The organism is Agrococcus sp. DT81.2 (assembly GCF_049844935.1).
In the GTDB taxonomy this organism is placed as follows: domain Bacteria; phylum Actinomycetota; class Actinomycetes; order Actinomycetales; family Microbacteriaceae; genus Agrococcus.
The window spans coordinates 121,776-177,881 of sequence record NZ_JBNCLZ010000001.1 but is presented as its reverse complement, the minus strand read 5'-3'; the positions used below and the strand labels follow the sequence as shown (position 1 = coordinate 177,881).

52 protein-coding genes and 2 tRNA genes (2 of these 54 running past the window's edge) are annotated in these 56,106 nt (G+C 70.7%); 18 read left to right on the top strand and 36 right to left on the bottom strand.

Going from position 1 to position 56,106, the window contains the following annotated elements; genetic code table 11:
* Together ACLQ21_RS00850 and clpX are read right to left on the bottom strand one after the other, a co-directional pair.
* Window positions 1-462, bottom strand: partial view of an ABC transporter ATP-binding protein gene (locus ACLQ21_RS00850; RefSeq protein ID WP_425660510.1) — the 5' portion only. It extends 354 nt beyond the left edge of the window; the window shows 462 of its 816 coding nt (coding positions 1-462); its start codon is at window positions 460-462; the stop codon falls past the left edge of the window.
* A 64-nt stretch (window positions 463-526) separates the two neighbouring features.
* On the bottom strand, window positions 527-1,804 hold the full coding sequence (gene clpX / locus ACLQ21_RS00845) for an ATP-dependent Clp protease ATP-binding subunit ClpX (RefSeq protein WP_425660508.1): 1,278 nt from the start codon (window positions 1,802-1,804) through the stop codon (window positions 527-529).
* A gap of 122 nt (window positions 1,805-1,926) precedes the next feature.
* On the opposite strand from clpX, the gene ACLQ21_RS00840 reads away from it, so the two are divergent.
* A complete protein-coding gene (locus tag ACLQ21_RS00840; RefSeq protein ID WP_425660506.1) occupies window positions 1,927-2,586 on the top strand; it encodes a copper resistance CopC family protein in 660 nt (219 codons plus the stop codon).
* A gap of 65 nt (window positions 2,587-2,651) precedes the next feature.
* On the opposite strand, the gene ACLQ21_RS00835 is transcribed toward ACLQ21_RS00840, so the two are convergent.
* The 3 genes from ACLQ21_RS00835 to tig form a co-directional block, all read right to left on the bottom strand.
* Window positions 2,652-3,317 (bottom strand): ATP-dependent Clp protease proteolytic subunit, encoded by a 666-nt coding sequence (locus ACLQ21_RS00835; RefSeq protein WP_425660504.1) that lies wholly within the window; start codon window positions 3,315-3,317, stop codon window positions 2,652-2,654.
* On the bottom strand, window positions 3,317-3,958 hold the full coding sequence (locus ACLQ21_RS00830) for an ATP-dependent Clp protease proteolytic subunit (RefSeq protein WP_425660502.1): 642 nt from the start codon (window positions 3,956-3,958) through the stop codon (window positions 3,317-3,319). The genes ACLQ21_RS00835 and ACLQ21_RS00830 overlap by 1 nt, the downstream gene beginning before the upstream one ends.
* Window positions 3,959-4,081: 123 nt before the next feature.
* Entirely contained in the window at window positions 4,082-5,434 is a 1,353-nt protein-coding gene (tig, locus tag ACLQ21_RS00825; RefSeq protein ID WP_425660500.1) for a trigger factor, read from the bottom strand.
* A 203-nt stretch (window positions 5,435-5,637) separates the two neighbouring features.
* On the opposite strand from tig, the gene sigK reads away from it, so the two are divergent.
* The 5 genes from sigK to ACLQ21_RS00800 all read left to right on the top strand — a co-directional run bounded on the left by sigK (window position 5,638) and on the right by ACLQ21_RS00800 (window position 10,216).
* A complete protein-coding gene (gene sigK, locus ACLQ21_RS00820) occupies window positions 5,638-6,186 on the top strand; it encodes an ECF RNA polymerase sigma factor SigK (protein WP_425660498.1) in 549 nt (182 codons plus the stop codon).
* The gene (locus tag ACLQ21_RS00815; protein ID WP_425660497.1) at window positions 6,183-7,025 is read left to right on the top strand and encodes an anti-sigma factor; all 843 of its coding nucleotides are present in this window, start codon (window positions 6,183-6,185) and stop codon (window positions 7,023-7,025) included. Before sigK ends, ACLQ21_RS00815 begins: the two co-directional genes overlap by 4 nt.
* A gap of 87 nt (window positions 7,026-7,112) precedes the next feature.
* Window positions 7,113-8,045 (top strand): DMT family transporter, encoded by a 933-nt coding sequence (locus ACLQ21_RS00810; protein ID WP_425660495.1) that lies wholly within the window; start codon window positions 7,113-7,115, stop codon window positions 8,043-8,045.
* Between the two features lie 147 nt (window positions 8,046-8,192).
* Window positions 8,193-8,702 carry a DUF664 domain-containing protein gene (locus ACLQ21_RS00805; RefSeq protein ID WP_425660494.1) on the top strand — a complete coding sequence of 170 codons (510 nt, stop codon included), beginning with the start codon at window positions 8,193-8,195 and terminating at the stop codon, window positions 8,700-8,702.
* Window positions 8,703-8,899: 197 nt separating this feature from the next.
* Window positions 8,900-10,216: a hemolysin family protein gene (locus tag ACLQ21_RS00800; RefSeq protein WP_425660492.1), complete on the top strand. Its 1,317-nt coding sequence runs from the start codon at window positions 8,900-8,902 to the stop codon at window positions 10,214-10,216.
* A gap of 7 nt (window positions 10,217-10,223) precedes the next feature.
* Here the strand turns inward: ACLQ21_RS00800 and ACLQ21_RS00795 are convergent, their stop codons facing one another.
* Entirely contained in the window at window positions 10,224-10,715 is a 492-nt protein-coding gene (locus tag ACLQ21_RS00795; protein ID WP_425660490.1) for a hypothetical protein, read from the bottom strand.
* Between the two features lie 516 nt (window positions 10,716-11,231).
* Here ACLQ21_RS00795 and ACLQ21_RS00790 point away from each other — a divergent pair.
* Window positions 11,232-12,125, top strand: coding sequence for a universal stress protein (locus ACLQ21_RS00790; protein WP_425660488.1), 894 nt, complete (start codon window positions 11,232-11,234; stop codon window positions 12,123-12,125).
* A 192-nt stretch (window positions 12,126-12,317) separates the two neighbouring features.
* On the top strand, window positions 12,318-12,647 hold the full coding sequence (locus ACLQ21_RS00785; protein ID WP_425660486.1) for a hypothetical protein: 330 nt from the start codon (window positions 12,318-12,320) through the stop codon (window positions 12,645-12,647).
* 523 nt (window positions 12,648-13,170) lie between these two features.
* Here ACLQ21_RS00785 and ACLQ21_RS00780 read toward each other — a convergent pair.
* The 6 genes from ACLQ21_RS00780 to ACLQ21_RS00755 form a co-directional block, all read right to left on the bottom strand.
* Window positions 13,171-14,682, bottom strand: a complete 1,512-nt coding sequence (locus ACLQ21_RS00780) for a tripartite tricarboxylate transporter permease (RefSeq protein ID WP_425660484.1) — start codon at window positions 14,680-14,682, stop codon at window positions 13,171-13,173.
* 19 nt (window positions 14,683-14,701) lie between these two features.
* Complete coding sequence (locus ACLQ21_RS00775; RefSeq protein ID WP_425660482.1) at window positions 14,702-15,271, bottom strand: tripartite tricarboxylate transporter TctB family protein; 570 nt, start codon at window positions 15,269-15,271, stop codon at window positions 14,702-14,704.
* Window positions 15,271-16,263 (bottom strand): tripartite tricarboxylate transporter substrate binding protein, encoded by a 993-nt coding sequence (locus ACLQ21_RS00770; protein WP_425660480.1) that lies wholly within the window; start codon window positions 16,261-16,263, stop codon window positions 15,271-15,273. Before ACLQ21_RS00770 ends, ACLQ21_RS00775 begins: the two co-directional genes overlap by 1 nt.
* A gap of 96 nt (window positions 16,264-16,359) precedes the next feature.
* Window positions 16,360-18,117: a hydantoinase B/oxoprolinase family protein gene (locus tag ACLQ21_RS00765; protein ID WP_425660478.1), complete on the bottom strand. Its 1,758-nt coding sequence runs from the start codon at window positions 18,115-18,117 to the stop codon at window positions 16,360-16,362.
* Window positions 18,114-20,153 (bottom strand): hydantoinase/oxoprolinase family protein, encoded by a 2,040-nt coding sequence (locus ACLQ21_RS00760; RefSeq protein ID WP_425660476.1) that lies wholly within the window; start codon window positions 20,151-20,153, stop codon window positions 18,114-18,116. Before ACLQ21_RS00760 ends, ACLQ21_RS00765 begins: the two co-directional genes overlap by 4 nt.
* A gap of 28 nt (window positions 20,154-20,181) precedes the next feature.
* Complete coding sequence (locus tag ACLQ21_RS00755; protein WP_425660475.1) at window positions 20,182-21,330, bottom strand: FAD-dependent oxidoreductase; 1,149 nt, start codon at window positions 21,328-21,330, stop codon at window positions 20,182-20,184.
* A gap of 341 nt (window positions 21,331-21,671) precedes the next feature.
* Here ACLQ21_RS00755 and ACLQ21_RS00750 point away from each other — a divergent pair, with 341 nt between their 5' ends.
* Together ACLQ21_RS00750 and ACLQ21_RS00745 are read left to right on the top strand one after the other, a co-directional pair.
* Window positions 21,672-22,436: a MurR/RpiR family transcriptional regulator gene (locus ACLQ21_RS00750; protein ID WP_425660473.1), complete on the top strand. Its 765-nt coding sequence runs from the start codon at window positions 21,672-21,674 to the stop codon at window positions 22,434-22,436.
* Window positions 22,433-23,575, top strand: coding sequence for an NAD(P)/FAD-dependent oxidoreductase (locus ACLQ21_RS00745; protein WP_425660471.1), 1,143 nt, complete (start codon window positions 22,433-22,435; stop codon window positions 23,573-23,575). Before ACLQ21_RS00750 ends, ACLQ21_RS00745 begins: the two co-directional genes overlap by 4 nt.
* 443 nt (window positions 23,576-24,018) lie before the next feature.
* On the opposite strand, the gene ACLQ21_RS00740 is transcribed toward ACLQ21_RS00745, so the two are convergent.
* Both ACLQ21_RS00740 and ACLQ21_RS00735 read right to left on the bottom strand, forming a co-directional pair.
* A tRNA-Pro gene (locus ACLQ21_RS00740) sits at window positions 24,019-24,096 on the bottom strand.
* A 181-nt stretch (window positions 24,097-24,277) separates the two neighbouring features.
* A complete protein-coding gene (locus tag ACLQ21_RS00735; RefSeq protein ID WP_425660469.1) occupies window positions 24,278-26,071 on the bottom strand; it encodes a cytochrome c biogenesis protein CcdA in 1,794 nt (597 codons plus the stop codon).
* A gap of 177 nt (window positions 26,072-26,248) precedes the next feature.
* On the opposite strand from ACLQ21_RS00735, the gene ACLQ21_RS00730 reads away from it, so the two are divergent.
* Window positions 26,249-26,944, top strand: coding sequence for a fasciclin domain-containing protein (locus tag ACLQ21_RS00730; RefSeq protein WP_425660468.1), 696 nt, complete (start codon window positions 26,249-26,251; stop codon window positions 26,942-26,944).
* A gap of 70 nt (window positions 26,945-27,014) precedes the next feature.
* On the opposite strand, the gene ACLQ21_RS00725 is transcribed toward ACLQ21_RS00730, so the two are convergent.
* A complete protein-coding gene (locus ACLQ21_RS00725; RefSeq protein ID WP_425660466.1) occupies window positions 27,015-28,442 on the bottom strand; it encodes a GH1 family beta-glucosidase in 1,428 nt (475 codons plus the stop codon).
* A gap of 92 nt (window positions 28,443-28,534) precedes the next feature.
* On the opposite strand from ACLQ21_RS00725, the gene ACLQ21_RS00720 reads away from it, so the two are divergent.
* Window positions 28,535-28,608: transfer RNA gene (locus tag ACLQ21_RS00720), tRNA-Gly, on the top strand.
* A gap of 21 nt (window positions 28,609-28,629) precedes the next feature.
* Here ACLQ21_RS00720 and ACLQ21_RS00715 read toward each other — a convergent pair.
* Window positions 28,630-29,007 (bottom strand): hypothetical protein, encoded by a 378-nt coding sequence (locus ACLQ21_RS00715; protein ID WP_425660464.1) that lies wholly within the window; start codon window positions 29,005-29,007, stop codon window positions 28,630-28,632.
* A 292-nt stretch (window positions 29,008-29,299) separates the two neighbouring features.
* On the opposite strand from ACLQ21_RS00715, the gene ACLQ21_RS00710 reads away from it, so the two are divergent.
* On the top strand, window positions 29,300-29,935 hold the full coding sequence (locus ACLQ21_RS00710; protein WP_425660462.1) for a hypothetical protein: 636 nt from the start codon (window positions 29,300-29,302) through the stop codon (window positions 29,933-29,935).
* Between the two features lie 151 nt (window positions 29,936-30,086).
* On the opposite strand, the gene ACLQ21_RS00705 is transcribed toward ACLQ21_RS00710, so the two are convergent.
* From ACLQ21_RS00705 to ACLQ21_RS00695, 3 genes are read right to left on the bottom strand one after another with little or no spacing between them, the layout of a single operon-like run.
* Window positions 30,087-31,082 carry an Fpg/Nei family DNA glycosylase gene (locus tag ACLQ21_RS00705; protein WP_425660460.1) on the bottom strand — a complete coding sequence of 332 codons (996 nt, stop codon included), beginning with the start codon at window positions 31,080-31,082 and terminating at the stop codon, window positions 30,087-30,089.
* Between the two features lie 15 nt (window positions 31,083-31,097).
* Window positions 31,098-31,583, bottom strand: a complete 486-nt coding sequence (locus ACLQ21_RS00700) for a ribose-5-phosphate isomerase (protein ID WP_425660458.1) — start codon at window positions 31,581-31,583, stop codon at window positions 31,098-31,100.
* Entirely contained in the window at window positions 31,583-32,242 is a 660-nt protein-coding gene (locus ACLQ21_RS00695) for a DsbA family protein (protein WP_425660456.1), read from the bottom strand. Before ACLQ21_RS00695 ends, ACLQ21_RS00700 begins: the two co-directional genes overlap by 1 nt.
* A 123-nt stretch (window positions 32,243-32,365) precedes the next feature.
* Here ACLQ21_RS00695 and pepN point away from each other — a divergent pair, with 123 nt between their 5' ends.
* The 4 genes from pepN to ACLQ21_RS00675 are packed head-to-tail and all read left to right on the top strand — an operon-like array spanning window position 32,366 to window position 37,934.
* The gene (pepN, locus tag ACLQ21_RS00690) at window positions 32,366-34,906 is read left to right on the top strand and encodes an aminopeptidase N (RefSeq protein WP_425660454.1); all 2,541 of its coding nucleotides are present in this window, start codon (window positions 32,366-32,368) and stop codon (window positions 34,904-34,906) included.
* 11 nt (window positions 34,907-34,917) lie between these two features.
* The gene (locus ACLQ21_RS00685) at window positions 34,918-35,844 is read left to right on the top strand and encodes a mechanosensitive ion channel family protein (protein ID WP_425660452.1); all 927 of its coding nucleotides are present in this window, start codon (window positions 34,918-34,920) and stop codon (window positions 35,842-35,844) included.
* Complete coding sequence (locus ACLQ21_RS00680; RefSeq protein WP_425660450.1) at window positions 35,841-36,227, top strand: globin; 387 nt, start codon at window positions 35,841-35,843, stop codon at window positions 36,225-36,227. The genes ACLQ21_RS00685 and ACLQ21_RS00680 overlap by 4 nt, the downstream gene beginning before the upstream one ends.
* Window positions 36,228-36,272: 45 nt before the next feature.
* Window positions 36,273-37,934 carry an FAD-binding dehydrogenase gene (locus ACLQ21_RS00675; protein ID WP_425661385.1) on the top strand — a complete coding sequence of 554 codons (1,662 nt, stop codon included), beginning with the start codon at window positions 36,273-36,275 and terminating at the stop codon, window positions 37,932-37,934.
* A 42-nt stretch (window positions 37,935-37,976) separates the two neighbouring features.
* On the opposite strand, the gene ACLQ21_RS00670 is transcribed toward ACLQ21_RS00675, so the two are convergent.
* From ACLQ21_RS00670 to ACLQ21_RS00650, 5 genes are all read right to left on the bottom strand, one after another.
* Window positions 37,977-38,396 carry a cytochrome c oxidase subunit 4 gene (locus ACLQ21_RS00670; protein WP_425660448.1) on the bottom strand — a complete coding sequence of 140 codons (420 nt, stop codon included), beginning with the start codon at window positions 38,394-38,396 and terminating at the stop codon, window positions 37,977-37,979.
* Window position 38,397: 1 nt separating this feature from the next.
* A complete protein-coding gene (gene ctaD, locus ACLQ21_RS00665) occupies window positions 38,398-40,122 on the bottom strand; it encodes a cytochrome c oxidase subunit I (RefSeq protein ID WP_425660446.1) in 1,725 nt (574 codons plus the stop codon).
* A complete protein-coding gene (gene coxB, locus ACLQ21_RS00660) occupies window positions 40,119-40,928 on the bottom strand; it encodes a cytochrome c oxidase subunit II (protein WP_425660444.1) in 810 nt (269 codons plus the stop codon). Before coxB ends, ctaD begins: the two co-directional genes overlap by 4 nt.
* A 251-nt stretch (window positions 40,929-41,179) precedes the next feature.
* The gene (locus ACLQ21_RS00655) at window positions 41,180-41,545 is read right to left on the bottom strand and encodes a HesB/IscA family protein (RefSeq protein ID WP_425660442.1); all 366 of its coding nucleotides are present in this window, start codon (window positions 41,543-41,545) and stop codon (window positions 41,180-41,182) included.
* A gap of 65 nt (window positions 41,546-41,610) precedes the next feature.
* Window positions 41,611-43,008: a dipeptidase gene (locus ACLQ21_RS00650; RefSeq protein WP_425660440.1), complete on the bottom strand. Its 1,398-nt coding sequence runs from the start codon at window positions 43,006-43,008 to the stop codon at window positions 41,611-41,613.
* Window positions 43,009-43,145: 137 nt separating this feature from the next.
* Between ACLQ21_RS00650 and ACLQ21_RS00645 the strand changes: the two genes are divergently transcribed.
* Window positions 43,146-43,706, top strand: a complete 561-nt coding sequence (locus ACLQ21_RS00645) for a DUF3043 domain-containing protein (RefSeq protein ID WP_425660438.1) — start codon at window positions 43,146-43,148, stop codon at window positions 43,704-43,706.
* 158 nt (window positions 43,707-43,864) lie between these two features.
* Here ACLQ21_RS00645 and ACLQ21_RS00640 read toward each other — a convergent pair whose 3' ends face one another.
* From ACLQ21_RS00640 to ftsZ, 12 genes are all read right to left on the bottom strand, one after another.
* The gene (locus ACLQ21_RS00640; protein WP_425660437.1) at window positions 43,865-44,803 is read right to left on the bottom strand and encodes a hypothetical protein; all 939 of its coding nucleotides are present in this window, start codon (window positions 44,801-44,803) and stop codon (window positions 43,865-43,867) included.
* 286 nt (window positions 44,804-45,089) lie between these two features.
* Window positions 45,090-46,112, bottom strand: coding sequence for a quinone-dependent dihydroorotate dehydrogenase (locus ACLQ21_RS00635; RefSeq protein ID WP_425660435.1), 1,023 nt, complete (start codon window positions 46,110-46,112; stop codon window positions 45,090-45,092).
* Window positions 46,109-46,579: a transcriptional regulator NrdR gene (nrdR, locus tag ACLQ21_RS00630; RefSeq protein ID WP_425660433.1), complete on the bottom strand. Its 471-nt coding sequence runs from the start codon at window positions 46,577-46,579 to the stop codon at window positions 46,109-46,111. Before nrdR ends, ACLQ21_RS00635 begins: the two co-directional genes overlap by 4 nt.
* On the bottom strand, window positions 46,579-47,889 hold the full coding sequence (gene hisD, locus ACLQ21_RS00625) for a histidinol dehydrogenase (protein WP_425660431.1): 1,311 nt from the start codon (window positions 47,887-47,889) through the stop codon (window positions 46,579-46,581). The genes nrdR and hisD overlap by 1 nt, the downstream gene beginning before the upstream one ends.
* 394 nt (window positions 47,890-48,283) lie before the next feature.
* A complete protein-coding gene (gene dnaE / locus ACLQ21_RS00620; RefSeq protein ID WP_425660429.1) occupies window positions 48,284-51,793 on the bottom strand; it encodes a DNA polymerase III subunit alpha in 3,510 nt (1,169 codons plus the stop codon).
* 44 nt (window positions 51,794-51,837) lie between these two features.
* Window positions 51,838-52,758 (bottom strand): RluA family pseudouridine synthase, encoded by a 921-nt coding sequence (locus ACLQ21_RS00615; RefSeq protein WP_425660427.1) that lies wholly within the window; start codon window positions 52,756-52,758, stop codon window positions 51,838-51,840.
* Window positions 52,758-53,390, bottom strand: a complete 633-nt coding sequence (gene lspA / locus ACLQ21_RS00610; protein WP_425660425.1) for a signal peptidase II — start codon at window positions 53,388-53,390, stop codon at window positions 52,758-52,760. Before lspA ends, ACLQ21_RS00615 begins: the two co-directional genes overlap by 1 nt.
* A gap of 11 nt (window positions 53,391-53,401) precedes the next feature.
* Window positions 53,402-54,133 carry a DivIVA domain-containing protein gene (locus ACLQ21_RS00605; RefSeq protein ID WP_425660423.1) on the bottom strand — a complete coding sequence of 244 codons (732 nt, stop codon included), beginning with the start codon at window positions 54,131-54,133 and terminating at the stop codon, window positions 53,402-53,404.
* 111 nt (window positions 54,134-54,244) lie between these two features.
* Window positions 54,245-54,547, bottom strand: a complete 303-nt coding sequence (locus tag ACLQ21_RS00600; protein WP_425660421.1) for a YggT family protein — start codon at window positions 54,545-54,547, stop codon at window positions 54,245-54,247.
* A 53-nt stretch (window positions 54,548-54,600) separates the two neighbouring features.
* Window positions 54,601-55,074 (bottom strand): cell division protein SepF, encoded by a 474-nt coding sequence (locus ACLQ21_RS00595; protein ID WP_425660419.1) that lies wholly within the window; start codon window positions 55,072-55,074, stop codon window positions 54,601-54,603.
* 27 nt (window positions 55,075-55,101) lie between these two features.
* On the bottom strand, window positions 55,102-55,770 hold the full coding sequence (locus ACLQ21_RS00590) for a YggS family pyridoxal phosphate-dependent enzyme (protein ID WP_425660417.1): 669 nt from the start codon (window positions 55,768-55,770) through the stop codon (window positions 55,102-55,104).
* 5 nt (window positions 55,771-55,775) lie between these two features.
* Window positions 55,776-56,106, bottom strand: partial view of a cell division protein FtsZ gene (gene ftsZ / locus ACLQ21_RS00585; RefSeq protein WP_425660415.1) — the 3' portion only. 827 nt of this gene lie beyond the right edge of the window; the window shows 331 of its 1,158 coding nt (coding positions 828-1,158); its start codon lies off the right edge, out of view; the stop codon is at window positions 55,776-55,778.

The window sequence follows — 56,106 nt, the reverse complement described above, 5'->3', positions numbered from 1 at the left end:
CCAGACCCGCTGGCGCTGACCGCCCGAGAGCTGCGAGACGGGGTGCGACGCGAGCTCCGCGACACCTGTCGCCGCCATCGCGCGCTCGATCGCCTCGTCGCCGTGCGGGTCAGCCGCGCGGAAGCGGCCGCGGTGCGCGAAGCGGCCGTACGCGACGACCTCGCGCACGCTCACGCCGGAGGGGTCGGGGTGCGACTGGGCCAGCATGGCGATGCGCCGCGCGAGCTCCCGCTCCCCCAGGCTCGACGCCTCGGCACCGTCAGCGAAGACGACGTGGCCGGCGCTCGGCCGGTGGAGGGCGGTGAGCCCCCGCAGCAGGGTGGACTTGCCGCTGCCGTTGGGGCCGACGAGCGCGGTGACGCAGCCGGGGACGAGCGAGATGGATGCGCCGTGGACGATGCGCTCCTTGCCGTAGGCGAGGCTCACGTCGGTCGCGCGCAGCGCGTCGGGTCCCGGGGTCACGCGGTAAGGTTAGCCTTACCTCAGTGGCCCGCACAACTCGACGCGGCGCAGAGGGTGGCGTCCGCTAGGCGGAGAGTTCCTCGATGTCGTCGGCCGTGAGGATCACCGGCGATTCCGTGCCGGTGACGGACTCCTTCGTGACGATCACGCGTTCGACGCCGTGCCTCGACGGCACCTCGAACATGACGGGCGCGAGCACCGTCTCGAGGATGGAGCGGAGACCGCGGGCGCCGGTCTTGCGGTCGACGGCGAGGTCGGCGATCGCCTGCAGCGCCTCGGGCTCGAAGTCGAGCTTGACCCCGTCGAGGTCGAACATGCGCTGGTACTGCTTCACGAGCGCGTTGCGCGGCTCGGTGAGGATCTCGACGAGCGCCGACTGGTCGAGCGGCGACACCGTCGCGATCACCGGCAGACGCCCGATGAACTCGGGGATGAGCCCGAACTTGTGCAGGTCCTCGGGCAGCACGTCCTGGAAGACGTCGAGGCTCGGCTTGAGCGACGCGACCGGCGCCCCGAACCCGATGCCCCGCTTGCCGGAGCGGTTGGCGATGATGTCCTCGAGGCCCGCGAACGCGCCCGCGACGATGAACAGCACGTTCGAGGTGTCGATCTGGATGAACTCGGAGTTCGGGTGCTTGCGCCCGCCCTGCGGCGGCACCGATGCGACGGTGCCCTCGATGATCTTCAGCAGCGCCTGCTGCACGCCCTCGCCGGAGACGTCGCGCGTGATCGACGGGTTCTCTGCCTTGCGCGCGACCTTGTCGATCTCGTCGATGAAGACGATGCCGGTCTCGGCGCGCTTGACGTCGTAGTCGGCCGCCTGGATGAGCTTGAGCAGGATGTTCTCGACGTCTTCGCCGACGTAGCCGGCCTCGGTGAGGGCCGTGGCGTCGGCGACCGCGAACGGCACGTTGAGCTGCCGCGCGAGCGTGGCCGCGAGATACGACTTGCCGCAACCCGTCGGGCCGACCATGAGGATGTTCGACTTCTGGATCTCGACGCCGTCGTGCGCCTTGTCGGCCGACTCGAGCTGCTGCATCGCGGCGATGCGCTTGTAGTGGTTGTAGACGGCGACCGCGAGCGACTGCTTGGCGCTCTGCTGGCCGACGACGTACTCCTCGAGGAACGCGAAGATCTCGCGCGGCTTCGGCAGCGTGAAGCCCTCGGTCGTCGTGGCCTCGCCGGCCTCGGCCATCCGCTCCTCGATGATCTCGTTGCACAGCTCGACGCACTCGTCGCAGATGTACACCGCGGGACCCGCGATCAGCTGCTGCACCTGCTTCTGGCTCTTGCCGCAGAAGGAGCACTTCAGGAGGTCGCCGCTCTCTCCGAGTCGAGCCATGTCGCTTCTCCACATCGTCGTAGGCGCAGGCCGCGCCCGTGCACCGAGCCTAGAACACGCCGCTGACACGAGCGACGACCACGCCGTGGCCGCCCACATCCGCCTCTTCTATGCTTGGGGGCATGTTCGCAGCCATCCTCGCCGTCGGCGTCACCGTGCTCCTGCCCGCCCACGCATCCGTCACCGGCACCACGCCGCAGGACGGGGCCACCGTGATCGACCAGCCCGGCACGCTGAGCGTCACCATGAACGAGGAGATCATCGAGGTGCCCGGCGGTGAGAGCACCAACCTGCTGCAGCTCACCGACGACGCGGGCCTCCACTACGGCGACGGCTGCACCTCGATCGAGGGCGACACCATCTCGCTCGACGCCGAGCTGGGGGACGCCGGGCGGTACACGCTCGCCTATCAGGTCGTCTCCTCCGACGGCCACCCCGTCTCGGGCCAGGTCGCCTTCACCTTCGAGCCCGCCGAGGGCGCCGTCGACGCCGTCGGCTCGGCGCGAGCTCCTGAATGCAACGAGGGCGTGCAGGAGGAGACCACGGGCGCGACCGAGAGCGAGCCGACGGGTGCCGCGGCAGCTCCGGCCGCCACCGCGACCTCCGACCAGGGCGAGGACCTGGGCGATCCCGAGTCCACGCAGGCTCCGGGCGTCGACCCCGGCACAGACTCGTTCGGGGCTCTGCCCCAGGTGGGCGTGTTCGTGCTCGCCGGGCTCGCAGTGCTCGCCTTCGTCGCCTACCGGCTGAACCGGCGTCGGAAGCACATCGACGAGGCTTGACGCGCACCGCGCAACACGAAGGGCCGGCCCCGCTGGGGCCGGCCCTTCGTGGTGTCGCGCGCGGCTCAGCCGACGAGCTGCGGCGCCGTCTTCCTGCTGGTCAGCACCTGGTCGATGAGGCCGTACTCGAGCGCCTCCTCGGCCGACAGGAACGTGTCGCGCTCGATGTCCTTCGACACCTTCTCGACGTCGTGGTTCGAGTGCTTCGAGAGCGTCTCCTCGAGCCACCCGCGCATGCGCAGCACCTCGCGCGCCTGGATCTCGATGTCGGATGCCTGGCCGCGGCCGGCGTCGGACGTCGCGGGCTGGTGGATGAGGATCCGCGCGTTGGGCAGCGCGAGCCGCTTGCCGGGCTCGCCGGCCGCGAGCAGCACGGCCGCAGCCGAGGCCGCCTGGCCGAGGCACACGGTCTGCACCGCGGGACGGATGTACTGCATCGTGTCGTAGATCGCCGTCATGGCCGTGAACGAGCCGCCGGGCGAGTTGATGTACATGACGATGTCGCGGTCCGGGTCCTGCGACTCGAGCACGAGCAGCTGGGCCATGATGTCGTCGGCGGACGCGTCGTCGACCTGCACGCCGAGGAAGATGATGCGGTCCTCGAAGAGCTTCGCGTAGGGGTCCTGGCGCTTGAAGCCGTACGGGGTGCGCTCCTCGAAGCTGGGGAGGATGTAGCGCGAGCCGGGCATCTGCAGCGCACTGCCGCCCGCCTGGAATGTGGGAGTCTCCATCAGTTGCCCTCCTGGCCTGCCGTGCCGCTCTCGCTGGCGGGGTTGGGGTCGATCACGTCGTGGTCCGTGCCGCCGCCGCCGGTGACGTCGGACGCCGACTCGCGGACGTGGTCGACGAATCCGTACTCGAGCGCCTGCTTCGCCGTGAACCAGCGGTCGCGGTCGCCGTCCTCGTTGATCTGCTCGACGCTCTTGCCCGTGCGCTCCGCGGTGATCTCGGCGAGGCGCTTCTTCATGTCGAGGATGAGCTGCGCCTGCGTCTGGATGTCGCTCGACGTGCCGCCGAAGCCGCCGTGGGGCTGGTGCAGCAGCACGCGCGCGTTCGGCGTGATGTAGCGCTTGCCGGGGGCGCCGGCGGTGAGCAGCAGCTGCCCCATCGACGCGGCCATGCCGATGCCGACGGTGACGATGTCGTTGGGCACGAACTGCATCGTGTCGTAGATCGCCATGCCGGCCGTGATCGAGCCGCCGGGCGAGTTGATGTACAGGAAGATGTCCTTGTTCTGATCCTCGGCGGCGAGCAGCAGGATCTTCGCGCAGATCTCGTTCGAGTTGTCGTCGCGCACCTCCTCGCCCAGCCAGATGATGCGATCGCGCAGCAGCCGGTCGAAGACCGACGGCGCGAAGACGGGTTCAGCCACGGGTGACTCCTTCTCTCGATTCGTCTCAACCCTAGGCGGCGGAGGGAGTGCGATCTGCCGTGTTCGCCGCAGGCGGAGGCATGCGAAAGGGCCGGGCGCACGGCCCGGCCCTTCGCTCGATGATCAGTCCTCGGCGTGCTGCGCGGCGAGCTTCGCCTCGGCCTCGCGGATGGCGCCCTCGACGTCATCCTCGTCGACCTCGTTCGACGGCAGGAAGTCCGACAGGTCGACCGTCTCGCCCTTGTCGTCGACGACCGTGACGCGGCCGAGCAGCACCGACAGCGTCTTGCCGCGGAGGATGTCGCCCAGCAGCACGGGCAGCTGGCCGTTCGACTCGAGCGCGGTGACGAGCTCCTGCGGCGCCATGCCGTACTGCGCGGCCTGCTGCACGATGATCTGCGTCAGCTCCTGCTGCGTGACCTGCAGGCCCTCCTCCTCCGCGAAGCGGTCGAAGAGCATCTGCTGCTTGAGCACCTTGCGGGTCTCCTGACGCACCTCCTCGCCGTGCTCTGCGTCGTCGGCGCGGCTCTCCGCCTCGAGGTGGCGGACGACCTCGTCCTCGACGACCGCCGTCGGCACCTCGATCTCGACCGCCTCGACCAGCTCGTCCTGGAGGCGCTGGCGCGCCTGCTCTGCCTGGCCCAGGCGGCCGCTGCGGCCGGCCTGCGCCTTGAGGTCCTCGCGCAGCTCATCGATGGTGTCGAACTGGCTCGCCATCTGGGCGAAGTCGTCGTCGGCCTCGGGCAGCTCGCGCTCCTTGACGGCCTCGACGACGACCTTGACCTCCGCGTCCTTGCCGGCGTGGTCGCCGCCGACGAGCTTCGACGTGAAGGTGGTCTCCTCACCGGCGGTGAGCGACTCGACGGCCTCGTCGATGCCGTCGATCAGCTCGCCCGAGCCGACCTCGTACGAGATGCCGCTCGCGGTGTCGACGACGTCGCCGTCGATCGATGCGGTCAGGTCGAGCTGCACGAAGTCGCCCTTGGCGGCGGGGCGGTCGACCGTGACGAGCGTGCCGAAGCGCCCGCGCAGCTCGTCGAGCTCCTTGGCGACGGCCTCGTCGCCGACCTCGATCGCGTCGACGGTGATCGTGCGGCCCTCGACGGTCGGCAGGTCGAAGTCGGGGCGGACGTCCACCTCGATCTCGAGCACGAGGTCGCCCGAGAAGTCCTTGACCTCGGGCCACGACGTGACGTCGGCCTGCGGGCGGCCCATGGGGCGGATGCCGGCCTCGGCGACGCCCTGGCGGTAGAACTCGTCGATCGACTCGGAGACGGCCTGGTTCAGGATGTCCTCGCGGCCGACGCGCTGGTCGATGATCGCGGAGGGGACCTTGCCCTTGCGGAAGCCGGGGACGCTGATCTGCTCGGCGACGGTCTTGTACGCCTGGTCGATCGCGGGCCGCAGCTCCTCCGGCTGCACCGCGATGGTGAGCTTCGTGCGCGTGTTCTCGATCTTCTCGACCGTGGTCTTCACGAGGTGGTCTCCTGGGGTTCGTCGGTGGGCGGGACGCTCTGCCCGCGACGCGCTTGGGCACGCCGGATCCGCCGCGAGAGGGCGGACCACCGTCCGAGTCTACCGGCCGTCCGGGTGCGCGCTCCAATCCGGGCGTTCGCCCGCGACGAACCACCGGCATGACCGCGCTGGCCCTCGTCGCTCCGCCTGCAATACTCAGGCTCGTGGAGACGACCCTCGAGCAGTGCCTCGTGCGCGCCGCCGAGGGCGATCAGCGGGCCTTCGCGGAGCTGTACGACGCGTCGTCGTCGCGCGTCTTCGGACTCGTGCTGCGCATCCTCGTCGATCGCGCGCAGGCCGAGGAGGTCGCGCAGGAGGTCTACCTCGAGGCGTGGCGGCAGGCGAAGCGGTTCGACCCGGATCGTGGCGCCGCCATCAGCTGGCTGCTGCAGATCGCGCATGCCCGCGCCGTCGACCGCGTGCGCGCCTCGCAGTCGCAGCGCGACCGCGACGCCCGCATCGGCGTGCGCGACACCCCGGTGCCGGTCGACACGGTCGCCGAGCACGCAGAGGTCGCGCTCGAGTCGGCCCGCGCGCGCAAGGCGCTCCGCGAGCTGAGCGACCCGCAGCGCGAGGCGATCGAGCTCGCCTACTTCGACGGTCTGACGCAGACCGAGATCGCCGAGCGTGTCGGGGCGCCGCTCGGCACGGTCAAGACGCGGCTGCGCGACGGCATGGTCCGGCTGCGCGGCATCCTGGGGGTGACGGCATGAGCGACGACCAGCGGTCGATCGACGACCTCGCGGCGGCGTACGCGCTCGATGCGCTGAGCCCGGCCGAGCGCGCGCGCTTCGAGGCGGAGGCCTCCCCCGCCGCCCGCGCCGAGGCGGCGGAGCTCGCCGACACGGCGGCGCTCCTCGCCGGCGACCCGGCCGCCCCGCCGCCGTCGCTGCGCGCATCGGTGCTCGACGCGATCGCGCGCGAGCCGCAGCTGCCCGCGGTGGCTCCCGCAGCGGCGCCGACCCCGCTCGCGGCGCCCGCGGTGCCCGCCGCGGTCGAGCCGGTGTCCGTCGAGCCGCGCGGCGCCGACGGCCTCGGCACCGACGGCTACGGCGGCGCCCCGCGGCACGCATCCACAGGTCCCGGACCGGCGGAGCGGCGCGCCAACGCTCGCTGGCGGCCGCTGCGCACGCTCGGCGCGATCGCCGCGAGCGCCGCGCTGCTGCTCGGCGGCGTCGCGCTCGGCTCCCAGCTGGGTGGCGACTCGCGGCAGGAGGCGCTCGGCGCTGTCGTGAGCGCCGCGGATGCCGAGCGTAGCGAGGTCGCGCTGCCGGACGGGTCCACCGCGACGGTCATCTGGTCGACGGAGCGCGGCCAGTCGGCGATCCTCTTCGACGGACTCAGCGCCCCACCCGAGGGCAGCACCTACCAGGCCTGGTACATCGACGAGGACGGGCCGCAGAGCGCCGGCACCTTCGAGGCGAGCGGCGGGGCGACCGCCTTCCTGCTCGACGGAGCGCTCACGGCCGGCAGCGCCGTCGGCGTGACGGTCGAGCCGGAGGGCGGCTCAGACGCGCCCACGACCGATCCGATCCTGGTCGTCGAGACGTAGCGCACCGCTCGTCGGGTCTTGCCGGTCGACGACGCGGCCGCCGGCCGCCGTCTCGAGACCGACCCGTGCACTGCGATACTCGACCCGATGACCGAGCCGCCCGCCCCGCACGAGCCCGACGCGTCGAGAGGCAGGCTCGGCCCCGTCGCGATCGTGGTCGCGTCGGTCGCGCTCGTCGTCACCTGGAGCTCCGGCTTCGTCGGCGCCGAGCTCGCGGCGCGCGCCGGCGGGGAGCCGATCACGGTGCTCGCCTGGCGCTTCGTCGTGCTCGCAGGGCTGCTCGTCGGCGCGATGCTCGTGCTGCGGCGCCGCTGGCCCGGGCCGGGGAGCTGGCTGCGGCAAGGCACGATCGGGCTGCTGAGCCAGGCCGCCTACCTACTGCTCATCTTCGAGGGCGTTCGCGCGGGCGTCGACGGCGGCACGGCCGCGCTCATCGCCGCGCTGCAGCCGATGCTGGTCGCGACCGTCGCCGGGCGCGTGCTCGGCGAGCGCGCGACGGGGTGGATGTGGGGCGGCATGGTGGTCGGGCTCGCGGGCGTCGCGCTCGTGGTCTCCGGCGCGCTCGGGGGTGACGGCGCGCCCCTGTGGGCGTACCTGCTCCCCTTCGGAGCCGTCCTCGCGCTCGGGGCCGGCACGGTGCTCCAGCGCCGATGGCATCTGCACGACGACCTCCTGCAGACGATCACCATGCAGGCGCTCGTCGCCGGTGCCTCCTTCATGCTCGTGGCGATGCTCCGTGGCCACGCGACGCCGCCGAGCACCGGGGATGTCTGGTTCGCGGTGCTCTGGCTCGTCGTGCTCGCGAGCCTCGGCGGCTACGTGCTGTTCGTCACCGTCAACCGCTCGCACGGCGCGACGTTCGTCAGCACGATGCTGTACCTGACGCCGCCGACGACCATGCTGTGGGTGCTGCTCGTGTTCGGCGTGCCGGTCACGCCGCTCGGCATCGCGGGCCTCGCCGTCGCGGCCGTCGGCGTCGCGATCGTGCTCGTCGCGCAGCACCGCGCGGGTCGTCGCTGACGGCTGGCTCACAGGCGGAGGCGATTCGGGCCGCGAGGCACGGGCAGAGGCGCCGATCGCCCCAGGGGCCGAACCGGACCTCCGCCGTGACGGGGCCGCGTATCCGTGAGATGGTCCGTCGAGACCCGCGACGATCGAGGAGACGACATGGCCACCGACCTGCTATCCAGCCTCGACTTCGCGCGCCGGGATGACCCCTCGCCGCAGGCCGACGTGCACGCGAGCCTGCTCGACTGGCTGGCATACCAGCGGCACGAGTTCCGGCGGAAGTGGCGCGACCTCTCCCCCTTGCAGCTGACGTCGTGGTCGGTGCCGCCGCTCGAGCTGTCGGTGCTCGGCCTCATCCGGCACATGCAGCAGATGGAGCACCACTACCTCACGTGGGGGCTCGGCGGCGGCGAGCGGGTCGCGGCCTACGGCGAGGACGACTACGCGGGCGGTTCCCTTGAGACGGTCGAGGCGGATGTGCGGCTCTACCTCGAAGAGGTGGAGCGAGCGGATGCCGCGATCGCGGTGATGGCTGGGCTCGACTCCCCCGGCCGCGGCAGCGCCGCACCGCTCTCGCACGTGCTGGTGAAGATGATCGACGAGTACGCGCTGCACAGCGGCCAGGCGCACATGCTGCGGTTCGCGGCGCTCGGACGGGTGCAGCGGTAGCCGCTCGATCCCGATGATGATGGACACGACGCCGGTCGTCACCACAGGAGTCGCCGCGGCCGAGCACAGCCGCCGCCTGAGGCCGGCCGGTACCCTGCGTCCATGCAACGCAACGAGAGCGCGCCGTCGCCCGACGGTCATAGTCCCAGCGCCCAGGTGATCCTGGGCGCGCCCTCCGAGCCGGGCCGGACTCTTCGATGACGGAAGAGCTGGCGCTCAACATCGCTCTCGTCGTCGCCTTCGTCCTGATCGGCGGCGTGTTCGCAGCCACGGAGATGGCGCTCGTCACCCTTCGCGAAGGGCAGATCAATGCGCTCGCTGCTCGCGGCAGGCGAGGGGCGAAGGTCGCGGCCCTCGCGCGCAACCCGAACACGTTCCTGTCGGCCGTCCAGATCGGCGTGACGGTCGCGGGCTTCGCGTCGGCTGCGTTCGGCGCCTCGGCGCTCTCGCCCTCTGTCGCGCCGCTGCTGACCGGCGTCGGTCTCGGTGAGCAGGCCGCGGACACGGTCGCGACCGTCGTGCTCACGCTGCTCATCGCCTACCTGTCGCTCGTGCTCGGGGAGCTGGCCCCCAAGCGCCTCGCCCTCCAGCGCAACGCGACCTTCGCGTATGCCGTGGCGCCGGTGCTCAACGGCTTCGCGATCGTCATGAAGCCGGTCATCTGGTTCCTCTCTGTCTCGACCAACGTGGTCGTGCGACTGCTCGGCGGCGACCCGCACAAGACCGGCGAGGAGATGACCGAGGATGAGGTGCGCGACATCGTGTCGAGCCACGCCGGCTTCCCGGCCGAGGAGCGGCGCATCCTGGACGACGTCTTCTCCCTGCGCGACCGTCAGCTGAGCGAGGTCATGCGACCGCGCCCCGAGGTCGTCGCGCTCGACAGCACGTCCTCCATCCAGGAAGCCGCCGAAGCCGTGCGGGACCAGCCCTACTCGCGCTACCCGCTCCTCGACCGCACGATCGACGACATCACCGCGTTCGTCCACATCCGCGACCTCTTCGATGCAGTGCAGCGGGGCTCAGCAGCAGCACTCGCCGACATCGGCCGACCCATCCCCTACTTCCCGGCGACCGCGAGGGTGCTGCCCACGCTGAGCACGATGCGCGCGGAGGGACATCACATCGCCGTCGTCGTCGACGAGTACGGCGGCACCGACGGCATCGTCACGCTCGAGGACCTCCTCGAGGAGGTGGTGGGCGAGATCTTCGACGAGTACGACACCGACACGGTGCCTGGCGAGCTTCCCACCGAGGGCGGCACCGTCGACGGGCGCCTCAACTTCCAGGACTTCGAGGACGCCACCGGCATCCGCCTGCCGCAGAGCGCTGCCGACACCGTCGCGGGCTTCGTGATCGAGCGCCTCGGCCGCCTCGCCCGCACGGGCGACGTCGTCTCGGTCGACGGCGCCACGCTGCAGGTCACGGCGATCGACCGCCGCCGGATCTCCGAGCTCCTCGTCACCCCGCATGCCGAGCCCGCGTCGCACGACGGTGAGGAGTCACCGCGGGATTGACGCCGACTCAGTGGCTGGTCGTGCCCCTGCGGGATTCCAGGTCCGGGGTGATGAGCGCATCCGCCGCCATCCCCGTCACGAGCGAGTAGACGGCCTTGTGGGCCACGTCGATCAGCTGCTCCTGTCGTGGCCAGGTCGGCGGGGGCGCACCCACGCCGGTGACGTTCTCGAGCGTCTGGTCGAACGCGAGCCGGACGACGGTGTGCTTCACGTTCGCCAGCGGCCCTCGGATGGCGACGACCGCCCACACGCCGCGCAGTGCACCGAGGACCGCACCAGTGCCCCAGTGCACGGCGTGGTTCCAGATCGGGGACTGCGGCCCGTCCCCCGGAGAGCGACCGGTGAGGGCGAGCAGCGTCCTCGCCGGCACGTACGAGTTCGGCCGCTTCGTGACCGCCTGCTCCGCCTTCTCACCGAGGGTCATGGCGGCCACGCCGACCAGCCCGCATGCCGCTCCCACGAGCGCGGCTCTGCCCAGCTGTGCTCCTCTGCTCGACATGGCGACCTCCTCGTCGACAGCGCTCGGACGCCCGAAGGCCTCCTTGTCGTCGGAACACTAGCGCCGGGCGGCGGCCGACACCACCGGCTCCGCCTGTGCTCGCGCGTCGCTGCGCGCGGCCCGACAGCGGACAGCCCTTGCACGCCGATCCACCAGCGTGGCAGCGAGCAACTGCGCCAGCCACTCCCGGTACTCGGCGTGCGTCCATCCTCGTGACTACGCGGCCAGCTTGCGGCGAGGATCTGCCTGCTCGATGACCTTGCGGATGCACGGCTTCGCCAGTCGTCGGAGCAGCTCGCGTCGTGCTCAGCGGATGCACGGACCCCGCGCCCCGGTCAGTTCGAACCAGCCGTCCTGCCGACGCCGTCGTCGGGCGCACACAAAGATGCTCTGCGGGACCGCATCCCCGCTGCTCATCACTCCGCTCGGAGTGCGGATCCGATCATCACCCCTGCCGGAGCGCGGTGGGCGCGGCGAGAATGACGGTGTCCGACGTGAGCTGAAGGGAGCCTGCTGATGGCCGAGAACGTTGTGGTCGCCGTGGACGGTGGCACCGCGAGCACGGCTGCCCTCGACTGGGCGGTCGATCGAGCGCGGAGCGTGGACATGCGCCTGGAGATCATCACGGTGGTCGACATCGACTGGATACCGCAGACGGGTCCGGATCCGGTGCTGCACGAATCTGAGCGGATCGTGCAGGAGGCCGGGAAGAGGGTCGAGCTCAGCGACGTGCCGGTGGACTTCTCGACCACCGTGCACCACACCCGGCCCGTCGCTGGACTGCTGGACGCCTCACGGCGCGCGGACCTCCTGGTGATCGGCTCGCACAAGACCCGAGGGATGACCGGACTGATCAACGGAACGCTGCCGTTGGCGGTCGCAGCGAGGACGCACTGTCCGCTCGTCGTCGTGCCCGTCGACTGGGAGCCGGGCGAGGGCCGGGTGGTCGTGGGCGTCGACGAAGAGACCGGCACCGCTGCGATGGCGTTCGCGGCGGTCGAGGCTGAACGGGCGGGGACGACCCTCCTCGCGGTGCGCGCCTGGGACATTCCGCCCCTGGTCTACGGCGCGTGGGCCGCGCTCGAGTCTCCGTTCGACGCCGTCGAGGCGAGCGAGCGCACCATCCTCGACACCGCGGTGACACGCATGCGGGCCGAGCATGAGCGGCTCGCGATCGATGCGGTGCTCGAACAGGGCCGCCCGTCGGTGGTGCTCGCCCAGCACGCAGACGGCGCAAGGCTGTCCGTGGTCGGCACCCACGGGCGGCGAGCGATCGCCAGCCTCCTGCTGGGGTCGGCAGGGCACGACCTCCTCATGAACATGCCCAGTCCTATCGCGGTCGTCCCGGACCGGGTCCGCCCCGAGCACGACGAATCCCTTGAACCGCCAGGCACGGGGAGCGCTCGATGATGGGGCCGGTGGAGGAGGCGTGGTGCAGGCGGTGATCGTCGTCGAGTCGATCTGGGGGAACACTGAGTCGATCGCGCAGGAGATCGCAACCGGAATCGGCGACGGGCGCAGAGCAGTGATGTCAGCCGCTTCAGCGCCGAGCGCGCTGGAGGCCGATGTCGACCTGCTCATCGTGGGACGCACGCGTTCTCGATGTCGACGGCGCGCACGCGCGAGGCTGCAAAGCAGCAGGGCGCCGAACGAATTCCGGCGCGCGGCATCCGAGCGTGGATCGCAGCGCACGCGTCGCCGCCGCGCGCGATCGCGGTAGCCCCCGTCGACACCCTGGTGGTCGTTCCGCGGTTGCCGGGGTCCGCGGCGAAGAAGGCGATGAAGCGGCTCGTGGCGCTCGGCTACCGACCGGCCATCGAACCGGAGACGTTCGGCGTGCAGGGATACGCCGGCCCCGTGGCCGACGGGGAGCTCGAGCGCGCTCGCCGCTGGGGCGCGAAGCTGCGCCAGCTCGTCGGCCGCGACGCGTAGAACAGATGCCGCCTGCGCCCACCGCTGTTCCAGCGGGACGCTTCAGAAGCAGTCGGGGCGACAGGATTCGAACCTGCGACTTCCCGAACAAACCGCCGCCAGCTGAGCCAGTAACGCTTGAGGATCGAAGCATCGTCCTAGACCGTAAATGCACGATTCGTACCCGTCAAGACCGCTACGGATGCACATCAGGGGACACCGTTCGGGCACGGCAGCCGTCGCGCCGGGCTTCGCCCGCGGACCGATCCAGCCGGCCACGCCGGCAACGCGTTTGAGCGGCAACATGACCAAGCGGAGGGCGGCCCGTTCCCCGATGCCGACATGATCGTCATCCTCGATCCAACACCGCCTGGCGGGCGCCAACGTGCTGATCGAGCGTCTGGCTAGCTCAGCCGGTCAAAGCGGGGTCTGATCGAGTTCGAACAATCCGCATCAGGCGCGCTCTCCGATCAGCATCTCGCAGCGGTGCACCGACCCGCGCCCTGAGCGGCGACGAGACGCCCGCGCGACGTCTCCATACGGCTCACTGGCGCACGAGCGCGACCTGCGCGGGAGCGCGCTGCGCACGCGCCGTACGGACAGCCCGCAGGATCGCGAATACCACGGTCGCCGCGGCCGCGAGCGCGAACGCCATGAAGATCGGACGCTCGACGAAGAACGTCGGCGACATGGTGAAGGACTGACGCATGGTCTCCTGGAAGGACGGTCCGAGGATGAAGCCCATAACAAGAGGCGCGAGCGGCAGCTTCGCACGGTCGAGCAGCAGGGCGATGAAGCCGAACGCCGCACACACGCCGACGTCGAACATGCTGTTGCGCTCGAGCAGCGAGCCGATGAGGCAGCAGACGATGACGATCGGTCCCATGATGCTGAAGGGCACTTTCGCGATCTTCGCCCACAGCCCGACGAGCGGAAGGTTGAGCACGAGCAGGATGACGTTCGCGACCAGGAAGCTCGCGAGCACGCCGGCAGTGAACTCCGCCTCTTGCGTGAACAGCATCGGACCGGGCACGAGCCCGTAGACGAGCAGCGCAGCGAGGATCAGCGCCATCGACGGACCAGTGGGGATACCGAGGCTGAAGAGGGGTACGAAGCCGCCCATCGCCGCTCCGTTGTTGGCTGCCTCGGGGCCTGCGATCCCCTGGATCGCGCCCTTGCCGAACTGCGAATTGCCGCGTCGCTCAGCACGGCGCCGCTCCCAGCTGTAGTTGAGGAACGAGGTGATCGAGGGCAGCATGCCTGGGATCAGCCCGAGGAAGAAACCTTGGAACGTTCCTCGCACGGTCGGTCCGACGGCGGCGCGCCGTTCGTCCCGGGTCGGGAGCAGCGATCCGACCGCGGGGACCTTCACGTCAGCGTTGCGCTGGACGAGCGTCTTCAGAATCTCCCCGATGCCGAACAGGCCGATCATCACCGGCACGACGCTGAACCCCTGCGCGAGCGTCCACGATCCGAAGGTCATCACCTGCGCACCCGAGATCGCGTCGTATCCGACGATCGAGAGGAGGATGCCGAGTACAGCCATCGCGAGGCCCTTGACGAGCGAGCCGGCCACCAGTCCGGAGATCGCCGTGAGCGCGAACAAGATCAGCCCGAACTGCTCGGGCGGCCCGAAGGCGAGCGCGACCCGAGCGAGGGTCGGTCCGATGATCATCACGCCGATCGTCCCGACGACGCCGGCGACGAACGACGACACCGCGGCAGTGGCGAGCGCGGCTCCGGCCCGACCGCGCTTAGTCAGCGGGTACCCCTCGAGCGCGGCGGGCAGCGACGAGACCTCCCCAGGGATGTTGAGGAGGATCGCCGTGGTCGAGCCTCCATACATGCCGCCGTAGTAGACGGCTGCGAGCATCAGGATGCCCGAGACGGGGTCGAGATAGGTCGTGATGGGGAACAGGACGGCGATCGCGGTGACCGGCCCGAGACCGGGCAGGACGCCGAAGAAGGTGCCCGCGAAGCAGCCGAGGAAGGCGATCGCGAGCCGCTCGGGCGTGAGGATGGCGGCGAATCCGGCGAGGATCACGTCTGGGGTCATAGTGCGACTCTTCCTAGGGTCATGAGAGCAGGTACCAGAGGGCACCAGCCGGGACGAGCACGCCGACGAGCGCGAACAGCAGTGCGAGCGCACCGCCGATGGCCACCCCCGCGATCACGCCCACCCACCACTTCCGCCGCGCCACGACGATGACGTAGCAGGTGCAGAACAGCGCGGTAGCCAGCGCGAAGCCGATCCACGGCAGGAGCACGATCCAGGCGACCACGAGGGCACCGGTGATCAGCAGGACTCGAGCGATCTCGCGCGGTGGGAGGGACGGCAGCTCCGTCTGGAACCGTTCCTCGACGTCACGTCCGGCCGCCTCCTCCTCGGCCACGATCACCTGGGCGATCGAGGTGACGACCGATTCCGCGACGAACCTCCGATCCTGGCGGACCGCAAGCGCCACGAGTGCGAGCAGCGCAAGTCCCGCTGCGCCGACGAACCAACCGGCGGCGCTCTCCGGTCCGACACCGGCGGCCTGGACGATCAGCAAAAGGCCGTTGCCCAGCGCGATCAGCGCAGCGGCGCCGAGCAGGACGTACGCCCACGTCTCTGGCGATCGAGCCGGACCGGAGAGCCGAGCCATCAGCTCACCAGTGCGTTCAGCTCGCCGAAGGTCTGAGCCTCCTCGTGCACCCGCGTGTCGAGCTCTTCACCTGTGACGATGTCGACCGTCATGCCGAGCGTCTGGAAGGAGTCGTCGAGCGCTCCTTCCTCTCCGAGCTGCTCGAGCGTCCCTGCGAGCGTCTCGACGACCGAGTCGTCTAGGCTGGCCGGCCCAGAGAGCCCTACCCAATACGTCATGTCGAGCTCGGGGTAGCCGAGCTCAGCGGTGAGCGGCAGGTCGGGGTAGTTCGGGTCGGCGCCGGTCAGCGCCAGCGGCACCAGGTCACCGGAGGAGTACAGCGAGGCGATCGCGCTCGTACCTCCGGACGCGAGGTCGACGTCGCCGGCAGCCGCGGCCTGCATGGCGTCACCAGAGCCGGAGAACGGCACTCGGATCACCTCGGCGGGGTCGACCCCGATCGCTTGCAGCAGCTGCAGCGTCGCGAAGTCGCTCGTCGACGTGCCGCTCAGCCACGCGACGCGGAAGCTGCTCGGGTCGGCCGCCGCCTTCTCCTCCAGCTGCTCGATCGTCGTGATGCCACTGCCGGCGCCGACCGCGTAGGCGTGCGCCCCGCTCGCCACTCGGGCGATGAACGTCCGGTCATCCCACGCGTAGGGCAGGTCGGGCAGCAGCGACTGGACGGTCGACGAGCCACCGCCGTCGGCGAGCAGCGTGTAGCCGTCGCCCGCAGAGCCGACGACATTGCTCACCGCTGTCACCTGCTGAGCGCCAGTCTGATTGGTTGCGTTGAATGGCTGGCCGAGCTCGGTCGAGAGCGCCTCGGCCATCGCGCGCGCGGCGAGATCGGTCGCTCCGCCGGCGCCGAACGGCAGGACCAGGTCGATGGCCCGCGTCGGGTAGTCGCTCTGCTCCGCACTGCCTCCGGGCAGATCGGCTGCGCACGCGCTGAGCGCGAGCGCACCAGCGGCGATCAGTGCGATCGCTGCGTGTCGGGGTCGTGTGGTGGTCATGGTCTCTCCTCGATGAGCGATGGGTCGATGGATGCTGCGAATGGCACTGCTACGGCTCGGTGGATGCGGTGTCATGACCGGCGACGGTGACACGGATCAGCCCGCCTTCCGCTGTGCCCGCAGCGTCGAGGTCGCGAGCAGGTCGACGGCGTTGCCCTGGAGCACGACCGCGTAGACATCGCGAGCGGCGCTCTCGCTCACGCGCCCGTCGAGCACGTCGGTGAGCACAGCCTGCGGGTCGCGCTCTAGCGGTGAGCCGAAGCCCCCGGCACCCGGGCTCTGCACGCGCATGATGTGACCGCGCCGAAGCGCGACACCGCTGACGCGCCCCCCGGGGAGCACCTGCTCGTCGGGCTCGCCCGGCCGCACCGTGAAGCGTCCCGGTGTGCCATCGCTGCCACCCGCGTAGCCCGCTGGCGGCAGGGACTGCCGGTCGGCATGGGCGGAGAACTCCGCGCCATCTCCCAAGATCCTGATGTCTCGACGGATGGCGAGTCCTCCTCGGTGCTTGCCCGCACCCCCTGAGTCCTGCACCAGCTCGTATGCTTCGACGAGCAACGGATATTCGGTCTCGAGCGACTCGATCGGTAGGTTCGACGAGTTGGTGACGTGCACCTGCACCGCATCGAGCCCGTCGGCCTCGGGGCGGGCGCCTGCCCCGCCGGCGATGACCTCCGGGTAGACGTAGAAGTCGTCGCCGAGACCCGAGAAGTTCACGTACGTGATCGAGGAGTGGCTGCCCGCGGGGATCCGGTCGGGAAGCGCCTGCGCGAGTGCGCCGAAGATGGCATCGACGACGCGCTGGCAGGTGTCGGTGCGAGCGGCGACCGGGGCCGGCGGACGCGGGTTGAGGATCGTGCCCTCCGGAGCCGAGATTTCGACGGCGTCGAAGAAGCCTCCGTTCGCAGGGATGCCAGGGTCGAGCGCCGCCTTCAACGCGTAGTAGACGGTCGCCTCGAGCGCACTCCGCACGACGTTCACCGCGACGCCCGCCTCCCGCCCAGTGCCGGCGAAGTCGAGGGCAATCCCGTCGCCCGCCACCCTGACGGTCGCCACGATCGCGATGCGGTCCTCGCCCGCACGGTCGGGATCGAGCCAGTCGGTGAAGCTGTACTCCCCGTCCGGCACTGCTCTGACGGCGAGCTGCAGGCGACGCTCCGCATACTCCAGCAGCTCATGGCTCGCGATCTCGACGACCTCGGTCCCGTACTTATCGTGCAGCTCGACGAATCGCTGAGCACCGATCGCCGCGGCCGACTGCTGAGCGAGCAGGTCGCCGTAGCGCTCCTCCGGGAGGCGGGAGTTGAGCAGCACGAATGCGAGCACGTCATCGACGACATGGCCTTCGCTGACGATCTTGACCAACGGGATCCGGAGGCCCTCCATGAAGAGCGTGGTCGAGTCGCCCGAGTTGCTGCCGGGTACGTGTCCGCCGACGTCCGAGTGATGCGCGATGTTGGCGCTCCACCCGACGATCGCTCCGTGCGAGAACACGGGCGCCACCATGGTGATGTCCGGCAAATGCGTGCCTCCGCCGGCATACGGATCGTTCGTGATGAAGACGTCGCCCGGCCGGATCGCGATGCCCTCGTAGCCCGGAATCCGACCGCTCAGCCGCCCGACCGCGCCCGCCATCGACCCCATGTGGATGGGGATGTGCTCCGCTTGCGCGATTAGGCGACCGCTGCCGTCGAAGATCGCGGTGGAGCAATCAGCGCGCTCCTTAATGTTCGTCGAGTAGCTGGCTCGACGCAGCATCGTGCCTGCTTCTTCAGCGATGGACAGCAATGCGTTGCCGATCACCTGGACGGTGATCGAGTCGACGGCCTCCCGTCGCGATTCTGTCGTGGTCACGCGTGCACCTCCACAATGAGCGTTCCGAAGGGGTCGACCACTGCCCGAGTGGCCGGAGGAAGTACGGTCGTCGAGTCCTGCTGCTCGATCACCGCCGGTCCGACGATGACGTCGCCCGCCCGAAGCAGCTCGCGATCGTGGATCGTTGCAGACACCGCACCGACCTCCTCGAAGCGAACCTCGCGGTGGGCGATCACGGAATCGCGATCTCCGGCACCGCGCTCCGCGAGCAGCGGTGCGACGGGCGGCTCCACCGGCTGGGCCGCGACGACGGTCACGTTGACGATCCGCACTGTGCTGCCCGGATGCGCGAAGCCGTAGCTGCGCCGATGCGTCTCGTGGAAGCGCTGGACGATCTCGTCGAGGTCTGAGTCACGGATGTCGCCGTCACCGACGTCGACCTGCAACTCGAAGTTCTGCCTCTGGTAGCGCATGTCCAGCACGAACCGGGTGGAGCGCTCGCCCGTGGGGATCCGCTCTCGGTCGAACCACGCTTCGGCGGCCTCCGAGAGCTCGCCGATCACCGCTCGCAGCGGTGCCGCGTCCCCGTCGAGGTCGATCAGGCTCGAGCGCAGGAGCTCCGTGCGCACCTCGCTGACGAGCAGGCCGAGCGCGCAGAGCGTGCCAGGGTGCGGCGGGACGAGCACCGTGCGCATGCCGACCTCGCGTGCGACTTCGATCGCGTGCAGCGGGCCTGCGCCTCCGTAGGCCACGAGGGCAAGGTCTCTCGGGTCGTCCCCGTTGTCGACGCTCACCTGACGGACAGCCCGCGCCATGTGCGAGTTCGCCACTCGGACGACGCCGAGCGCCGCATCGTGCACCTCCGCGCCGAGGCCGGCGCTGATCTCGTCCATGACACGCTCGGCGGCGCTGAGATCGAGCCGCAGGCCGTCTCCGATGACCTGCTCGGGGTTCTGCCTGCCGAGCAGCACATTGGCGTCAGTCACCGTGGCGCGGGTGCCGCCGAAGCCGTAGGCGGCGGGTCCAGGCTTGGCGCCCGCGCTGCGGGGCCCGACCTGCAGCGCACCGGCGCCATCGACGCGCGCGATCGATCCGCCGCCCGCGCCCACGGTGTGCACGTTGGCGCTCGGCGTGCGGACGACATAGCCGTCGATGCTGCGCTCGCTTGCGACCAGCGCGCGCCCGTCTCGCACCAGGCACACGTCTGTGCTCGTGCCACCCATGTCGAACGTCACGAGGTCCCGGTGCCCCGATTGTGCCGCGACCCATGCCGCCCCGAGCACCCCTGCGCTGGGACCGGACAGCAACGTCGTGACCGGCCTCCGGACGATCGAGTCCGGCGAGACGACACCGCCGTTCGACTGGATGATCTTCGGCGAGACGGTGACGCCAATCTCCCTCGAGCGCTGCTCGAGCCGGGACACATAGCCGTGCATCCTGGGACCGACGAAGGCGTTGATCACGGTGGTCGAGAGGCGCTCGTACTCGCGGAACTCCGGTGCCACCTCGCTCGACCGCGTGACGTACCGGTCGGGGAATCGCTGCTGGATCGCCTCCGCGACCACGCGCTCGTGCTCTTCGTCGCGATAGCTGTGCAGAAAGCAGATCGCCACGGCATCGACATCGACGGCTGAGAGCTCGAGCAGCAGGCGCTCGAGGTCATCGGCGCGCACCCCCCGAATCTCTGTGCCGTCGCCCGCCAGCCGCTCGTCGACCTCGAACACCAGCCGACGTGGCACGAGCACCCGGGGCTTCTGCGCGAAGAGGTCGTAGAGGCTCGGGCGCTTCTGTCGCGCGATCTCGAGCACGTCCCGGAAGCCTCGAGTGACCACGAGCGCCGTCGACGAGCCGCTGAGCTCGAGCAGGGTGTTCGTGGCCACCGTGGTGCCATGACCCAGGTACTCGACGGTCGACGCCCGAGCGCCGACGCGATCCAGCACCCCTCGCACCCCTTCCGCGAGTGCGACGGATTGGTCGCTCGGCGTCGACGGGATCTTCCCGATGTGGAAGACACCGTAATCATCGAGTGCCGTGATGTCGGTGAACGTGCCGCCGACGTCTACTCCGATTCGCATCGCGAGTGTTCCTCTCTCTTGTGGCCCGTCACGGGCCGACAACCGTCTTGATCGGATTGGGGGCGAAGCCGCGCACGACGCCATCGAGTTCGAGCCTCGGCGGTTCGCCGAGTGCACGATGGATCGCGTGCTCGGCCAGCACGGGTGCGAGCTTGAAGGCCTGGCCGGAACCGCCGGCGAGCACCCAGGCGTCGTCGAGCCCGGCGACCCGGTCGAGCACGATGCGGTAGTCCGAGGTGTATCCCTCCACGAACGAGGCGACCTTGGTTCGGCGCCCGATGCCTGGCAGAGTCTCGCGGAGCAGCGGCTCGAGCTCCGAGCCGTAGTCCTCCTCGACTGCTGGTAAGGGCGCTTCGACGTCATCGACGGTCGCCTTCGGCAGGTGCAGGTTGATCTTGATGCCGTCGGCGTCGGTCTGCGGGAAGAAGGAGTAGCGCAGCGCGCCGCTGCGCCGCAGCCCGACGGGGAACCGCTCAGGCGTCGCGGCAGCAGGCGCGGTCGTGCTGAACCACTGCAGGACGACGCGGCGCAGCTCGACGATGCCGGCGAGGTCGGGGACGAGGCGACTCGACCACGAGCCGGCTGCGACGAGCAATCGCCGCGCTCGGATGCGTCGACCTGAAGCGCAGACCACCTCGGTGCCACCCGCGACCGGGCGGATCGCGACCGCCGCGTCTCCGTAGTGGAGCTCTGCGCCCGCGGCGACCGCCTCCGATGACACCGCGGCGGTGATCGACTGGGGCAGCAGCAGTGCACCGCCGGGATCGGCGATCGCGACGTCGCCCGGCAGCAGCCGGTGCTGCGCCCAGCGCTCACGGAGCTGAGCAGCGGTGAGCACCTGGTGCGGGATCCCGTGCTCCTCGGCCGACAACCTGGCCGCGAGGACCTCGGGATCGTCCTCGCTGCCGATCAGGAGTGCGCCGTGTCGGCGCATCACCTGGCTGGGGTGGCGCGCCTCGAGCTGCTCCCACGCGCGACCGGCTGCCTGCAGTGCGGGGAGGTAGTCGCCGCCGAAGGTGTAGACCATTCGGAAGATTCGCGTACGCCCGCCAGTCGCTCCGAACTCATGTGCGATCCCGTGCGGTTCGACCCCGACGACGTCGAGGCCACGCGTCGCGGCCTCCCTCGCGGCATGCACGCCGAGTGCGCCAAGACCGATGATCGCAAGGTCATGCATCGAGGGCTCCTCTCTCCGGCGTCCTTGCCATGGTTGTTGTTTGTACTACATCTGATCCAACATGTGTAGTGTTTCGGTCAGATTACTCGTGAACGACGATCGTGCGACGGGCGTGCATCCCGGTGGGCAGCCGTAGCATGACCGCATCCGGAACCGACGATGGAGACTCGATGAGCATGGATGCCGCGACCGAGTCGCTGTATGCCCGCGCGACTCGCTTGGGTCCGCAGCTTCCCGGCGCGCTCTCTCAAGTCGCGGCGTTCTTCGCGATGCACCCCGACCAGGTCGCCGGATCCTCAGCGCTCGAGATCGCCGCGGCGGTTGGCACGAGCGACGCCAGCGTGATCCGCACCGCGCGTGCACTGGGGTACGCCGGCATGAAGGGCGTCCGTCAAGCCGCGCTCGCGCTGATAGCGCAGCGCGCGGACCCTGGCGAGCTGCTCCAGAGGCGCATGCACTCCACAGCAGAGGGGTCTCATCTGCGGCAGGTGGTCACGGATTCGGCACACGCGATTGAGCAGTTCCGTTCGACGTTGGACGACATCGACTGGGAGGGCGTGGTCGACGCCGTCGCGAACGCACGCAAGGTGTTCTGCTATGGGCTGAAGCCGGTAGGCTACATCGCCGACTACCTCGCGTTCTTCCTCGTGCGTACGGGCCTCGACGCCCAGTCGTCGAAGACGACGGGCGTGCTGCTCGCTGACGAGCTCCTACGAGTGCACGAGGGTGATGCCGTGATCGTGTTCGCGCCCATCCGACAGTTCGACGAAGTCGCGACCGTCGTGAGAACAGCTCGGCAGGAGGGCGCGACGGTCATCCTCATCACCGAGGCGATCGGCATGCCCATCCGCACGGAAGCCGACTACGTCATCACGACCGCTCCGACGTCGTTGACCGCTGCGAGCGACGCCAGCATCCCGCTCGCGATCGCTCACGCTCTCGTCACCGCGGTCTCGGCTCGGAACCCGGCGCGGGCACTGGCTGCGCTCGATCGCCTCAATGCACTCCGGCCCGCCGTCACGCACCAACGTGCGCGGCTCACCGCCCAGCGGCTCGGCATCCCTACGACCGACGACGCCAATGCCGATGCGGAGCTGGACGCATGACTGACGCCGACGTCGCCATCGTGGGCGGCGGCATCGTGGGGACAGCGCTCGCAAGCGAGCTGGTGCGTCGCGGACGACGGGTCGCGCTCGTCGACTCCGGTCGAGCCGGCACGACGGCAGCGTCCTATGGGTGGATCAACAGTCACAAGAAGCACCCCATCGAGTATCACCAGCTGAACATGGCCGGGGTGGCCGCCTGGCGCGCCATCGCCGACCGGCATCCGTCGGTCGTCTCTTTCGCGGGTCATCTCGAGATCGCGGAGGACGAAGCGCACCGCAGGAGCTTGACGCAGCGCGTTGAACGCCTCCAGGAGCTCGGCTACGGAGCACGATGGTCGTCGGTCGCGGATGCGCGCGACGCCGTCCGGTGCACTATCGCCCCGGACTCTCTCGTGGCTGCGTTCGACGAGGGCCATGCGTTCCCGCTCCGCTGGGTCGCACACCTGAGCGACCAGCTCGCCTCGGCCGACGGGTTCGAGCGCCGACGCGCGACCGTTACGAGGATCGAACCCGGCCGCTACGGGGCCGAGCTCGTGCTCGAGGATGAGTCGCGGATCCGGGCGACCGACGCCGTCGTCTGCGCCGGCAATGGCTCAGAAGCGCTGGTCGCGTCAGCCGGCGGCGCGCTGCCGCTCGTCGAGCCTCTCGTCGACTCCGCAGCTTTCGGCTACTTGGCCGATGTCTCGGCGCCGGGCCATGGCATCGACCGTATGGTAACCACGGACGTAGTCGGGATCCGCCCGGGCGATGACGATCTGTTGCTAGTGCAGGCACTCGATCTCGATCAAACCGCTGAGGTCGGGGCTCCGGCTCCGCCGGGCGTAGCAACCGCCCTCGAGCAGCGCATCGCCGCCCTGCTCCCTCACACCGCGCCACGCGTCCGCGCCATTCGCGTCGGGCACCGGGTCATCCCCGCAGACGGCCGCACGGCCGCTGGGCGCATCCGAGCCGGCAGCCGAGTGTGGGCGATCGTGACGCACAGCGGTGTCGTGCTCGCGCCATGGCTTGCCTCGGTGCTTGCGGACGAGCTGTGCGGTGCGCCGCGCGACGCACGACTCGCGAGCTTCCAGCCGGCGCGCTTCCTCGACGGCGATGCCGCGACGGCGCCGACCGCGCCACGGCGACCGGGCGACCAGTAGCCGCCCGCTCCCCTACTGCTCGGCGCTAATGACCGGATCCCATCGCTCAGCGCGCACGAGCTTCGACGGCCACCGGGTCTTCGGCCAGCGCCAGCACGAGCAGCGAGAGCTCGAGCGTCGTGTCGATGCGCACGTCGAGCGCCATACCACCAAGCACATCTGCGGGGCGCAGCTGACGGAGCGGGGCTCCAACTGGTGATGCACGAGGAGCATCTGCGGGGTGCGGGAGGCTGGTCTTGCTCGGCGTGTCGGGACGGCATCCACCGCGGGACCGTCGCGTGACGATGCGTGGAGGTACGTTGCGATCTGAACGAGCTGTATCGGGAATCCCGGAACCGACGCGAAAGTGGCCAGTAAGAGGGCACTCGGCGCTCTCCGGAGCTCCCACCGAGGCGTCGCAGAGCCGAGATTCCGCTAGATACCGGGGGTTGAGGGTGTTGCGCTGGTCGGGGCGACAGGATTCGAACCTGCGACTTCCCGCCCCCAAAGCGGGCACTCTAGCCAAGCTGAGCTACGCCCCGTACGGGATCGCTCCCACACGAGTGGCGAGTCTACCGGCGAGCGGCTCCGCTGCGGCCCACGGCGGCGCCGCCGACCTGGCGACGGGGACCCCTTCCACCGATCGGGACCCGGTGCACCGGGTCCCGATCGGTGCAAGGGGTCCCGCTGACGGCGGAGGGCCCACCGAGCTCGCCCCGCGGATCACCCGAAGGTGAACGAGTACGCCTCGACGCCGGCCGGCACGGTCACCTCGATGGTGCCCTTCTGGCTCGCGTCGGAGCGCAGCAGCTCGTACGACCTCGGCGTGCCCGACACGGCGATCTCGACGCGCTCGCCGTCGACGACTGCCACCACCGTGCCCTCCCCTGCCAGCACCATCCGCACCTCCTGCCCGCTGTACTGCAGGCGGATGCGCGCCTCGTCGCCCCGCGGGGTCGCGAACTGCGTCTCGAGCTGCCAGGCGCCGTCGAGCGCGAAGCTGTCGAGCGGCTGCTCGGCCGGGTAGGCGAAGGCCTCCGTCTGCGTGGAGTAGCGCTCGTCGCCGCCGAAGTTCTGCACCTTCGTCGTGCCGAGGTACGACTCCGGCGTGATCTCGGCGACCGCAGGAGTGTCGTCGGCGAGCTCTGTGACCGGCGGCAGCTCGACGCCCGGGTTCGCCTGCTCGAGCAGCTCGCGGATCATCTGCTCGCCCTCCCGGTACTGGCCCTCGCCGAAGTGCACGTTGCGCACGGTGCCCTCCGCGTCGACGAGGTAGCGGGCGGGCCAGTAGGCGTTGCGGTAGTTCGTCCAGGTGGAGAGCGAGTTGTCGATCGCGACCGGGTACTCGATGCCGAGCGCCGCCGCGCCCGCGACGACGTTGCCGCGCTCCTTCTCGAACGCGTACTCAGGGCTGTGGACGCCGATCACCTGCAGCCCCGCGTCCGCGTACGCGTCGTGCCACGCGTTCATGTGCGGCGTCGAGCGCTGGCAGTTGATGCACGAGTACGCCCAGAAGTCGATGAGCACGACCTGGCCGCGGAGCTCCGCGAGGTCGATCGGCTGGTCGCCCTCGGTGTTGAACCAGGAGTCGATGCCGCGGATGCTCGGGGCAGTGCCGCACTCCTGCAGCGCGGTGGCGCCCGGGTCGCACAGGTCGAGATCCTGGTTCTCCTCGGTCTCGAGGCCGCCGATCGAGATCGCCTGCTGCACCTCCTCGTTGTCGGCGATGTACTCCTGGATTGCCGAGGTGTAGTCGGGCACGAGTCGCTGCAGGCGGGCGGGCACGTCGAAGACGAGCCCGAGGGCGAGCAGCAGCATGAGCGCACCCGAGACGATCCGGATGATGCCCTGGCGCTTGCGGAACGCCGCGATGCGCTCGGCGAGGCCACGACCCGCGAGCGCGAAGAACAGCAGCGGCAGCGCCGCGCCGATCGCGAACGAGACGGTGAGCACGACCGTGTCGGGGCCGATCTGGCCGGTGGAGCCGGCGACGGTGATGGCGGCGAGCACCGGGCCGGCGCACGGCACGTAGACGGCGCCGAGCGCGAGGCCGAGCGGGAAGCCCTGCAGCTTGGACGACTTCTCGCCCGCGGTCTGCAGGAAGGGCAGCTTCTCGAACGGCTTCTCGAGCAGGTGCTGCAGCCTCGGCACGATGAGGCCGATGCCGATGAGCGAGAGCACGATGATGCCCGCCCAGCGCAGCACGTCCTGCGGCAGGCCGAGGAGGCTCAGCACGAGGCTGCCCGCGAGCGTCATGAGCGTGAAGCTGACGACGATGCCGGCGATCACCAGGTAGGGGCGCCAGCGGGAGACCGTGACGGCCGTTGTCTGCACGCGCGTCGCGGTCGCCACCCCGCCACCGGGGCCCGCCTCGTCCTGGTCGGCCGCCGCATCCGTCCCATTCGACCCGCGCGCGGACTGCATGCCGCCCGAGAAGAGGATGACCGGCAGCACCGGGATGATGCAGGGCGAGATGCCGGTGATGAATCCACCCAGCAATCCGATGAGGGCGAGCATGGTGCCTCCTTGGCGAGTTGCACGGTGTCGCAACTGCACAGCGTCGCAACTGCTCTGTCTTCGGCGCCCGAGCCGTCACGGATGGACTCCGACGGCTTCCAATCCGCCGCCCGGGGAGCTCCGAACCCCTGGCATCACCGGCTCGCACGGGCCGGCACCTCAACGAAGGAGAGCCTGATGCTCACCAAGAAGAACCCCAAGATGGCCGGCCTCGTGCTCGTCAGCGCGGCGACGTTCGTGCTCGCGGGCTGCTCGATGGGCGGCGCCACCACCACCGACGAGACGATGGAGCCGACGACGGCCCCGATGACCTCCGGCGAGCCGATGGAGACCGAGTCGGCCGAGGCGATGGACCCCGCCTACGACAACCTCGTCGGCGCCGGCTGCGCGATGTACGACGAGCAGGTGCCGGACGGCGCAGGCTCGATCGTCGGCATGTCGCAGGACCCGGTCGCGGTGGCGGCCTCGAACAACCCGATGCTCACGCAGCTCGTCGCGGCCGTGTCGGGCCAGCTGAACCCCGACGTCGACCTCGTCGACACGCTCAACGGCGATGAGTTCACCGTCTTCGCGCCGGTCGACGACGCCTTCGCCGCGCTGCCCGCCGAGACCGTCGAGACGCTGAAGACGCCCGAGGGCGCCGAGACGCTCAGCACAGTGCTGACGTACCACGTCATCCCCGGCCAGATCGCGCCGGACGCGATCGCCGGCACGCACACCACCGTCCAGGGCGAGGAGCTCATGGTCGAGGGCGAGGCCGACATGATGATGGTCAACGGCGACGCCGCGACCGTCGTGTGCGGCGGCGTGCAGACCGCGAACGCCACGGTCTACCTGATCGACTCGGTGCTCATGCCGCCGTCGATGGGCTGATCCGCAGCACGCTGATCTCCATGCGCGAAGGGCCGGCCCGCGAGGACCGGCCCTTCGGGTGCGGCCGGACCTAGAGCGTGCGCTCCCGGATCATCCGCGCGAGCTCGAGCCCCGAGTCCTTCACCGTGCGCTCCTGCGTGTCGTAGTCGACCCGCACGATGCCGAAGCGCTTGTGGTAGCCCCACGCCCACTCGTAGTTGTCCATGAGCGACCAGTAGAAGTAGCCCTTCACAGGCACGCCGGCGTCGATCGCGTCGAGCACGGCGCCCACGTGGAGGCGGAGGAACTCCACCCGCTCCGCATCGTGGATGCGCGGCTCGCCGGTGACCGCATCCCCCGTACCGTCTGCGAGCTCGACCCGGTCGTCGTACGCCGCGCCGTTCTCGGTGACCCACAGCTCGACGCCCTTGGGTCCCGCGTAGTCGTCGTGCAGTCGGCGGAGCAGGCGGGTGAGCCCCTCGGGCTGCACCTCCCAGCCCATCGTCGTGGTCGGGAGCCCGCGCGGGTGGATCTGCACGCCGTCGGCGGCGGGGAACGGGCTGCGGATCGGCCGGTCGGTGGGCGCGTCCTGCAGCATCGGCTCGGGCGGCGGCTCGAACGAGCACGCATCGCCGTGGTAGTAGTTCACGCCCAGCACGTCGATCGGCGAGCCGATGATCTCGAGGTCGCCGTCCTGCACGACGGCGTCGAGGCCGAGGTGGCCGACGTCGGCGAGCAGCGTCTCCGGGTAGCTGCCGCGCAGGATCGGATCGACGAAGAAGCGGTTGTACTGCTCGTCGATCCGTCGGGCGGCGTCCACGTCGGATGGGTTGGCCGGGTCGACGGGGTCGGCGACCGTGAAGTTGAGGGTGATGCCGAGCCGCTCGGCGCCGGCGTCGCGGAGCGCCTGCACCGCCATGCCGTGGGCGAGCAGCAGGTGGTGCCCGGCGGCGAGGCCGTCGGCGACGCTCTGCCGGCCCGGCGCGTGCGCGCCGGCGATGTAGGAGAGGAACGACGAGCACCACGGCTCGTTGAGCGTCGTCCAGTTCTCGACCCGGTCGCCGAGCTTCTCGTGCACGGCGAGCGCGTAGTCGACGAAGCGGTGCGCGGTGTCGCGCGACGGCCAGCCGCCCGCCTCCTCGAGCGACTGCGGCAGGTCCCAGTGGTAGAGCGTGAGCCACGGCAGGATGCCGGCGTCGAGCAGCTCGTCGACGAGCCGAGAGTAGAAGTCGAGGCCCGCCGGATTCGGCGCGCCGCCGTCCGGGCAGACGCGCGCCCAGCTGGTCGAGAAGCGGTACGACTGCAGGCCCAGCTGGCGCATGAGCGCGACGTCGTCGGGCATCCGGTGGTAGTGATCGCACGCGACGTCGCCGGTGTGGCCGTCGATCACGGCGCCGGGCACGCGGGCGAAGGCGTCCCAGATGCTGGGGCGGCGACCGTCCTCGGCCGCTGCGCCCTCGATCTGGTAGGCGGCGGTCGCGCCGCCGAGGATCAGGTCTGTGGGGATGCTGCGCTGCACGGCACGAGCGTATCCCGAGCGATGCGGCTGTCGGATGCGCGGCCCGGATGCGGTAGATTCGTCCAGTCCCACGGTGTCATCACGCGGGGCACGCGGGCGTAGCTCAATGGTAGAGCCTCAGTCTTCCAAACTGATTACGCGGGTTCGATTCCCGTCGCCCGCTCCACCGGCATCCGGCGGCGATCGATCACCGCGTCAGCAGCAGCGCAGGCCCCTCGGCTTCGAGCGAGACCCAGCCCTGCACCTCGCTCCACGCGAGCGGCGCATCCGCGTACATCGGCTCGATGATCGACCACATCGCCTCGTGGTCGTTCCCCCAGTAGAAAACCTCATAGATCTCGCCGTCGGATCCGTTGCCGTCGAGATAGCCGACGCCCGCGTCGAGCAGCGCCTCGCCCACCGCGAGCTCGAGCGAGAACATCTCCTCCCACACGACGTCTCCCGGATCCGTGGGCAGGTCGGAGAAGCTCATGATGATGGACTGCTCTGCCTCTTGGAGCGCTGGATCGATGTCGTCCCAGTGCTCCTGGACGCGCTCACCATGCTCCTCGTCCGTGATCGGCACGCCGACATCCGCTGGGGATGACGGAGGGAGCCCGATGCAAGCCGTCAGGCTGACCAGCGCCAGCGCGGCGACCGCGGCGGCTCGCAGCCGGGCAGCCGGACGTCGCGGCATCGGGTGGCTTGCGAACATACGAGGCGCTCCTGTGGCTGATCGGTCGTGCGTCCGACTGAGCATACGGAACGCGGGAGCGTCAAGGCGCTCCGCAGTGACGGGTGAAGCCATCGCGCTCTCGCGCACGAGCAGTGGGCTTCATAGGCGCGGGCAGTAGCGTTCCGGTGTGCAGGAGAGGCTGATGACCCGTCCGCGCCGGCAGGGCTCGACCCGGCTCGGTGCCGCGCTCGTGGCCGCCGCGACGCTCTCCCTCGCCGCCTGCGTCGCGATGCCCGCGACCACGCCCGACGACCCGGCCATCCCCGCGAGCGCGACTCCCGCCTTCAGCAACCTCGCGCCGGCGCCGACGACGAACGGGCCGACGCAGCCTCCGGTGCCGACGACCGCTCCCGGTGAGTTCTCCTTCGGCGACACCGTCACCATCCACACGGACCGCGGCTCCACGTGGGAGATCACGGCCCTGCGTTCGATCGATCCCGCCGACGGCCTCGCGGCCATGACCGGGGCGATGCCCCGCGCCGGGGAGCGCTTCGTCATCCTCGAGCTCGACATCGCGAACGTGGGCGTCATCACGACGCATCCGATGCACGACATGACCTTCGCGTATCAGCCCGACGGCGGCCCGTTCACCGACCAGAACTCCGCCTCGACGGCCGCGGCACCGAACGACCTCGGCTACATCTGGGACTTCGCGCCCGGCGACCGCCACGTCGCGCAGGTCATCGTCGCGGTCCGCGAGGACGACCCGACCGGCTCGTGGGTCATCAGCCCGTCGGAGTCGGGCATCGACGCCGCGACGCTGTACCGCTGGCGCTGAGCGCCGCCGCGCGCGGATCTCGATACGCGGCCGGCTACGCCGGCAGCTACTCGATCAACGGAGTGGGCGCGGCCGGCTACGCCGGCAGCTACTCGATCAACGGAGGGGGCGCGGCCGGGCTGCGCCCGGCAGCTACTCGATCAGCACGGGGCTAGAGCTGGCAGCCGGGGCACCAGTAGAGCTTGCGGCCCTGCATCGTCTCGAGCGCGATGGGGGTGCCGCAGCGGCGGCACGGCAGTCCCTCGCGCTTGTAGACCCAGTGCCGGTCGGCGCGATTCGCGAGCGCCGCCGCGCGCCGCGCGCCGCGCAGCCCGTCGATCGTGAGCATCTGCCCGGTCTCGACGCCGATGCGCAGCAGCTTCACCCAGTCGCGCCAGAGCGCTCGCAGCTCGTCCTCCGGCACCGCGTTCCCGGGACGGTGCGGGTCCATGCGCGCGCGGAACAGCAGCTCGGCGCGGTAGACGTTGCCGATCCCGGCGACCACCGACTGATCCATCAGCAGCTGTCCGATCGCCTGCCCCGAGCGCGACGCGCGCTCGACGAAGCGGTCCTCGGCGCGACGGCGCGACTCGGTCGGCGCCTGCGGGTCCGGTCCCAGCCGGTCGGCGAGCGCCTGCACCTGCCACGGCTCGAGCACCTCGCACACGGTCGGCCCGCGCAGGTCGGCGACGGCCGTGGCGGTGAGGATGCGCACGCGCACCTGCCCGACCGGATCCGGCGGGAACTCGACCACCTCGCTCGCCGTCTCGCGCTCCCCCGCCCGCAGGCGCGCGAGCCGCGGCGCGCCGATCGACGCGATCGAGTCCTCGTGCTCACCATCGACGCCGGCGGCGCCGCGCATCCCGGTCTGCCCCATCCGTCCGACGCTCGCGAGGATGGTCGCGTCCACCGAGATCGCGCCCGCGAAGTCCCACGCGCCGTAGATCCCGAGGTGCACGTGCAGCACGCGGTCCGGGGCGGTCGCGGTGCCGTCGAAGCCGAGCAGCAGGTGCTTGCCGATCGCCTCCGACGACGTCATGGTGCGGCCGTCGAGCTCGGCGGCGCCCACCTCGAAGCGGCCCTGCGGGCTCGAGACCGCCGCGGTGCTGCCCACGAAGTTCGCCGCGAACTGGCGGGCGATGCGATGGACGGAGTGGCCCTCAGGCATCGGACACCGCCGCCATCAGAGGATCTCGTGACCCGCGATGCCGCCCGTCGTCTCGTACTCGCCCAGCTGTGCGATGCGCCGCGCGTGCCGCTCGGCCCCCGTGAACGGCGTGGCCAGGAAGGCGTCGATGATCTCGAGCATCTCCTCCTCGGAGTGCTGCCGGGCGCCGACCGCGACGACGTTCGCGTCGTTGTGCTCGCGCGCGAGCTCAGCGGTCGTCAGGCTCCAGGCGAGCGCGGCGCGAGCGCCGTCGACCTTGTTCGCGGCCATCTGCTCGCCGTTGCCGGAACCGCCGAAGACGACCCCGAGCGCCTCGACGCCCGCGCGCTGGTCGCGGACGACCGCGCGCGCGGCGTTGATGCAGAAGGCGGGGTAGTCGTCCTCGGCGTCGTACTCGGCGGGACCGTGGTCGATCGTCTCGTGGCCGAGCGCCTCCAGGTGCGCGACGAGCCGCTTCGACATCTCGAAGCCCGCGTGGTCGGTGGCGACGTGGACGCGCATCACGCCTCCTGCGGCGCGAGCTCGGCCTGGTCGAAGACAGGCCCACGCGTGCGGGAGCGCTTGAGCTCGAAGAAGCCGTCGACGGATGCGGCGGCCACGACGCCGTCGAACAGCCGCAGCGCCTCCTCGCCGGTGGGTGCGGGGCTCACGACCGGGCCGAAGAACGCGATGTCGTCGACCGCCACCACGGGCGTGCCGACGTCGTCGCCGACCAGGTCGATCGCCGCCTGGTGGGTGCCGCGCAGCGTCTCGTCGTGCGCATCCGTCTCCTCCGCGAGCGACGCGTCGAGGCCGACCTCGGCGAGCGCCTCGGCGACGATTGCGTCGTCGTCCTTGCGGCGGCCCGGGTGGATGCGCGAGCCCAGCGCGTCGTAGAGCGGCTTCACGACGGCGTCGCCGCCGGCCTCGCGGGCCGCGGTCACGAGTCGCGTGAGCCGCATCGAGCGCGGCATGCGCGCGCGGTAGGACTCGGGCAGATCGCGGCCCTCGTTGAGCACCGCGAGGCTCATCACCTGCCAGTCGACCTCGAGGCCGCGCACGTCGGCGACCTCGCCGAGCCAGCGGGACGTCATCCACGCCCACGGGCAGGTCGGGTCGAACCACATCCGCACGCGCGGCTGGCCCTCTGCGGCGGTCACTGACGGGGTGGATGCACTCATGCCTCGATGCTATCGACGCACGGCGGAGGCCGGGCCGCGCGGCACTACGCTGGTCGCACCCGCGTTCACAGCACCCGAAGTCACTGCACGAATCGCACAAAACCGATCACCAAGGAGTCCAGCGTGCCCGGAGAGAACCTCACTCGCGTCGAGGCCCAGGAGCGCGCCGCGCTCGTCGAGGTGGAGAGCTACGACATCGCGCTCGACCTGACGATCGGCGACGAGGTGTTCCGCTCCACCTCGACCGTCCGCTTCACCGCCGAGGCAGGCGCGTCGACGTTCATCGACCACATCTCCCGCACCGTCCACTCCGTCACCCTCAACGGCACCGAGCTCGACGTCGCGCGCGTCAACGACGGCGTCCGCATCCAGCTCGACGACCTCGCGGCCGAGAACGAGCTCACGGTCGTCTCCGACGCCCTCTACGTCAACACGGGCGAGGGCCTCCACCGCTTCGTCGACCCCGTCGACGGCGAGGTCTACCTGTACTCGCAGTTCGAGGTGCCGGACTCCCGCCGCGTCTTCGCGGTGTTCGAGCAGCCCGACCTCAAGGCCACGTTCCGCTTCACCGTCACCGCGCCGGCGCGCTGGCAGGTCGTCTCCAACCAGCCCACCCCCGAGCCGGTCGTCGAGGGCGAGACCGGCACGTGGAGCTTCGAGCCGACCCCGCGCATCTCCAGCTACATCACGGCGCTCGTCGCCGGGCCCTACGAGGTGACGCGCTCCGAGCTCACCTCGAGCGACGGCCGCGTCGTGCCGCTCGGCATCTTCTGCCGCGCCTCGCTCGCCGAGCACATGGACGCCGACTACATCTTCGACACGACCCGCAAGGGGTTCGCGTTCTTCGAGTCGCAGTTCGGCGTGCCGTACCCGTTCGAGAAGTACGACCAGCTGTTCGTGCCGGAGTTCAACGCGGGGGCGATGGAGAACGCCGGATGCGTGACCTTCACCGAGTCGTACGTGTTCCGCGCCCAGGTGACCGACGCCATCCGTGAGCGCCGAGTGGTCACGGTGCTGCACGAGCTCGCGCACATGTGGTTCGGCGACCTCGTCACGATGCGCTGGTGGAACGACCTGTGGCTCAACGAGTCGTTCGCCGAGTGGGCGTCGACGCTCGCGACCGCCGAGGCGACCGAGTGGACGAACGCGTGGACGACGTTCCAGGCGATGGAGAAGACCTGGGCGTACCGCCAGGACCAGCTGCCCTCCACGCACCCGATCGTCGCCGAGATCCGCGACCTCGAGGACGTGCAGGTCAACTTCGACGGCATCACGTACGCCAAGGGCGGCTCGGTGCTCAAGCAGCTCGTCGCGTGGGTCGGCCTCGAGGCCTTCATGCAGGGCGTCGGCGCGTACTTCCGCAAGCACGCCTGGGGCAACACCGAGCTCGCCGACCTGCTCGTCGAGCTCGAGACGGCGAGCGGCCGCGACCTCACCGAGTGGAGCCGGCTGTGGCTCGAGACGGCCGGCGTCAACACGCTGCGCCCGCGGATCGAGACGACCGCCGACGACATCATCTCGTCGTTCGTGATCGAGCAGACCGGACCCGCCGAGTGGCCGACGCTGCGCCCCCACCGCCTCGCGATCGGCTTCTACCAGGAGCAGGAGGGCGCGCTGCGCCGCACCCACCGCGTCGAGCTCGACGTCGATGGCGCTGAGACGGCCGTGCCTGCCCTCGTGGGCCACATCCGTCCCGACCTGATCCTCATCAACGACGAGGACCTCGCCTACGCCAAGATCCGCCTCGACGAGTCGTCGATGCGGACGGCGCTCCTGGGCCTGCGCACCATCGAGGACCCGCTCGCGCGCGCCCTGGTCTGGGGCGCGGCATGGGACGCGACGCGCGACGCCGAGACGCCCGCGAGCGACTACGTCGAGCTGGTGCTCGCGAACATCGGCGCCGAGACCGAGTCGACCACCATCCGCCTGGCGCTCTCGCAGCTCGGCCTCGCGGCCCGCTCCTACGTGCACCCGTCGCGCCGCGCCGAGACGATCCGGCGCGTGGGCGACGGCCTCTGGGAGCTCGCGTCGACCGCCGAGGCGGGGTCGGATGCGCAGTTCCAGTTCGTGGGCGCGTTCGCCGCCCTCGCGTCGACGCCCGAGCACGCCGAGATCCTGCGCGGCCTGCTGAGCGGCGCGACCGCGCTCAGCGGCCTCGAGATCGACGCCGACCTGCGCTGGCAGCTGCTCGACGGCCTGGTGCTGAACGGCGCCGCCGGCGAGGCGGAGATCGCCGCTGAGCTCGCTGCCGACGACACGGCGACGGGCCGCCAGTTCGCCGCCCGCGCGCGTGCCACGATCCCCACGCCGGAGGCGAAGGAGGCCGCGTTCGCCTCCGTCGTCGATCAGGCGGGCGCCTCGAACATGATCGTGCGCTACACGGGCATCGGACTCGCGCACGTGAACGACGCATCCGTCCTGTCGGGCCTCGTCCCGCGCTACCACGACGCCATCCAGCAGATCTGGGAGTCGCGCACCTACCAGGTGGCCGAGGGCCTGCTCGTCGGCCTCTACCCGGCGGCGCTCGCGAGCGAGGAGCTCGCCGAGGCGACGCGCGCCTGGCTCTCGGCGAACACGTCGGCGGTGCCCGCGCTCCGCCGCATCGTCGTCGAGCACCTCGCCGGCGTTGAGCGGGCGCTCGCCGCGCAGGAGCGGGACGCCTGATCGGAGCAGTGATGCTGTCGGAGACGAGCGCGCCGGGCGGCGTGGACTGGGCCGCCGTCGGCAAGTGGTGGGGCACGTGGGGCCAGCCCATCGGCGTGCTGCTCGTCATCATCGGCGCCTTCATCGCCTTCTACGTCGTCCGCACCCTCATCGCCCGGGTGGTCGGCGGCGTCGTGAGCGGCGTCAAGCGCCGCGCCGACGCCGCCGACACCGAGGCGCTCTCGAACTCGCCGCTCGCGCAAGTGCGGGTCGTGCAGCGCACCCGCGCGATCGGCAGCGTGCTCAACACGATGGTCGCGTGGGTGATCGGCGCGATCGCGCTCATCCTCATCCTCAGCGTGCTGGGCGTCGAGCCGGCCTCGCTCGTGGCGATGGCCGGCTTCCTCGGCGCCGCCGCCGGCATCGGCGCGCAAGGCGTCATCAAGGACTTCCTCAACGGGCTGTTCATGGTCTTCGAGGACCAGATGGGCATCGGCGACCTCGTCGACCTCGGAGAGGTCTCGGGCGTCGTCGAGTCCGTGGGCATCCGGGTGACGCAGGTCCGGGACGTGCACGGGACGCTCTGGTACGTGCGGAACGGCGAGATCGTGCGGGTCGGCAACAAGTCGCAGGGCTGGGCCCGCGTGATCATCGACCAGGCCGTGCCGTACCACGCAGACGTCGACCTGGTCGAGGGACGGCTGCTCGACGTCGCGACCGCGATGAGCGAGGAGCCGGCGTGGACCGGCCGCGTCATCGACAAGCCAGAGACCTGGGGCATCGAGTCGGTCTCCCCCGAGGCCGTCGTGCTGCGGCTCGTCGTCCGCACCCGGGCGAACGCGCGCGACGATGTGGCGCGCGAGCTGCGCCGTCGCGTCAAGGCGGGGCTCGACGAGCTCGGCCTCGACCTGCCGTCGGTGCAGAAGGTCGTCGGCGACGGGCTGGAGGCGAAGCCATGACGCAGTCCCTGCACGACGCGGTCGGCGGCGAGCCCTTCTTCCGCCGGCTCGTCCACGAGTTCTACGAGCGTGTCTGGGTCGACGACGTGCTGCGGCCGATGTACCCGCAGGACGACCGCGCGGGCGCCGAGGACCGCTTCCGCATGTTCCTCGAGCAGTACTGGGGCGGCGCGCAGACGTACAGCGAGCAGCGCGGCCACCCGCGCCTCCGGATGCGCCACGCGCCCTTCGCGGTCGACCCGGTCGCGCGCGAGCGCTGGCTCGCGTGCATGCGCGGCGCGCTCGACGTGCTCGATCCCGCGCCGCTGCACCGCGCCGAGCTCGACGACTACTTCGAGCGGGCCGCGACGGCCATGCTGAACCGGAACCCGCTCATCCGTTGATGGATTGACCTGCTGAGCCGAAGGAGCCCCGTGCCCGATCGAATGATGCGCGCCCAGGACGTCGTCGTCATCGGGGCCGGCCTCGCCGGGCTCGTCACCGCGTGCGAGGCGCTCGACCGGGGCCGCACCGTGACGCTGGTCGAGCAGGAGGGGCCGCAGTCCATCGGCGGGCAGGCGTACTGGTCGTTCGGCGGCCTGCTGCTCGTCGACTCCCCCGAGCAGCGCCGCCTCGGCATCGCCGACTCCCCCGACCTCGCCCGCGCCGACTGGCTGCACGCAGCCGGCTTCGACCGCGACGAGGATGCGTGGGCCCGGCAGTGGGCGGACGCCTACCTCGAGTTCGCCCACCGCGACCTGCGCCCGTGGCTGCGCTCGCTCGGCGTGCGCCTCTTCCCTGTCGTCGGGCACGCGGAGCGCGGCGCCCGCACCGCGGGCGGCCACGGCAACACGGTCCCGCGCTTCCACATCGTCTGGGGCACCGGCCCCGGCCTCGTCGCGCCGTTCACGCGGCGGCTGCGGGATGCCGTCGCCGACGGCCGCGCGCACCTCGCGTTCCGGCACCGCGCGACCCGGCTGCTGGTCGACGACGGCCGCGTGGTCGGGGTCGCCGGCGACCGGCTCGCCGACGACGTCACCGTGCGCGGGGAGCCGTCGAGCCGCGAGGCAGCCGGCTCGTTCGAGCTGCGGGCCGAGTCGGTGGTCGTCGCCACCGGCGGCATCGGCGGCGAGCTCGAGCGCGTGCGCGAACTCTGGCCCGCGCGCCTCGGCGCGGCGCCGCGGGAAGCGGTGCGCGGGGTGCCGCTGCACGTCGACGGCTCCGGGCTCGCGCTCGCCGACGACGCGGGCGCGCGGCTCGTGAACGGCGACCGCATGTGGCACTACACCGAGGGCATCGCCAACTGGGATCCGGTCTGGCCGCAGCACGGCATCCGCATCCTGCCCGGACCGTCGAGCGTCTGGCTCGACCATCGCGGCCGTCGGCTGCCGTCGCCGAACTACCCGGGCTTCGACACGCTCACGACGCTCGAGCACCTGCGGTCGGTCGGCGCCGAGCACTCGTGGTTCGTGCTCACGCAGTCGATCGTCGAGAAGGAGTTCACGCTCTCGGGCTCGGAGCAGAACCCGGACCTCACCGGTCGGAGTGTGCGAAGGCTCGCGCAGCGCGTGCTGCCGGGCGCGCCGGCGCCGGTGCAGGCGTTCCTCGACCACGGCGAGGACTTCGTCGTCGCCGGCAGCCTCACCGAGCTGCTCGACGGCATGCAGCGGCTCGAGGCCGACGCGGCCGGGCAGGGCCGGACCGGGCAGGGCATCGACCGCGCGGCGGTCGTCGCTGCCATCGAGGAGCGCGACGCGGCCGTCGCCGACCCGGCATCGACCGACCCGCAGGCGGTCGAGATCCGGCGCGCCCGCGAGTACGTCGGTGACCGGCTCGTGCGCACGGCTGCCCCGCACCGCATCCTCGACGAGCGCCACTGGCCGCTCATCGCCGTGCGGCTGCGCACGCTCACGCGCAAGACGCTCGGCGGCATCCAGACCGACCTCGACTCGCGCGCGCTCGGCGCCGATGGCGCGCCCATCCCGGGACTCTTCGCGGTCGGCGAGGCGGCCGGCTTCGGCGGCGGCGGCGTGCACGGCTACCGCGCGCTCGAGGGCACGTTCCTCGGCGGTTGTCTCCACACCGGCCTGCGCGCCGGTCGCGCCGTCTGAACGACGAAGCGCCCCGCCGATCGGCGGGGCGCTTGCGTCTGCTCAGCGGCTGAAGTTGCCGCGGTAGTGCTCGTACACCCAGCCGATCATCACGATGATGAACAGCGCACCACCGATCGGGATCAGGAAGGTCGGGCCCGCGAACGCCAGCAGGATGAGCGCGAACGCCGCTGCGAGCGAGATCGGCCACCAGCTCCAGGGCGAGAAGTGGCCCTCGTCGGGGTCGCCGTCGTCGATGTGCGCGTCGTGGCGGTCGGCGGGGATCTCGCCGTGCTGGCCGCGCCGGGTCAGCACGAGGTAGAAGGCGATGAACGTCGACATGATGCCGGTGAGCGCGAGGCCCAGCGTGCCCGCCCACTCGACCCGGCCGTCGTACGCCGCCATGTGCCACAGCGTGTACGCGGCGGCGCACAGGAAGAAGAAGGCCGCGAGGACGCCAAGGATGATGATGTTCGCACGCATGTCAGCGCACCTCTCCGTCTGCCAGGTCGACCACCGGTCGCTGCGGCGCATCCTTGAGCGGCCCGACGCCTCCGACGCCGTACTGCGGTCCCGCGTTCGGGTGGTGCAGGTCGAAGGCCGGCGACTCCGAGCGGATGCGCGGGATCGACGTGAAGTTGTGCCGCGGCGGCGGGCAGCTGGTCGCCCACTCGAGCGAGCGGCCGGTGCCCCACGGGTCGTCGACGGTCACCTTCGGCGCCGTGCGGGCGGTGATCCAGACGTTCCAGAGGAACGGCACCATCGAGAGGCCCAGGATCATCGCGCCAACCGTCGACACCTGGTTCATCCAGGTGAAGCCGTCCTCCTGGAGGTACGTGTAGTAGCGGCGCGGCATGCCGATGACGCCCAGCCAGTGCTGGATCAGGAACGTCATGTGGAAGCCGACGAACAGCATCCAGAAGTGCAGGTGCCCGAGCCGGTCGTTGAGCATCTTGCCGGTCCACTTGGGCCACCAGAAGTAGAAGCCCGAGAACATCGCGAACACGACCGTGCCGAACACCACGTAGTGGAAGTGCGCGACCACGAAGTAGGTGTCGGAGATGTGGAAGTCGAGCGGCGGCGAGGCGAGGATGACGCCGGTCAGTCCGCCGAAGGTGAACGTCACGAGGAAGCCGAGCGCCCACAGCATAGGCGACTCCCAGGTGATCGACCCTCGCCACATCGTGCCGATCCAGTTGAAGATCTTCACGCCGGTCGGCACTGCGATGAGCATCGTCATGAGCGCGAACCACGGCAGCAGCACGGTGCCGGTCACGTACATGTGGTGCGCCCACACCGTGATCGACAGCGCGGCGATCGCGATCGTCGCACCGACGAGGGTGTTGTAGCCGAAGATCGGCTTGCGCGAGAAGACCGGGATGACCTCGGAGATGATGCCGAAGAACGGCAGCGCGATGATGTACACCTCTGGGTGCCCGAAGAACCAGAAGAGGTGCTGCCACAGCACGACGCCGCCGTTCGTCGGATCGTAGATGTGGCCGTCGAAGATGCGGTCGATCGCGAGGCCGAACAGCGCCGCAGCGAGCACCGGGAACGCGATGATGACGAGGATCGACGTGACGAGGACGTTCCAGCTGAAGATCGACATCCGGAACATCGTCATGCCGGGCGCGCGCATCGTCATGATCGTGGTGATGAAGTTGACGGCACCCATGATCGTGCCGAAGCCCGAGAGCGCGAGGCCGAGCACCCACAGGTGCCCGCCCGTGCCGGGCGAGAACGCGTCGTCGCTCAGCGGCGTGTAGGCCGTCCAGCCGAACGAGGCGGCGCCCTGCGGCGTGAGGAAGCCAGCGACCGCGATCATCGAGCCGAACGTGAACATCCAGAACGCGAGCGCGTTGAGGCGCGGGAAGGCGACGTCGGGCGCGCCGATCTGCAGCGGCATGAGCACGTTCGCGAAGCCCGCGAACAGCGGCGTCGCGAACATCAGCAGCATGATCGTGCCGTGCATCGTGAAGAGCTGGTTGTACTGCTCCTCGGTCGGCACGATCTCCAGGCCCGGCGCGAACAGCTGGGCGCGGATCAGCAGTGCGAGCACGCCGCCGATCATGAAGAAGATGACGGATGCGATCAGGTACATGTACCCGATGGTCTTGTGGTCAGTGGAGGTGATCCACTTCACCATGATGTTGCCCTTGCGCTCCGCGGTCGGGCTGACCGTGGTGCGAGGCGTCGCCGTGGTGGTCATTCGCTGTCCTCGTTCTGGTTGGTCTGATCCACGTCCTCGTCGCGGTCCGGGTCGATGTTGCCGCGGCCGGTGGCCGGGTTCAGCGACTCGTCGAGCGGGCCGACGTTGCCCTGCTGCTCGAGGCTCTCGAGGTAGGCGTCGTACTCCTCGGGGCTGACGAGCTCGACGTTGAAGAGCATCGACGCGTGGTACTCGCCGCACAGCTCCGCGCACTTGCCGGTCAGGATGCCCTCCTCGGCGCCCGTCTCGAAGTACATGTGGTTCGTGACGCCCGGCAGCATGTCCTTCTTGTAGAGGAACTCCACGATCCAGAAGGAGTGCGCGACGTCGCGCGCCTCGAGGGTGATCTCGATCGACGAGTTCGTCGGCAGGTAGAGGGTCGGGAGGGTGCTCGCGTCGAGCTGGCCGGAGTCGGCCTCGCGCTGCACCTGGATGCCCTGGAAGTGCACCGGGTCCTGGCCGTCGCGCTCGTAGACGAAGTCCCACGCCCAGCGCTTGCCGTAGGCGGTGATCGAGTAGTCGGGGTCCTCGATGCGCTCCTCGATGATCGCCTGGTCACGCGCGGTGAAGGCGAAGAAGCCGGCCACGAGGATGACGGGCACGATCGTGAAGAAGATCTCGATCGGCATGTGGTACCGCAGCTGCACCGGCAGGCCGGTCTGACCACGGCGGCGGCGGTAGGCGACGGCGGCCCAGATCATCAGGCCCCACGTGACGATGCCGACGACGAGGAGCACGATCCAGGAGGTCGTCCACAGCCCCATGATGCGGTCGACGTGGTTCGTCAGGCCCGGCGTCGACGGCATCCACCCCTGCAGCTGCGCCTGGGTGCATCCGGCAAGCGCAAGAGCGACCACCACCGCCACTGGGGCGGCGATCCAACGGGTTCGACGATTGCGCAATGTCTTCCTCCGGCTCGGTCAGCGTCTCTACCGATCCTAGTACCCACAGACCGCGCTCAGGAGCCTCCCACGCGCCTCTCGATCGGGCCTGGAACGGCGACACGCCGCCGATCCGGAGGGGATCGACGGCGTGTCGACGATAGGTGCTGGGCGCCCTAGTGGAAGGAGTCTCCGCACGCGCAGGAGCCGCCCGCGTTGGGGTTGTCCATCGTGAAGCCCTGCTTCTGGATCGTGTCCTCGAAGTCGATCGTCGAGCCGTCGAGGTAGGGCACGCTCATCCGGTCGACGACCACCTCGACCCCGTCGAAGTCGCGCACGACGTCGCCGTCGAGGGTGCGCTCGTCGAAGTAGAGCTGGTAGATGAGACCGGAGCAGCCACCGGGCTGCACGGCGACGCGCAGCCGCAGGTCGTCGCGGCCCTCCTGATCGAGGAGTCGGCGCACCTTGTCGGCGGCCGTGTCGGTCAGGTTGACGCCGTGCGTCGGGGGCGTGGCCACCTCGGACACCTGCTGATCCGTCATGTGCGGCTCCTCTCGTCAGACTCTGCCTGGACAACGCCAGGCGGACCCATCCTATTCCGGGCGGCCTACTCCGTGCGGTCGCCTGCGCGGGCGAGCAGCAGCGCCTCGGCGCCGATCGCGCGCCGCAGCACGCCGAGGTGCTGCGACTCGTTCGGGCTGTGCGCCATGGTCGCCGGGTCCTCGACCCCGGTGACGAGGATCTGCGCGGCCGGGAACTGGTGCACGAGGTCGGCGATGAACGGGATGGACCCACCGATGCCGGCCTCGACGGGCTCCGCGCCCCACGCATCCGCCATCGCCTGCTTCGCCTCGGTCGCGCCCCAGCCGGTCGCGTCGACGAGGAAGGGGTCGCCGAGGTCGATGCTGTCGAACTCGATGTGCGCGCCGAACGGCGTGTGCGCGCGGATGTGCCGCTCGATCGCCGCGAACGCGTCCGCCGCCGATTGGCCGGGGGCGATGCGGGTCGAGAGCCGGAACCGCACGGTCGGCAGGATCGTGTTGGATGCGTCGGGCACGCTCGGCGCGTCGACGCCGGTGATGGTCGCGGCCGGCTTCGCCCACAGGCGCCGCAGCAGCGGACCGGTGCCGACGAGGTCGACGCCGTCGAGGACGGCCGCCTCCTCGCGCAGCTGCTCCTCGGACTGCTCCGGCACGTCGAGGTCGGCCTCGGTGAGGCCCTCGATGGCGACGGAGCCCTGCTCGTCCCAGAAGCTCGCGGCGAGCTTCGAGAACGCCATCATCGCGTCGGGCACCGCGCCGCCGATCATGCCGGAGTGGCTCGCGTGGCCGAGCGTCGTGAGGCGCACGTTGAGGGCGACGTTGCCGCGCAGCGCGACGGTGAGCGACGGCACCTCGGTCGACCAGTTGTCGCTGTCGGCGACCACGATGACGTCGGCGCTCAGCACGTCGGCGTACTGCTCGAGGAAGCGCTTGAAGGAGCGGGAGCCGTGCTCCTCCTCCCCCTCGATGAAGAGGGCGATGCCGACCTCGGGGTCGAGCACCTCGGCGAGCGCGCGGACGGCGGCGATGTGCGTGATGACGCCCGCCTTGTCATCGGAGGCGCCGCGGCCGTGCAGGCGGCCGTCGATCTCGGTCGGCTCGAAGGGCGGCGTCGTCCAGAGCGCCTCGTCGCCCCACGGCTGCACGTCGTGGTGCGCGTAGAGCAGCACCGACGGCTTGCCGCCCCTGGCGGCTCGGGTCGCGAGCACCGCCGGCTGGCCGAGCGTGTCGGTGTCGCCGATGGGCGCGCGCTCGATCGAGACCCGCTCGAACACGCCCGTGCCCTCGGCGAGCGCGGCGACCGCCTCGGCGCTCGCCTGCACGTGCGCGGGATCGTAGGCGTCCCACGCGACGCTCGGGATGCGCACGAGCGCCTTCAGGTCGTCGACGGCGCGGGCGAAGCCCGCGTCGACGGCGGCGAGCACCGCGCGGTCGCGGTCGGAGAGGTCGGTCTGGAGGGTCATGCGCTCGATCCTAAGCGGCGCGCTGGCACGCGGTCGGCGGTACCATGGGAGTTCCCCAGCGCCGGTGCAGCCGGTGGGGACGCATCCGGCGTCGACGCAACCGCGTCGGCGCGACCGCAAGTCGAGAAGGACCTCACGTGCCGCTCTTCAGCCGCTCCGACGCCAGCAAGGCTCGCCCCGAGCCTCAGCCGGAGGTGCGCCGCACGCCGAAGCAGTCCGAGCAGGTCGCGCGCAACCGCCGCCCGCTCGTGCCCTCCGACCGCAAGGAGGCGCGCAAGCAGTCGGCCGACAAGATGCGCGCCGAGCGCGAGAAGGCCCGCCGCGGCTTCGAGCAGGGCGACGAGAAGTACCTGCCGGCGCGCGACAAGGGGCCGGTGCGCCGCTACGTGCGCGACTTCGTGGACGCGCGGCTCTCGATCGGCACGCTCGCGATGCCGATGATGATCGTCGTGCTCGTGCTGACGTTCCTCAACGACCCGCAGTGGCGACTCATCGCCAACCTCGTGCTGTGGGGCTTCGTCGTCATCGTGGTGCTCGACTCCGTCGTGATGGCGTGGCAGGTGCGCCGCGCGGTGCGTGCGAAGTTCGGCGAGAAGGATGCGAAGGGCCACGGCTGGTACGCGACCATGCGGTCGGTGCAGCTGCCGTTCATGCGCATGCCGAAGCCGCAGACGAAGCTCTTCAAGTACCCGAGCTGACCTCTCCGGACCGGCCCCGAGACCGCGCCGGGCGGAGTGTCGACCTGCGGTCCAAGTGTCGCGGCACTCGAGCGTCTGGCCGACACTCGCGGAACTGACGTGCGAGGGGTGTCGAGTCGTGGCAGGAGTGTCGCGACACTCGTGCCACACGTCGACACTCACGCCGGCGGCTGGCTCCAGCGGCTCCTGAGGATCTCGGCGAGGCGGGCGAGCCACTCGTCTGGACTCGGCACGAAGTCGCGGTCTGTCGCGCGGACCGTCCGCACGCCGACGCGCTCGAACTCGCGGTACTTCTGGATGTCGCGGTCCCATTGCCCCTTCTCGCGGTGGCCGTCGCCCTCGTACTCCTCGACGACGCGCGCCTCGCGGTGCCCGAGGTCGGCGCGGCCCAGCAGCAGCCCTGTCTGCGGGTCCCGCACCTCGACCTGCACCTCCGGCTCCGGCATGCCGGCATCGACGATGAACAGCCGCATGTCGGTCTCGCGCGGCGACTCGACCCGCTCTCGGATTCGGGACAGGGCCGCACGAAGGGCGGCCGCTCCGCTGCGGCCGGCCCGCTGCTCGACCGTCTCCGCGAGCTCGGCGAGCGATGCGAGCGGGCCCGGGACCCGTCGGCCGGGGTAATGCTCAGCCGCAGTCACGATCGCGTCGCCGAGCACGACGAGCTCGTGCACGGTGCAACGCCCGGCCATGAGCGCCCACGCGAGCGGCGCGGGTGCGACCGGCAACCCTCCGACCTCCCACGCGTCGAGTCGCTCCGCCGCGAGCCGCCGCACCCGAACGCCTTCCCGCTCGGGCTTGCCACGACCCTTCAGCGAGACGATCTCGACCGTCGGCTCGCGCGTCAACCGCCACGGCACCGGCAGCCCGAGAACGGCGAGCGCGGAGACCCCTTCGAGGCACTGCCATGGGCGCAGGAGCGGCGCGAATGCGGCGGCGCGCTCGATGAGCGTCTCGGGATCCTTCAGGGTGCGGATGCCGCGGAAGGGCTTGGCGAAGGCGGCGCCGCGCAGCACGCCGCGAGACAGACCTGCATCGACGGCATCCCCGACACGGAATCCGGTGGCAGCGAGCGTCTCGGGCAGCTCCTCGTTCACGCCGGGAGACTGGCACAGCAGGGCCGATCGCGCCGCGAGTTTCCACAGTCCAGCGGGCTCGCGTGCCGCGGGCTGCGCCCGCATCGGACGGCCGCTGCAGTGCGAGCAGCAGGTGTCAGCTCTCCGCCCGAGTGTCGCGATACTCGCTCATCAAGTCGACACGTGCGCGACCTCAGAGCAGCGAGTGTCAGCTATCGGCACGAGTGTCGCGACACCCGGGCACGGAGCCGACACGCCTCTCGGGAGAAGGCGCTCGGCCGTGGGAGCTGCGAGCCGGCGCCGGCGGCTACTTGGGGGCCACGAGGCCGCGGTTGATCTCGCGCGCCCAGCCGGGGCCCCGGTAGACGAAGCCCGTGTAGCCCTGCACGAGGCTCGCGCCGGCGGCGAGCCGCTCGCGCACGTCATCGGCCGTCTCGACGCCGCCGACCGAGACGACATCGACCTCGGCGGGCAGCGCTGCGCGCAGCAGCCGCAGCACCTCGAGCGAGCGCGCCGCGACCGGCGGCCCCGAGAGACCTCCCTGCCCGGCTCGCGCCACCGCATCCGCGTCGCTCTTGAGGCCGTCGCGGCGGATGGTCGTGTTCGTCGCGATGACGCCGGCGAGGCCGAGCCTCGCTGCGAGGCCGGCGATGCCCTCGACCTGCGCGTCGTCGAGATCGGGCGCGATCTTCACGAGCACGGGCACGGCGCCGGCGGCGCCGCGGATGGCGGCGAGCAGCGGCTCGAGGAGGCGCTCGTCCTGCAGCCCCCGGAGGCCAGGCGTGTTCGGTGAGGAGACGTTGACGGCGAGGTAGTCGGCGACCGGCGCGAGGAGCCGCGTCGACGTCAGGTAGTCGCGCTCGACCGCGGCCGCGTCGTCGGCGTCGACGACGCGGCTCTTGCCGATGTTGACGCCGATCACCGGGCGCGACTCGGCCTCGCGGGCGGCCGCGATGCGGTCGGCGGCCGCTGCTGCTCCCCCGTTGTTGAAGCCCATCCGGTTGACGAGCGCGCGGTCGTCGACGAGCCGGAAGAGCCGCGGCTGCGGGTTGCCCGGCTGCGCGAGCGCCGTGAGCGTGCCGACCTCGACGTGGCCGAAGCCCAGCGCGCCGAGCCCCGCGATCATCGTGGCGTCCTTGTCGAAGCCGGCGGCGACACCGAAGGGCGTCGGGAACTCGCGGCCGAGGGCGCGCGTGCGGAGCGCCGCGTCGGTGCGGACGCCGGGTCGCGCGGCGCCGACTGCGCGGATCGCGGCGGCGCCGAGGTGGTGAGCCGCCTCCGGCTCGACGCGCGAGAAGCCGTGCCGGAACAGCAGGTCGTAGGCGCTCACCGGGCGTCCGTCTCGTCGGGCCGCTGGTCCTGGCGGAGCGCCCGGATGGCGTCCTCGAAGTCGTCGAGCGAGTCGAAGGCGTTGTAGACGCTCGCGAAGCGCAGGTACGCGACCTCGTCGAGCTGCCGCAGCGGCGGGAGCACCGCAAGCCCGATCTCGTTGGCGTCGATCTGGCTCGCTCCGGTCGCGCGGATGGTCTCCTCGACCGACTGCGCGACGCCCGCGAGGTCGGCGTCGGTGACGGGCCGGCCGCGCACGGCCTTGCGCACGCCCTCGATGACCTTCTCGCGGCGGAAGGGCTCGAGCACGCCTGAGCGCTTGACGACCGAGAGGCTCGCGGTCTCGGTGGTCGTGAAGCGCCTGCCGCACTCGGTGCACTGGCGCCGGCGACGGATGGAGGTGCCGTCGTCGGTCGTGCGGGAGTCGACGACGCGGGAGTCGGGGTTGCGGCAGAACGGGCAGTGCATCAGCGCTCGCCCCCGAACCGCGCCTCGATGGCCTCGCCATGCGCGGGCAGTCCCTCGGCGGCAGCGAGCGCGGTGACGGCGGCGCGCACGTCGGCGAGCGCATCCCGGTCGTAGCGCACCACCTGCTGCGGGCGCAGGAACGTGGCCGCGCCGAGGCCGGCGACGCGGCGGGCCTGGCCGCCCGTGGGCAGCACGTGGTTCGAGCCGGCGGCGTAGTCGCCGAGGCTCACCGGTGCGTGCGGGCCGACGAAGATGGCGCCGGCGTGGCGGATGCGCGCGAGCAGCGCGTCGTCGTCCGCCGTCAGCAGCTCGAGGTGCTCGGGGGCGTAGGCGTCGCTCACCCGCGCCGCCGCGGTCAGGTCGGCGACGAGCACGATCGCGGACTGCTCCCCCGTGAGCGCCGCCCGCACCCGCTCGGCGGCGGGCGTCTCCACCGCGCGCCGGGCGACGGCCGCATCGACGCGGTCGGCGAGCGCCTCGTCGTCGGTCACGAGCACGGCGCTCGCGAGCTCGTCGTGCTCGGCCTGGCTGACGAGGTCGGCGGCGACGAGCTCCGGGTCGGCGCTCGCGTCAGCGATGACCAGGATCTCGGTGGGTCCCGCCTCGGCGTCGACGCGCACGATGCCCGAGACGGCGCGCTTCGCCGCGGCGACGAACACGTTGCCCGGCCCGGTGACGACGTCGACCGCCTCGAGCCCGATGCCCGGCACCCCGTGCGCGAGCGCACCGATCGCGCCCGCGCCGCCCATCGCGTAGACCTCGTCGACGCCCAGCAGCGCGCACGCGGCGAGAATGGTCGGGTGCGGGAGCCCGCCGTGCTCGGCTTGGGCGGGGCTCGCGACCGCGATGGACGCGACGCCAGCCGCCTGCGCGGCGACGACGTTCATGACCACGCTCGACGGGTAGACGGCCTTGCCGCCCGGCACGTAGAGGCCGACGCGGTCGACCGGCTGCCAGCGCAGCTCGACGACGGCGCCGGGCGCGAGCTCGACGCGCGACGGCGGCGGCACCTGCGCGGCGGAGCCGGTGCGCACGCGGGCGATGGCGGTCTCGAGCGCGGCCCGCACGTCCGGCGCCAGCGCGGTGAGCGCATCCGCGATCGTCTCGGCGGGCACGCGCAGCGCGTCGGGCCGCACCCGGTCGAAGCGCTCGGCCTGCTCGAGCAGCGCCGCCTCGCCCCGCTCGCGCACGTCGCGGATGAGCTCCGCGACCGCCGGCAGCGCCGCCTCGACGTCGACCGCGGGCCGCGGCAGCAGCGCCCGGAGCTCGCGATCGTCGGGCAGGGTGGTGAGGTCGATTCGTCGGAGCACGGGTTCCATCGTATTCGCGCGGCGCCCGCTCCCGCCCCGGAGCGGTCACTCCCGCCCGCGAGTGGTCACTCCCGCGCCTGAGTGGTCACTCCCGCACCTGAGTGGTCACTGCCGCGCCTGAGTGGTCACTCCCGCATCTGAGTGGTCACTTCGGCGCCTGAAAGGTCATTCCCGCACCTGAGGGGTCACAGCCGCAGGTGCGTGGAGCCTCTGGCCACTCACCCGCCGAAGTGACCACTCACCCACCCAAGCGACCACTCACCCACCCAAGTGACCGCTCACCCGCCGAAGTGACCACTCACCCGCGCAAGTGACCACTCACACACCGACGTGACCACTCACCCGCGCAAGTGACCACTCACCTGCCGGGTGCTGGGCGCCGGCCGCGCCGGGGCTACGCGATCGAGGCGGGTCCCAGCAGCGACTTCAGCTCGCCGAACAGGTCGCTCGAGACGCGCACCTGCTGCGGCAGCGCAAACACCCGCTCGACCTCAGGGCGCTCGAGCGCGAGCCGCACGTCGGTCGGTCCGGCGTGCCGCTCGAGCAGGCCGCGCAGCTCGCGCATCGCGGTCATCGACGCGCGGCGCTCGGGGATGCGCAGCTCGAGCGGCCGGGTCTCGTCGACCGGCTGCACATCGGGGGTGTCGATGCTGTTCGCGTGGATGGTGAAGCCGTCATCGCGGGTGCGCACGCGACCCCGCACGACGACCACCTGGTCGGCCTGCAGCGCGTGGCGGAACTCGGTGTAGCTCTTGCCGAGCACCATCACCTCGAGCTCGCCGCCGAAGTCCTCGAGCGCGAAGATGCCGTACGGGTTGCCGGAGTTGCGCGCGACGCGGTGCTGCACGCTCGTCACGAGCCCGGCGAGGATGACGGTGTCGCCGTCCTCCGCCGTCTCGACGAGGTCCTGGATCTGGTGCGTCGCGTGCTTGGCGAGCTCGAGCTCGAGGCCGGCGAGCGGGTGGTCCGAGACGTACAGGCCGAGCATCTCGCGCTCGAACGCGAGCTTGTCCTGCTTGCCCCACTCCGGGCGGTCGGGCACCCGGTCGGCGACGGTGTCGAGGTCGTCGAAGATGTCGCCGAACAGGTCGACCTGGCCGTTCGCCTCGTTGCGCTTGATCGAGACGGCGGCGTCGACCGCATCCTCGTGGATCTCGAGCATGCCGCGACGCGTGGCGCCCAGGGTGTCGAACGCGCCCGACTTGATGAGCGACTCGACGGTGCGCTTGTTGGCGACCCCGAGCGGCACCTTCTTCAGGAAGTCGTGGAACGAGACATACGCGCCCTCGCGCTTGCGGGCCGCGATGATGCCCTCGACGACACCCTCGCCGACGTTGCGCACGGCGCCGAGGCCGAAGCGGATGTCGTCGCCGACGGCCGTGAAGTACAGGGTCGACTCGTTGACGTCGGGCGGCAGCACCGTGATGCCCATGCGCCGGCACTCCGACAGGTAGATCGCCATCTTGTCCTTGGAGTCGCCGACGCTCGTCAGCAGCGCCGCCATGTACTCGGCCGGGTAGCGCGCCTTCAAGTAGGCGGTCCAGTAGGAGATGACGCCGTACGCGGCGGAGTGCGCCTTGTTGAAGGCGTAGTCCGAGAAGGGCAGGAGGACGTCCCAGAGCGCCTTGACCGCGTCGGCGGAGTACCCGCGCTCGCGCATGCCGCCGGAGAAGGCCTCGAACTGCTTGTCGAGCTCTGCCTTCTTCTTCTTGCCCATCGCGCGCCGCAGGATGTCGGCCTGGCCGAGCGTGTAGCCGGCGACCTTCTGCGCGACCGCCATCACCTGCTCCTGATAGATGATGAGGCCGTAGCTCTCGCCCAGGATCTCGGCGAGCGGCTCCTCGAGCTCTGGGTGGATCGGCGTGATCGGCTGCTGGCCGTTCTTGCGGAGCGCGTAGTTGGTGTGCGAGTCGGCGCCCATGGGGCCGGGGCGGTAGAGCGCGATGACGGCCGAGATGTCGCCGAACGAGTCGGGCTTCATGAGCCGCAGCAGCGAGCGCAGCGGACCGCCGTCGAGTTGGAAGACGCCGAGCGTGTCGCCTCGCTGCAGCAGCTCGTACGCGGCGCGGTCGTCGAGCGGCAGGGTCTCGAGGTCGATTTCCTCGCCGCGGTTCGCCCGGATGTTGTCGAGCGCGTCCGACACGATCGTGAGGTTGCGAAGCCCCAGGAAGTCCATCTTGATGAGGCCGAGCGACTCGCACGCCGGGTAGTCGAACTGCGTGATGATGGCGCCGTCCTGCTCGCGCTTCATCACCGGGATGATGTCGATGAGCGGGTCGGACGACATGATCACGCCCGCGGCGTGCACGCCCCACTGGCGCTTGAGGTTCTCGAGGCCGCGAGCGGTCTCGAAGACGGTCTTCGCCTCGGCGTCGGTCTCGATGAGCGCGCGGAGGTCGCCGGCCTCCTTGTAGCGCTCGTGCTTCTCGTCGAAGATGCCCGAGAGCGGGATGTCCTTGCCCATCACCGCGGGCGGCATCGCCTTCGTGAGCTTCTCGCCCATGCCGAACGGGAAGCCGAGCACGCGGGACGCGTCCTTGAGCGCCTGCTTCGACTTGATCGTGCCGTAGGTGACGATCTGCGCGACGCGCTCGGTGCCGTACTTCTCGGTCACGTAGCGGATGACCTCGGGGCGGCGGCGGTCGTCGAAGTCGATGTCGAAGTCGGGCATCGAGACGCGGTCGGGGTTGAGGAAGCGCTCGAAGATCAGGCCGTGCTCGAGCGGGTCGAGGTCGGTGATGCGCATGGCGTACGCCGCCATCGAGCCGGCGCCCGAGCCGCGACCGGGGCCGACGCGGATGCCGTTGTCCTTGGCCCAGTTGATGAAGTCGGCGACCACGAGGAAGTAGCCGGGGAAGCCCATCTTCGAGATGACGTCCATCTCGTACGCCGCCTGCCGGTGCACCTTCTCGGGCACGCCGCCCGGGTAGCGGCGCTCGAGCCCGACGGCGACCTCGTGCCGGAACCAGGTGTCCTCGGTGTGGCCCTCCGGCACCGGGTAGCGGGGCATGTAGTTCGCCTGCTCGTCGAACTCGACCGAGCAGCGCTCGGCGATGAGCAGCGTGTTGTCGCAGGCCTCCGGCAGGTCGCGGAACAGGTGCCGCATCTCGGCGGCCGACTTCACGTAGTAGCCGCCGCCCTCGAGCTTGAAGCGGTTCGGGTCGTCCATCGTCGAGCCGGACTGCACGCACAGCAGCGCCTCGTGGCTCTTCGCGTCGTCGGCGTGCGTGTAGTGCAGGTCGTTCGTCGCGAGCAGCGGCAGGTCGAGGCGGCGACCGATCTCGAGCAGGTCCTCGCGCACCCGCTTCTCGATCTCGAGGCCGTGGTCCATGATCTCGAGGAAGTAGTTCTGCGGGCCGAACAGGTCGCGGTAGGAGGCGGCCGCCTCGATGGCGGCGTCGAACTGCCCGAGCCGCAGCCTCGTCTGCACCTCGCCCGAGGGGCAGCCGGTGGTGGCGATGAGGCCGCTCGAGTGGCGCTCGAGCAGCTCGCGGTCCATGCGCGGCTTGAAGTAGAAGCCCTCCATCGAGGCGTACGACGAGAGCCGGAAGAGGTTCTTCAGGCCATCGTTGTTCTCGGCCAGCAGCGTCATGTGGGTGTACGCGCCGCTGCCCGAGACGTCGTCCCCGGGCGACGCATCCTGCCCGCCCCACTTGACGCGCGTCTTGTCGGAGCGGTGCGTGCCGGGCGTGATGTACGCCTCGGTGCCGATGATCGGCTTGACGCCCTGCGACCGCGCGGCCTTCCAGAACTCGTACGCGCCGAAGACGTTGCCGTGGTCGGTCATCGCGACCGCCGGCATCTTCTGCTCCTCGACCGCCCGCATCAGCTCGTTGATGCGGGCTGCGCCGTCGAGCATCGAGTACTCGGTGTGGACGTGGAGGTGCGCGAAGGAGTCTGCCATGGCCCTTCGATCCTACGGGCGACCGCCCACCCGCCGGGCCGTGGTCAGTCCTCTCGGAGCTGCTCGAGCGCCGCCGCGAGGTCCGCCGGGTAGCTCGACTCGAAGGTCACCCGCTCCCCCGTGCCCGGGTGGCGGAAGCCGAGCCGCATGGCGTGCAGCCACTGGCGCGAGAGGCCGAGCCGCGCGGCGACGGTGGGGTCGGCGCCGTACATCGTGTCGCCGAGGCACGGATGCCGCCTGGCGGCCATGTGCACCCGGATCTGGTGGGTGCGGCCCGTCTCGAGCTCGATCTCGAGCAGGCTGCCGCCGCGGAACGCCTCGATCGTCTCGTAGTGCGTGATCGCGTGCTTGCCGCTCGACACGACGGCGAAGCGCCACTCGCTGCTCGGGTGCCGGCCGATCGGCGCGTCGATGGTGCCGACGAGCGGATCGGGGTGCCCCTGCACGGCGGCGTGGTAGATCTTCTCGACCTCGCGGTCGTGGAAGGCGGCCTTGAGCGACGAGTACGCGCGCTCGCTCTTGGCGACGACCATCAGCCCGCTCGTGCCGGCGTCGAGCCGGTGCACGACGCCCTGCCGCTCCGCGGCGCCCGAGGCGGCGACCTGGAAGCCGGCCGCGGCAAGCGCGCCGACCACCGTGGGGCCCTGCCAGCCGACGCTCGGGTGGGCGGCGACGCCCGCGGGCTTGTCGACCACGACGATGTCGTCGTCGTCGTGGATGATGCCGAGGTCGGCGACCGGCGTCGGCTCGAGCCTCGGCTCCTCCCGCGGCCGCCAGGTGAGGTCGAGCCAGGCGTCGGCGCGCAGCCGGTCGGACTTGCCGAGCACCGTGCCGTCCTGCACGGCGCCGCCGTCGTCGAGCATCGTCACGACCGCGGTGCGGGACAGGCCGAGCAGCTTGGCGAGCCCGGCGTCGGCGCGCGTGCCGTCGAGCCCGGGAGGCACCTGCAGGAAGCGCGACTCCATCAGGCGCGGTCGCCGGGTCGGTCGCCGGGTCGGTCGTCCGGGTCGAGCGGCTGCGTCGCGTCGTGGTCGACCTCGACCGCGCGCTCGCGCTTCGGCTCGTCGGTGTGGCGCACGCCGTCGAGGCCGATGTTCAGCAGCACGAGCAGCACGACGCCGATCATCGACGAGACGATGAAGATGTCGGCGATGTTGAAGATCGCCGGGAAGCCCCAGACCTGGATGAAGTCGATCACGTGACCGACGAAGAAGCCGGGCTCGCGCGTGAGGCGGTCGGTGAGGTTGCCGAGCGTGCCGCCCAGCAGCCCGCCGAACGCGGCAGCCCAGAGGCGGGAGCGGATGCTCCGCAGCTGCGTGACGATGAAGATCACGACGGCGGCGGCGAGGATCGTGAAGATCCAGGTCGAGCCGGCGGCGAGCGAGAAGGCGGCTCCGGGGTTGCGCACGAAGTGCCACTGGAGCAGCTCGCCGAGCACGGGACGCTGCTCGCCCTCGGCGAGGTTGGCGATGACCCACTCCTTCGAGAGCAGGTCGGCGAGCCACACGACGACGGCGGTCCCGAGGACGAGCCCCAGCATGCGCCAGGTCGACCTCGGGACCGCCGTGCGGTCGTCAGCAGTGCTGTCGTCAGTCACCGAGTGCGCGCTCAGCTCCCGCCCTGGCCGCCGAAGGCGAGCGAGGACGAGCGGTCGAGGTCGCGCAGCTGGCTCTCGATGTAGCCGCGCAGCTTGAGGCGGTAGTCGCGCTCGAAGCTCTTGAGCTCGTCGATCTTCTGCTCGAGGCTGACCTTCTGCTGCTCGAGCTTGGCCTTCTTGTCGTCGTACTCCTGCTCGAGCGCGGTCCTGCGCTGCTCGGCGTCGTCCTCGATCTGCTGCGCGGTGGCCTGGGCGGCGGCGATGAGCTCGTCGCGGCGCGACTCGCCCGCGGCGACGTGCTCGTCGTGCAGGCGCGTGGCCAGGGCGATCAGGCCGTTGGCCTCGCCGTTCGCTGCGGGAGCTGCCGGCTGCTCGGCGGGCGCCTGCGCCTGCTGCGGCTCGGCGACCGGGGCAGCCTGGGCCTGGCGAGCCTCGGCCTCGGCGAGCTGCTGCTGGAGCCGCTCGTTCTCTGCGCGGAGCTCGTCGAGCGCCGCGGTGTCCACGGTCTGCACCGTCTCGACGCTCTGCACGGCGTCGGGCTGCGCCTCGACGGGCACGGCGACCGCGCCGCCCTGCTTCAGCTGCTCGTTCTCGGCACGGAGCGCGTCGTTCTCCTCGGTGAGTCGACGGAGCTCCGTCACCACCTCGTCGAGGAAGTCATCGACCTCGTCCTGGTCGTAGCCGTCGCGGAAGCGCGTCGTCTCGAAGCGCTTGTGGACGACGTCGTCAGGAGTCAGTGCCATGGCATGCCTTTCTTGCTCGACTGCGGCCCCCATCGGGCCTGCAGCGCAGATTCACCGTACCCGTGACGGTCGGTGCTCTCGATCCTAGCCCGAGGGCCGAGGGCGCCCGGGTCACGCGAAGCGGAACGGGCTCACGATCGCGATGAGGAGGATCAGCGCGAGCATGAGCACGAGCATCGCGAGATCCAGCGCGACGCCGCCGATGCGCACGGGCTTCACGAAGCGGCGCACGAAGCGCAGCGGCGGGTCGGTGACGCGGAGCAGCCACACCGACAGCACGAGCCAGAAGCCCGCTGGCTTCCAGTCGCGCCGCAGCTGCCGCACGAGGTCGAGGATGATCCGCGCCCACAGCACGTAGAGCGCGAGGTTCGCGGCGGCGTAGACCAGCCACGCGAGGATCGAGACGATCGGCACGGTGTTGATGGAGACGGTGGTGACGGAGGAGGCGGAGACGGGCGGCTCGCCCCTCAGTGGGCGAAGACGGCCGAGTCCGTGTCCTCGTCGACCGAACGGCCGCCGGAGACGGCGATGTGCTCGGGCGTCAGCAGGTAGACCTTCGTCGTCACGCGCTCGATGCGACCCTCGAGGCCCTGCGTCAGGCCGGCCGAGAAGTCGATGAGGCGGCGGGCGTCGCCGTCGGTCATCTGCGAGAGGTTAATGATCACGGGGGTCCCGTCGCGGAACGCCTCCGCGATCGGCTTGGCGTCCTTGTACTGGCGCGGGTGCACCGTGAGGATCTCGCTCATGTCGCTCACCTTCTGCGCCGGACGGAGCTTGGTGACCGGCGCGCGGCGCGGCTCCTCGACCCGCTCCCGCGGCTGTGGGGCACGGTCGTGCCGGTCCTGCTCTTCTGTCCGCTCGACAGGGCGGACCTCCTGGGTCAGCTCGTCCTCTTCGGCGAAGCCGAAGTAGATCGCAGCTTTCTTCAGTGCGTTGCTCATGGGATCCTCCTCGTGGCTGGGTTCACGCTATCCGCCGGCTGGGCGGTTTCCCGTGATTGCCGTGCCGATTCTCAGGTGTGTCGCGCCGTGCTCCAGGGCCTCGCGCCAGTCGGCGCTCATGCCCGCGGAGATCCAGTCGGCGGCGGGGTCGATGGTGCGCACGCGCTCGGCGTGGCGGGCGAGGCGCTCGAAGGCGCGGCCGGGCTCCTCGCCGAAGGGCGCGACGGCCATGACGCCCCGGAGTCGCAGCGCGGGCGAGGCCGCGACGCGCTCGGCGAGCGCCTGCAGCTCCGCGGGGGCGATCCCGCCGCGGCCCGGGTCGTCGGTGAGGTTCACCTGCACGAGCGCATCCCGCACCGGGCGCTCGTCGTCACCGCCCTCGAGCGCGTCGACGAGCTCGAGCGAGTCGATCGAGTGCAGCACGTCGGCGTAGCGTGCGATCTGCCTGGCCTTGTTGCGCTGCAGCTGGCCGACGAAGTGCCAGGTGAGGCCCAGGTCGGCGAGCTCCGCCGCCTTGTCGCGCGACTCCGGGTGACGGCTCTCGCCGAAGTCGCGCTGACCGGCAGCGGCGAGCTCGCGGACGAGCGACGCCGGATGCCGCTTCGTCACCACGATGAGCGTCACGCCGCGCGCCCGGCGCGCGTCCTCGAGCTCGTCGAGGAACGCGGCCAGGCGCGTGGCGGGGGCGTCCGTCATGCGGATCAGCGCAGGAAGTCGGGGAGGAACTCGTCCTCCTCCTCGTCCACCTGCGTAAGCGGCTGCACCGGCCCGGTGAGGTGGTCCGCGACCGGCGGCGCCGGCATCGGACGGCGGTCGATCTCCGGCTCGGCGGCAGCGGAGCTCATGGGCCGGAGGCCCATCTCGGTGCGAGCGGCCGTGCGGATGACGGAGTCGTCCTCCTTGGCCACCGGTCCAGGACCGTCGAAGCCGGCGGCGATGACGGTGACGCGCACCTCGTCGCCGAGGGTGTCGTCGATCACCGTGCCGAAGATGATGTTGGCCTCGGGGTGGACGGCCTCCTGCACGAGCTTC

Bases quoted from the DNA above. Each gene is read 5' to 3' on its own strand.
- ACLQ21_RS00595 (WP_425660419.1), bottom strand. From the start codon at position 55,074: ATGAGCAACGCACTGAAGAAAGCTGCGATCTACTTCGGCTTCGCCGAA.
- ACLQ21_RS00730 (WP_425660468.1), top strand. From the start codon at position 26,249: ATGCTCACCAAGAAGAACCCCAAGATGGCCGGCCTCGTGCTCGTCAGC.
- ACLQ21_RS00785 (WP_425660486.1), top strand. From the start codon at position 12,318: ATGTCGACGGCGCGCACGCGCGAGGCTGCAAAGCAGCAGGGCGCCGAA.
- ACLQ21_RS00650 (WP_425660440.1), bottom strand. From the start codon at position 43,008: ATGACCCTCCAGACCGACCTCTCCGACCGCGACCGCGCGGTGCTCGCC.
- ACLQ21_RS00805 (WP_425660494.1), top strand. From the start codon at position 8,193: ATGGCCACCGACCTGCTATCCAGCCTCGACTTCGCGCGCCGGGATGAC.
- ctaD (WP_425660446.1), bottom strand. From the start codon at position 40,122: ATGACCACCACGGCGACGCCTCGCACCACGGTCAGCCCGACCGCGGAG.
- ACLQ21_RS00795 (WP_425660490.1), bottom strand. From the start codon at position 10,715: ATGTCGAGCAGAGGAGCACAGCTGGGCAGAGCCGCGCTCGTGGGAGCG.
- ACLQ21_RS00735 (WP_425660469.1), bottom strand. From the start codon at position 26,071: ATGCTCGCCCTCATCGGATTGCTGGGTGGATTCATCACCGGCATCTCG.
- ACLQ21_RS00835 (WP_425660504.1), bottom strand. From the start codon at position 3,317: ATGGAGACTCCCACATTCCAGGCGGGCGGCAGTGCGCTGCAGATGCCC.
- nrdR (WP_425660433.1), bottom strand. From the start codon at position 46,579: ATGCACTGCCCGTTCTGCCGCAACCCCGACTCCCGCGTCGTCGACTCC.
- ACLQ21_RS00840 (WP_425660506.1), top strand. From the start codon at position 1,927: ATGTTCGCAGCCATCCTCGCCGTCGGCGTCACCGTGCTCCTGCCCGCC.
- ACLQ21_RS00710 (WP_425660462.1), top strand. From the start codon at position 29,300: ATGACCCGTCCGCGCCGGCAGGGCTCGACCCGGCTCGGTGCCGCGCTC.
- clpX (WP_425660508.1), bottom strand. From the start codon at position 1,804: ATGGCTCGACTCGGAGAGAGCGGCGACCTCCTGAAGTGCTCCTTCTGC.
- ACLQ21_RS00695 (WP_425660456.1), bottom strand. From the start codon at position 32,242: ATGAGTGCATCCACCCCGTCAGTGACCGCCGCAGAGGGCCAGCCGCGC.
- ACLQ21_RS00815 (WP_425660497.1), top strand. From the start codon at position 6,183: ATGAGCGACGACCAGCGGTCGATCGACGACCTCGCGGCGGCGTACGCG.
- ACLQ21_RS00755 (WP_425660475.1), bottom strand. From the start codon at position 21,330: ATGCATGACCTTGCGATCATCGGTCTTGGCGCACTCGGCGTGCATGCC.
- ACLQ21_RS00685 (WP_425660452.1), top strand. From the start codon at position 34,918: ATGCTGTCGGAGACGAGCGCGCCGGGCGGCGTGGACTGGGCCGCCGTC.
- ACLQ21_RS00655 (WP_425660442.1), bottom strand. From the start codon at position 41,545: ATGACGGATCAGCAGGTGTCCGAGGTGGCCACGCCCCCGACGCACGGC.
- ACLQ21_RS00775 (WP_425660482.1), bottom strand. From the start codon at position 15,271: ATGGCTCGGCTCTCCGGTCCGGCTCGATCGCCAGAGACGTGGGCGTAC.
- ACLQ21_RS00770 (WP_425660480.1), bottom strand. From the start codon at position 16,263: ATGACCACCACACGACCCCGACACGCAGCGATCGCACTGATCGCCGCT.
- ACLQ21_RS00670 (WP_425660448.1), bottom strand. From the start codon at position 38,396: ATGCGTGCGAACATCATCATCCTTGGCGTCCTCGCGGCCTTCTTCTTC.
- coxB (WP_425660444.1), bottom strand. From the start codon at position 40,928: ATGCCGTCGACGCCGGGCCTGACGAACCACGTCGACCGCATCATGGGG.
- ACLQ21_RS00680 (WP_425660450.1), top strand. From the start codon at position 35,841: ATGACGCAGTCCCTGCACGACGCGGTCGGCGGCGAGCCCTTCTTCCGC.
- dnaE (WP_425660429.1), bottom strand. From the start codon at position 51,793: ATGGCAGACTCCTTCGCGCACCTCCACGTCCACACCGAGTACTCGATG.
- ACLQ21_RS00605 (WP_425660423.1), bottom strand. From the start codon at position 54,133: ATGGCACTGACTCCTGACGACGTCGTCCACAAGCGCTTCGAGACGACG.
- ACLQ21_RS00700 (WP_425660458.1), bottom strand. From the start codon at position 31,583: ATGCGCGTCCACGTCGCCACCGACCACGCGGGCTTCGAGATGTCGAAG.
- ACLQ21_RS00810 (WP_425660495.1), top strand. From the start codon at position 7,113: ATGACCGAGCCGCCCGCCCCGCACGAGCCCGACGCGTCGAGAGGCAGG.
- ACLQ21_RS00615 (WP_425660427.1), bottom strand. From the start codon at position 52,758: ATGGAGTCGCGCTTCCTGCAGGTGCCTCCCGGGCTCGACGGCACGCGC.
- ACLQ21_RS00780 (WP_425660484.1), bottom strand. From the start codon at position 14,682: ATGACCCCAGACGTGATCCTCGCCGGATTCGCCGCCATCCTCACGCCC.
- ACLQ21_RS00760 (WP_425660476.1), bottom strand. From the start codon at position 20,153: ATGCGAATCGGAGTAGACGTCGGCGGCACGTTCACCGACATCACGGCA.
- ACLQ21_RS00705 (WP_425660460.1), bottom strand. From the start codon at position 31,082: ATGCCTGAGGGCCACTCCGTCCATCGCATCGCCCGCCAGTTCGCGGCG.
- ACLQ21_RS00745 (WP_425660471.1), top strand. From the start codon at position 22,433: ATGACTGACGCCGACGTCGCCATCGTGGGCGGCGGCATCGTGGGGACA.
- ACLQ21_RS00790 (WP_425660488.1), top strand. From the start codon at position 11,232: ATGGCCGAGAACGTTGTGGTCGCCGTGGACGGTGGCACCGCGAGCACG.
- ACLQ21_RS00800 (WP_425660492.1), top strand. From the start codon at position 8,900: ATGACGGAAGAGCTGGCGCTCAACATCGCTCTCGTCGTCGCCTTCGTC.
- ACLQ21_RS00675 (WP_425661385.1), top strand. From the start codon at position 36,273: ATGCGCGCCCAGGACGTCGTCGTCATCGGGGCCGGCCTCGCCGGGCTC.
- ACLQ21_RS00590 (WP_425660417.1), bottom strand. From the start codon at position 55,770: ATGACGGACGCCCCCGCCACGCGCCTGGCCGCGTTCCTCGACGAGCTC.